This is a genomic window from Rhizobium alarense (assembly GCF_021555155.1).
GTDB lineage: Bacteria > Pseudomonadota > Alphaproteobacteria > Rhizobiales > Rhizobiaceae > Rhizobium_D > Rhizobium_D alarense.
Map to the genome: position 1 here is coordinate 69,645 of NZ_JAKGBU010000003.1, position 50,216 is coordinate 119,860.

A 50,216-nucleotide genomic window follows, 5' to 3' on the forward strand; every position below is an offset into this window, starting at 1 on the left:
GGTCGGCCGCCGGCTTTCGGGCGAGCTCTCGGAGGACGCCTTCAAGCCGCTCCGGCTGATGAACGGCGTCTATCTGCAGCTTCACGCCTATATGCTGCGCATCGCCGTTCCCTACGGCACGCTGAACGGCCGCCAGTTGCGCATGCTCGCCCATGTGGCGCGCAAGTACGATCGCGGCTACGGCCACTTCACGACGCGCCAGAACATCCAGTTCAACTGGCCGAAGCTTTCGGAAATGCCGGATGCGCTTGCCGACCTCGCCTCGGTCGAGATGCATGCGATCCAGACCTCCGGCAACTGCATCCGCAACGTGACGGCGGACCATTTCGCGGGCGCTGCCGCCGACGAGGTGGCCGATCCGCGGCCTTACGCGGAAATCCTGCGCCAGTGGTCGTCCGTGCATCCGGAATTCTCCTTCCTGCCGCGCAAGTTCAAGATCGCGGTGACCGGGGCCGAACGCGACCGGGCGGCGATCCAGGTGCACGACATCGGCCTGCACCTGAAGAAGAACGAGAAGGGCGAGATCGGCTTCGCCGTCTATGTCGGCGGCGGGCAGGGGCGCACCCCGATGGTCGCCAAGAAGATCCGCGACTTCCTGCCGGAAGAGGACCTGCTGTCCTACACGACCGCGATCATGCGCGTGTACAACCTGCACGGCCGCCGCGACAACAAGTACAAGGCGCGCATCAAGATCCTCGTCCACGAGACGGGCGCGGAGGAACTGGCCCGCCAGGTCGATGTCGAGTTCGCCGAGCTGAAGAACACCGAGCTGAAGCTTCCGGAAACCGACATCGCCGCCATCGCCGCCTATTTCGCGCCGCCGGCGCTGGCGGCCCGCGCCGAGGGCTGGGAGAGCCTCGCCCGCTGGAAGAAGGCGGACGCGGATTTCGCCCGCTGGGTCCACCAGAACGTCCAGCCGCACAAGCACCCCGACTACGGCATGGTGACGATCTCGCTGAAGCCGATCGGCGGCATTCCGGGCGACGCGACCGACCACCAGATGGAAGTCGTCGCCGACCTCGCCGAGCAGTATGCCTTCGACGAGATCCGCGTCAGCCACGAGCAGAACCTCGTGCTGCCGCATGTGGCGCTCGCCGACCTCGAGCCGCTCTATCGCGGCCTCGTCGAGGCGGGCCTCGCGACGGCCAATGCCGGCCTCATCACGGACATCATTGCCTGTCCCGGGCTCGACTACTGCGCCCTGGCGAATGCCCGCTCCATTCCGGTGGCGCAGGAAATCTCCACGCGCTTCGGTGCGCCCGAACGGCAGGCCGAGATCGGCGAGCTGAAGATCAAGATCTCCGGCTGCATCAACGCCTGCGGCCACCACCATGTCGGCCATATCGGTCTGCTCGGCGTCGAGAAGAAGGGCACCGAACTCTACCAGATCACGCTCGGCGGTTCCGGCGACGAGAACACGTCGATCGGCGAGATCATCGGCCGCGGCTTCGAGCCGGAGAAGGTGACGGATGCGATCGAGGTGATCGTCGACACCTATCTCGGCCTGCGCCTCGATCCCTCGGAAACCTTCCTCACGGCCTATCGCCGCGTCGGACCGCAGCCCTTCAAGGATGCGCTCTACGGCAGCGCGGCCGAAGCGGCCTAAGGAGACGGCGATGACGAAAATCTGGCGAGAAACCGGCTTCGTGACCGACGATCCGTGGGTGATCGAGACCGACGAGGTGCAGGCGGGATCCAACGAGAAGGCGATCCTCGGCCTCGACGCCTTCCTTGCGAAAGTCGCGGAGACGGACGAGACCGGGCTCGGCGTGCTGATCAACCCCGCCGACGACGTGCGCCGGCTCGAACACTGTCTCGACCGGATCGCGCTGGTCGCCGTGGCCTTCCCGGCCTTCAACGACGGGCGCGCCTTCAGCCATGCGTCGCTTTTGCGCGCGCGGCTCGGCTATGGGGGCGAGGTGAGGGCGGTCGGCGACGTGCTGATCGACCAGATCCCGCTGATGCTCCGCTGCGGCATCGACAGTTTTGCCGTCACCAATGCGACGGCGCTGAAACGGCTTGCGGAAAACCGCCTGCCGGGCATTTCGAACCACTACCAGCCGGCGGCAAAACCCGCCGGGGACCCGAAGTCCTACAGCTGGCGGCGGGTGGCCAAGCCCGCCGCCTGAGGCCGCCGAAAAACCGCATTGGACGCCTATGCTTGAGCAGGATCAAGGACGGCGCCCGCGCCTGCCGGATGCTGCAGGGGCAAAGAAAACGCAATTTGCGCGACCCGTCGACGCATTGGAACCGGATACCTTCCTTTGCGCCTCCACATGTAATATCAGCCTATCGTCAGATTTTTCGACTGGTATCAGGATCGATCGAGCATGAATGCGCCTGCAAAGACCGAGGATTTCGTAGCGACCGTGCCGGCCGGCGTCTTCGCCGAGACGGTGACGAAGGTCGAGCACTATACGGACCGGCTGTTCCGGTTCCGCATGACGCGTCCGGACAGCTTCCGCTTCCGCTCCGGCGAATTCGCCATGATCGGCCTGATGGTCGGCGACAAGCCGGTCTATCGCGCCTATTCGATCGCCAGCCCGGCCTGGGACGAGGAACTGGAGTTCTTCTCGATCAAGGTGCCGGACGGTCCGCTGACCTCCCACCTGCAGCAGATCAAGCCCGGCGACCAGGTGCTGATGCGCAAGAAGCCGACGGGCACGCTCGTGCTCGACGCGCTGACGCCCGGCAAGCGGCTCTACATGTTCTCGACCGGTACCGGCATCGCGCCCTTCGCAAGCCTCATCCGCGACCCGGAGACCTACGAGAAGTTCGACGAGGTCATCCTCACCCATACCTGCCGCGAGGTCGCCGAGCTGAAATACGGCTTCGACCTCGTCGAGGAAATCAGGAACGACGAGATGCTGTCGGAGATGGTCGGCGGCAAGCTGCGCCACTATGCGACGGTGACGCGCGAGGATTATGCCTTCACGGGCCGCATCACCGACCTCATCGTCAACGGCAAGATGTTCGCCGATCTCGGCGTGCCGCATTTCGATCCGGCAATCGACCGCGCCATGATCTGCGGCTCGTCCGCCATGCTCAAGGAGACCAAGGCGCTGCTCGAGCAGGCCGGCCTGACCGAGGGCGCCAACAACAAGCCCGGCGAGTTCGTCATCGAGCGGGCCTTCGTCGACTGAGCGTGCGATCCGTTCGCAAAAGGGAAGGGCGGTGCCTGCCGGCGCCGCCTTTCGTCGTTTCGAGGCGCTGCCGTCAGCCGGCGAAGGCCGATTTGACGCCGTCCACGACGAACTGGACAGCCAGTGCGGCGAGGATGACGCCGAGCAGCCGCGTCAGGATCGCCCGGCCGGTCATGCCGAGGAAGCGGTCGATCCGCTCCGCCACGACGAGCGACAGATAGAGCAGCGCCAGGCAGAAGGCGAGGACGAGGATGAGCCCGCCACGCTCGACCGGCGTCGGGAAGGAGCCGGACAAAAGGATGGTCGCCGAGATCGCGCCGGGCCCGGCGATCAGCGGCAGGGCAAGCGGAAAGACGGCGATGTTGTGGATATGGTCCCTGGTGATCGCCGTCTCGCTCGTCTTTTCCTTCCGCTCCTGCCGGCGCTCGAAGATCATCTCGAAGGCGATCCAGAAAAGCAGCAGGCCGCCGGCGATGCGGAAGGCGCCGATCGAAATGCCGAGCAGCGCCAGCACGCCGGCGCCGGTGAGCGCGAACACGGCGAGGATGAAGAAGGCGATGATCGAGCCGCGCAACGCCACCTGCTTGCGCTGGCCGCGGTCCATGCCGGCCGTGAGACCCAGGAAGAGCGGTGCCAGCCCCGGCGGGTCGATCGTCACCAGCAGCGTCGTGACGGCGTTCACCACGAGATCGAGATCGAACATCTGGGCGCCCCTCGCGACCTTCCGGCGGCATGCGCCGCCGTTCCCTTGCCGCATTGTTAGGCGAGGGAGGGCGGGCTGAAAAGGCGCGCGGCCGTCATTTCAGCAATTTGCGATGGAAATGCGCCAATCCTCGGATTTTCCGTGCAAAAGCCTGTTCAAAACCTGCCGCAAAATTGGCGCCGGAACCGGCGGTAGGCTATAAATTTGCAACTGATTCTGAACGAAGATCGTGATCGAAATTGACAGAACAAGCGACACCCGGCGGCAAGACCCCTCCCGGCATTGAGCCGATTTCCATCATCGAGGAAATGCAGCGGTCCTATCTCGATTACGCCATGAGCGTGATCGTGTCGCGCGCCCTTCCGGACGTGCGCGACGGCCTGAAGCCCGTGCACCGGCGCATCCTCTACGGGATGAACGAGCTCGGCATCGACTGGAACAAGAAATACGTCAAGTGCGCCCGCGTCACCGGTGACGTGATGGGTAAATACCATCCGCACGGCAACCTGGCGATCTACGACGCGCTTGCCCGCATGGCGCAGGACTGGTCGCTCCGCCTGCCGCTGATCGACGGCCAGGGCAATTTCGGCTCCGTCGACGGCGATCCGCCGGCGGCCGAACGCTACACCGAGTGCCGCCTCGAAAAGGCCGCGCATTCGCTGCTCGACGACCTCGACAAGGAAACGGTCGATTTCCGCGACAACTACGACGGCACGCTTTCCGAACCCGTCGTCGTGCCGGCGAAGTTCCCGAACCTGCTCGTCAACGGCGCGGGCGGCATCGCCGTCGGCATGGCGACGAACATCCCGCCGCACAATCTCTCCGAGGTCATCAACGGCTGCGTCGCGCTCATCGACAATCCGGCGATCGAGCTGCTCGACCTGATGCAGATCATTCCGGGGCCGGATTTCCCGACGGGCGCGCTGATCCTCGGCCGCGCCGGCATCCGGCAGGCCTACGAGACGGGCCGCGGCTCGGTCATCATGCGCGGCGTCGCGCGCGTCGAACCGATGCGCGGCGACCGCGAGCAGATCATCATCACCGAAATTCCCTACCAGGTGAACAAGGCGACGATGATCGAGAAGATGGCCGAGCTGGTGCGCGAGAAGCGCATCGAGGGCATCTCGGATCTCCGCGACGAGTCCGACCGCGACGGCTATCGCGTCGTCATCGAACTCAAGCGCGACGCCAATGCCGAGGTGATTCTCAACCAGCTCTATCGCTACACGCCGCTGCAGACCTCCTTCGGCTGCAACATGGTGGCGCTGAACGGCGGCAAGCCGGAGCAGATGACGCTGCTCGACATGCTGCGCGCCTTCGTTGCGTTCCGCGAGGAAGTGGTTAGCCGGCGTACGAAATACCTCCTGCGCAAGGCGCGCGAGCGTGCCCACGTGTTGGTCGGCCTCGCGATTGCCGTCGCCAATATCGACGAGATCATCGCGCTGATCCGCAATGCGCCCGATCCGCAGACGGCGCGCGAGCAATTGATGACCCGGCGCTGGCCGGCACAGGACGTCGAGGCGCTGATCCGCCTCATCGACGATCCGCGCCACCGGATCAACGAGGACCTCACCTACAACCTGTCCGAGGAGCAGGCCCGTGCCATCCTCGAGCTGCGGCTCGCCCGCCTGACGGCGCTCGGCCGCGACGAGATCGGCGACGAGCTGAACAAGATCGGCGAGGAGATCAAGGACTATCTCGACATCCTGTCGTCGCGTCTGCGCATCATGACGATCGTCAAGGACGAACTGACCGCCGTGCGCGACGAGTTCGGCACGCCGCGCCGCACCGAGATCATCGAGGGCGGCCCGGACATGGAGGACGAGGACCTGATCGCCCGCGAGGACATGGTCGTCACCGTCTCGCATGCCGGCTACGTCAAGCGCGTGCCGCTTGCGACCTACCGCGCCCAGCGCCGCGGCGGCAAGGGCCGCTCCGGCATGGCGACGCGCGACGAGGATTTCGTGACACGCCTCTTCGTGGCGAACACCCATACGCCGGTGCTGTTCTTCTCCTCGCGCGGCATCGTCTACAAGGAAAAGGTCTGGCGCCTGCCGATCGGCACGCCGCAGTCGAAGGGCAAGGCGCTGATCAACATGCTGCCGATCGAGTCCGGCGAACGCATCACGACGATCATGCCGCTGCCCGAGGACGAGGCGAGCTGGGAAAACCTCGACGTGATGTTCGCGACGACCCGCGGCACCGTCCGGCGCAACAAGCTCTCCGACTTCGTCCAGGTCAACCGCAACGGCAAGATCGCCATGAAGCTCGAGGAGGAGGGCGACGAAATCCTCAACGTCGAGACCTGCACGGAGCGCGACGACGTGCTTCTGACGACCGCGCTCGGCCAGTGCATCCGCTTCCCGGTCGATGACGTGCGCGTCTTCGCCGGCCGCAATTCGGTCGGCGTGCGCGGCATCTCGCTCGGCGCCGGCGACCGGATCATCTCGATGTCGATCGTCGGGCATGTCGAGGCCGAACCGTGGGAACGGGCCGCCTATCTCAAGCGCTCGGCCGCCGAACGCCGCGCAATCGGCGTCGACGAGGACGAGATCGCGCTTGTCGGCGAGGAGGTCGGCGATGTCGGCGAACTGGCGGAAGAGCGCTACCAGGAGCTGAAGGCGCGCGAGCAGTTCGTGCTCACCGTCTCGGAAAAGGGCTTCGGCAAGCGCTCGTCCTCCTACGACTTCCGCACCTCAGGCCGCGGCGGCAAGGGCATCCGCGCCACCGATACGTCGAAGACCGGCGAGATCGGCGAGCAGGTCGCGGCCTTCCCCGTCGAGGACAGCGACCAGATCATGCTCGTCTCCGACGGCGGCCAGTTGATCCGCGTGCCGGTCGACGGCATCCGCATCGCGAGCCGCGCCACCAAGGGCGTGACGATCTTCTCGACTGCAAAGGACGAGAAGGTGGTCTCGGTCGAGCGAATCACGGAGCCGGAGGGCGACGAGGAGGTGCAGACCGACGGCGGCGACGCTGCGCCGGACGAACCGGGCACGCCGGAAGGCTGATACCAACCTGCCCTGACATTGAGCGATTGCGTGGGATCGACTGCGGTCGTCCGGCGAGGAGCATACCGCAGAGCGATGCCTTGGCATCGCTCGAGGATTGCGACACTGCCGGTGACTGACAGGCGGCCCACCCGGAGGGCCGGGCCGACACAGCCCGGCCTTTCCGATTCCGGAACCGTTTCCGCGCAAATGCGCAAACGCGAAGCCGGACGGGTTGGCGGACCCGTCCGGCTCGGTATGGCAGGCGGTCGGAGGACGCACCACCCGCACGCGGCGGCAAGGGGGCGCTAGACGCCGAAGCCGCCTGCTTCCCGTTTCACGGCCTTCATCGCGACGCGTTCCTCGCGCAGTTCGATGATGGTCCTGACGAAATCATAGGTGAAGGTGACGGCGATCAGCGTGCCGGAGAAGGCGAGCATTGCGAACATCCGGCAGCCTCCTCAGCGAATCCACTTGCCGCGCTCGGCAAGGCTTGCAGGGACGGAGTGTTCCGAACGCACGGCGTTCAGCGTGGCGACAGTCAGCAGGACGAACATCGTCAGGCAGAGGAAAGCGAGTGCCATTTGTATTCCTTTCCGTTCAAGGAAACGCAGTACCCGATTGAGTTGCGCTGTTAATGCGCGGGCCGTCTCTTTGTTCCATTTCGGGGAAAGCTACACGGCCTGCGCTGAAACGACCTTGAACGCGCCGTTCAGCCGGCGTTCATCGCGCAGGCGGCGAAATGAAACGGTTTGTAAACCATGTTTGTCGCTTTGTAGCTTGGTGGCGGCCGCCGGATCGCAATTTCGCCATCTTGATGTCATGTTTAACGGGCGGTTATATTGCGTGAACGGCTGCGTGATTGGGGCACGCTTCCGCTATCGGGGACAGAAGTGGCGTGACATCTCGGGGAATTCGTCTCAACGCGGCCTCCATGGGGCTTGGCCTGCGATTGATTGCCATACCGATGGTCTGTGTCGGCCTGGCGGCCTGCTCGACGACGAGCGGGCCGAAGAAGAAGGCCGAACGCAGCAAGGAATATTTCTCCGAATCCGAATATGGCGTGAAGGCGAGTGCCCGTGTCGTCGAGGACGGCAAGCCCGTGCCGAAGGGCGGCGGGCGCTTCCAGGTCGGCAAGCCCTACAAGGTCAAGGGCAGGTGGTATCAGCCGAAGGAGGAGCCGGGTTACGACAAGACCGGCATGGCGTCCTGGTACGGGTCGGCCTTCCACGGCCGCCGCACGGCGAACGGCGAGGTCTACGACAAATACCATCTCTCCGCCGCGCATCCGACCTTTCCGCTGCCGAGCTATGCCCGGGTGACCAATCTCGAGAACGGCACGTCGGTGATGGTCCGCGTCAACGATCGCGGCCCCTTTTCGCATGGCCGCCTGATCGACGTCTCCTCCAAGACCGCCGATCTCCTCGACATGAAGCGCAGCGGCACTGCGAAGGTGCGCGTGCAATATGTCGGCCCCGCCCGCATGGACGGCCACGACATGCCCTATCTGATGGCGTCCTATGTCACGAAGGGCTCGCGCGTGCCGGCCGTCGATCCCGGCGGTCAGATCGCGACCGGCGTGATGGTCGCGTCGGCGGATCCGGGCGTCGGCCTGCCGGGCGTCGATCCCGTTTCGCAGCCGCAGGCGACCGGCGAGAGCGCCACGATGACCGCGCTTGCCGAAAACAAGCCGGCCACCGCCGCGTTCCAGGCCCTGGAACAGTTCGTTCTGCTGCCGGAAATCGGCCCGTTGCCGGCTGAACGGCCGGTCGACATGCTGGTGCCGGGCGAGGGCGTCAGCTATGCGGCAGCCTATGCCGATACGCGCGTGCGCGACGCGGCCGGCGCCTTCGACGCGATCCTTCATCTCGACGGCTCGCTGACGCCGCTTTCCGGATTGTCCGGCAGCGCCGGCTGAACATCCACGGAAACCTCGCATGACGACCTTGCCGGGCCGCACGGGTTGTAAGACCTTGGAGGCCCCGAAGGGATTCGCCATGGTCCGTTGCCTGTTCCGCCTGTTTCTGGTTGTCCTGCTGCTGCCGCAGATCGCCGCGGCACAGGAGGAGGCAGGCTTCGAGACCAAGGCGAGGCAGATCTATCTCGTGGAGGCCGAGACGGGAACCGTGCTCTATGCGCGGGGCGAGGACGAGCCCGTGCCGGCGGCGTCGCTGGCCAAACTGATGACGGTCGCCGTCGTCTTCCGGGCCATTTCGGCCGGCGAGATCAGCCTCGACACCACCTACACCGTTTCCGAACACGCCTGGCGGACCGGCGGCGCGCCGTCCGGTACGGCGACGATGTTCGCGGCGCTGAAATCGAGCATCCGGATCGACGACCTGCTGCGCGGCGTGATGATCCAGAATGCCAACGACGGCTGCATCATCCTGGCGGAAGGGCTTGCCGGCAGCGAGGCGGCCTTTGCCGGGCGCATGAACGCGGAAGCGCGCCGGATCGGCCTCACGGTCTCGACCTTCGCCAACGCCACCGGGCTGCCGGATCCCGGCAACCGGGTGACGATGCGCGAACTCGTGCACCTCGCCCGCTACCTGCACGACACGTTCCCCGCCCTCTATGCCCGTTATTCCGAACCGGAATTCGAATGGAACCGCATCCTCCAGCGCAACAAGAACCCGCTGGTCGCCATGAAGATCGGCGTGGACGGGCTCGGCATGGGCTATGCGGACGGTTACGGCTTCGGACTCGTCTCGTCGGTCAATCGCGACGGGCGTCGGCTCTACCTCGCGATGGGCGGCCTGGAAACCGACAAGGCGCGCATCGAGGAGGCGCGGCGCGTGATCGACTGGGCGATGACCGCCTTCGAGCGCCGGACGCTCTTTGCGGCGGGCGAGACGATTGCCGAGGCGAGCGTCTATGGCGGGGATGTCTCGCATGTGCCGCTGATGACGCCGGAGAAGGTTGACGTGTTCCTGCCTGTCGATAACGGCGAGCGGCTGAGCGCGCGCGTCGTCTACACCTGGCCGATCCGCGCACCGGTCAAGCCCGGCCTGCCGATGGGAACGCTGAGAATCTGGAACGGCGAGCGGCTGCTGCGCGAAGTGCCGCTCGAGACGGCCGCTGCCGTCGACGTCGGCACGCTGAAGGGCCGGGCGCTCGACGCACTCCAGGAACTCTTCTTCTTCTGGCTCTGAACACGGCGCGCAATTCCCGACATCGCGAGGTTTCAAGGTCCGTGGAGTTGCGCTAGTAAAGGGGGACTCGTCCAGGGCGCTGGACCTGATTGGCATGCCGGCCGAGAGCCGGCCCGAAGCGGAAATTGCGTTTGTCTGGCTCAACCGGATTGTTCATCACGTTCGAAGGCGGCGAGGGCGCGGGCAAGTCCACCCAGATCCGGCGGCTTGCCGAGGTGTTGCGCGCCCGCGGCCTTACCGTGCTGACCACGCGCGAGCCGGGCGGCTCGCCCGGGGCCGAAGCCGTCCGCCACGTTATTCTTTCGGGCGCTGCGGAGACCTTCGGTGTCCGCATGGAGGCCCTGTTGTTCGCCGCCGCCCGCAGCGACCATGTGGAGCAGGTGATCCGCCCGGCGCTCGAGAGGGGCGCGGTCGTGCTCTGTGACCGCTTCATGGACTCCTCGCGCGTCTACCAGGGCGTCACCGGCAACCTGGAGCCCGATTTCATCGCGGCGCTCGAGCGCGTGGCGATCAACGGCGTCGTGCCGGACTGCACGGTGATCCTCGACCTGCCCGCCAAGGACGGCCTGGAGCGCGCCCGCAGGCGCGCCACGCAGGCGGAGACCAAGCAGGATCCGGACCGCTTCGAGAAGGAGGAACTGGACACCCACGAGAAGCGGCGCGAGGCCTTCCTCGACATTGCCGCGCGCGAGCCGCTGCGCTGCCGTGTGGTCGATGCCGCCGCCGGCGAGGACGCCGTCGCCGCGGAGATCCTCGCGATCGTGGAGCCGCTGCTGCCGATCGTCGCACATGGCGCAGCCCGGGGCCGGGAGACGGCGTCGTGAGCGACGATGCGCCCGGCGTGCTGGACGGCGCGGTGCCGCCGGGGGCGCAGACGCGCCTCTTCGGCCATGCGGCCGCCGAAACCTTTCTCGCCACGTCCTACCGCTCCGGCAAGGGCCATCATGCGATCCTCATCGAGGGGCCGGAAGGCATCGGCAAGGCGACGCTCGCCTTCCGTTTCGCCAACCACGTGCTCAGCCACCCGGATCCGCTGGCCGCGCCGGCGGAGATGGCGGATCCCGACCCGGCAAGCGCCGTCAGCCGGCAGATCCTGTCCGGCGCCTCGCACAACCTGCTGCACCTGTCGCGGCCCGTCGACGAGAAGACCGGCCGCGCCAAGGCGGCGATCACCATCGACGAGGTGCGCCGGGCGGGAAAATTCTTTGCGCAGACGTCCGGCACCGGCAACTGGCGCATCGTCATCGTCGATCCGGCGGACGACCTCAACCGCAATGCGGCGAACGCCATCCTCAAGATGCTGGAGGAACCGCCGCGGCGTTCGCTGTTCCTCGTGCTGACCCACGCGCCCGGCAAGCTGCTGCCGACGATCCGCTCGCGATGCATGCCGCTCTCGCTGTCGCCGCTGTCGCCCGACGATCTCTCAGCCGTTCTCGGTTCGCTGGGCGTCGCCCTGCCGGAGGCAAGCCGCCAGGCGGTGCTTGCGGCGGCCGGCGGCAGCGCCTCGGAGGCGCTGAAGCTCGTCAACTACGGCGGCTTCGACATCCTGGAGGTCTTCGGCGCGGCCGTCGGCGGCAAGGGTGTGGCGCGCAAGGAGGTGCACCGGCTCGCCGACGCGCTCTCCGCGAAGGACAGCGATACCGTGTTCGACTTCTTCTGCAGCCAGGCCGGCGGCTATGTCATGGCGCGGGCGCGGGAGGCGGCCAAGGCCGGCGACATCGTGGCGGCCGAGCGCATGGCCCGGCTGTCGTCCGACATCGGCGAGACGATCGCCACGGCGCGCGCCTACAATCTCGACCGCAAGCAGACGGTGCTCTCCCTGATCGACGGCATCGCCGCCGGCTGCCGGTGAGCTCAGGAGAAGGCGAGCTTGCTGCCGACCAGCGCCAGCGTCACGGCAAGCAGCGAGCCGATGATGCGGTCCGGCAGCCGCGGCGCGAAATGGCTGCCGAGCATGATGCCCGGAACGGAGCCGACGAGCAGGCTCGTCAGCATCATCCAGTCCACTTCGCCGATCATCCAGTAGCCGAGCCCGCCGACGAGCGTCAGCGGCACCGCGTGCACGATGTCGGAGCCGACGATGTCGCGGATATGGAGCGAGGGGTAGAGCGCGAGCAGCACCGTCACGCCGAGCGCGCCCGCGCCGACCGAGGTGAGCGTCACCAGCGTGCCGAGCAGCAGGCCGAGCATGACGGTCAGCGTGGCGACGGTGGACGGTTCGACCGGCTTGCGGTCGCGCAGCCGATGGCGCATCCACTCGACGATGCGGCGGCGGAAGATGAGCAGAACGGCCGTCAGGATCAGCATGTAGCCGAGAAGCACGGTCACCGTGTGCACCGCATCGATGCTGCGCCGGTCGATGCCCGACATCAGCCAGAGCGTCAGCGCGGCGGCGGGCAGGCTGCCGGCCATCAGCAGAAGGACGACACGCCAGTTGACCGTCTTGTTGCGGCCGTGCACGGCCGTCCCCGCGGTCTTGGTGATGGCGGCGTAGAGAAGATCGGTGCCGACCGCCGTGACCGGGTGGACGCCGAAGAGCAGCACGAGCAGCGGCGTCATCAGCGACCCGCCGCCGACGCCCGTCACTCCCACCAGAAGTCCCACGAAAAAGCCGGACACGGAAAAGAGCGGATCGAACGAACTGAGCGGGTCCAAGCGTGCGTTTCCTTTCGGTCCGACCGCCGCATACCCTAGTCGCGGGGTCGTCATTTGTGATTGGTTATCGCGCGCACCGTGCCGGAGTCAAGTTGGCCGACGCCAGGCTTGGCGTTCACGCTGCGGGGCGCCTTCGCGGCCCGGTGGAAAAACTTGCTGTTTCCCTGCCGCCTCGCATGGGCTAAGAGCGGCACGATATTCCGAGAAAACAGGCCGACGCCCTCCATGACCGACACATCGCCTTTCTACATCACGACCGCCATCTCCTACCCGAACGGCAAGCCGCATATCGGCCACGCCTACGAGCTGATGGCGACGGATGCGATGGCGCGTTTCCAGCGGCTCGACGGGCGGGACGTGTTCTTCCTGACGGGCACCGACGAGCACGGCCAGAAGATGCAGCAGACGGCGCGCAGCGAAGGCATCACCGCCCAGGAACTCGCCGACCGCAACTCCGCCGAGTTCCGCCAGATGGCCGTGCTGCTGAATGCCTCCAACGACGACTTCATCCGCACCACCGAACCGCGCCACCACGAGGCCTGCAAGGCGATCTGGAACCGGATGGCCGACAATGGCGACGTCTACAAGGACAGCTATGCCGGCTGGTATTCGGTGCGCGACGAGGCCTATTACCAGGAGGGCGAGACGGAGCTGCGCGCCGATGGCGTGCGCTACGGGCCGCAGGGCACGCCCGTCGAATGGGTCGAGGAGCAGAGCTACTTCTTCCGGCTTTCGGCCTATCAGGACAAGCTCCTCAGGCACTACGAGGACAATCCGGACTTTATCGGTCCGGCGGAGCGCCGCAACGAGGTGATCTCCTTCGTCAAATCCGGCCTCAAGGACCTGTCGATCTCGCGCACCACCTTCGACTGGGGCATCAAGGTGCCGAACGACCCGACGCATGTCATGTATGTCTGGGTCGACGCGCTGACGAACTACATCACCGCGACGGGCTATCTCGACGGCCCGCAGGGTCCGCGCGCGAAATACTGGCCGGCGAACCTCCACATCATCGGCAAGGACATCATCCGCTTCCACGCGGTCTACTGGCCTGCCTTCCTGATGTCGGCCGGCCTGCCGCTGCCAAAACGCGTCTTCGCCCACGGCTTCCTGCTCAACAAGGGCGAGAAGATGTCGAAGTCGCTCGGCAACGTCGTCGATCCGGTGAACCTCGTCGCGCATTTCGGCCTCGACCAGATCCGCTATTTCTTCCTGCGCGAGGTTTCCTTCGGCCAGGACGGCAGCTACAGCGAGGAGGGGATCGCGACCCGAATCAATTCGGACCTCGCCAACGGCATCGGCAACCTCGCCAGCCGCTCGCTGTCGATGATCGTCAAGAACTGCGACGGGCAGATCCCTCTCTGCGGTGACCTGAGCGAAGCGGACGCGGCGATGCTGTCGGCCGCCGATGGCCTTGCCGCGATCTGCCGCGAGGAGATGAACCGCCAGCAGATCCACAAGGCGCTCGCGGCGATCATTGCCGTCGTTTCCGAGGGCGACCGCTACTTCGCCGGCCAGGAGCCCTGGGCGCTGAAGAAGACAGACCCGGCGCGCATGGCGACCGTGCTCTATGTGACCGCCGAGGTGGTCCGGCAGGTGGCGATCCTGCTGCAGCCCTTCATGCCGGACTCCGCCGGCAAGCTGCTGGATCTCGTGGCGGCACCGGCCGGCAAGCGCACGTTTTCGGCGCTCGGCGCAGCCGGCCGGCTCGCCAGCGGCACGCCGCTGGAGGCGCCCAAGCCGGTCTTCCCGCGCTACGTCGCGCCGGAAGCGTGACGGACGCGACCGACAGGAGCCCTGGATGCTGATCGATACCCACTGCCATCTGGACTTTCCCGACTTCGAGGCCGAGCGCGACGCCATCGTCGCACGGGCCCACGCGGCCGGCGTCGGGCAGATGATCACGATTTCGACGCGGGTGAAGCGCTTTCCGGCGATCCTCGCCATCGCCGAAACCTATCCGTCCGTGTTCTGCTCGGTCGGCACCCACCCGCACAATGCGGACGAGGAGCTCGACGTCACGGTCGACGAGCTCGTCGCTCTTTCGAAACATCCGCGTGTCGTGGCGATCGGCGAGGCGGGGCTCGACTATTTCTACGACAACGCACCGCGCGACGCCCAGGCGATCGGGCTTCGCAACCATATCGCCGCCGCGCGCCAGACGGGCCTGCCGCTCGTCATCCACAGCCGCTCGGCGGACGCCGACATGGCGGCGATCCTGACCGAGGAGACGGGGAAGGGGGCATTCCCCTTCCTGCTCCACTGCTTTTCCTCCGGCCCGGACCTCGCCCGCGTCGGCGTCGACCTCGGCGGCTATGTCTCCTTCTCCGGCATCCTGACCTTCCCGAAGTCGGAGGAGCTGCGGCAGATCGCGAAGACCGTGCCGCCCGAGCGCATGCTGGTCGAGACCGACGCGCCCTATCTGGCGCCGAAACCGTTCCGCGGCAAACGCAACGAGCCGGCCTATGTGGCGCATACCGCGGCGGTGCTCGCCGAGACGCTCGGCGTCACGCCCGGGGAGATTGCGGCGATCACCACCGAAAACGCATTGCGCGTCTTCTCCAAGATGCCGAGGGTCTAGGGCCTTGGCGTTCCGGCGGCGCTTCACCATCCTCGGCTGCGGCTCGTCACCCGGCGTGCCGCGCATCACCGGCGACTGGGGTGCCTGCGACCCTGCCAATCCGAAGAACCGCCGCAGCCGCGCGGCCTTCCTCGTCGAGCAGATCGGCCCCGGCGGGCGAACCACGGTGGTCATCGACACCGGTCCGGATTTTCGCGAGCAGATGATCGCGGCCGGCGTCGAGAATATCGATGCGGTCTTCTACAGCCATCCGCATGCCGACCACATCCACGGCATCGACGACCTGCGCGGCTACGTGCTGCACAGCCGCCGCCAGGTGCCGATCTGGGCCGATTCCTTCACCATGGAGCGTATCCGCGAAGGCTTCGGCTATTGCCTGAAGACGCCGTCCGGCAGCATGTATCCGCCGATCGTCACGGAGAACCTGATCGCGCCGGTCGACGCGCCGGTGGTCATCGAAGGGGCAGGGGGCGCGATCGCGTTCCAGCCCCTGCTCCAGATCCACGGCTCGATCCATTCGCTCGGCTTCCGCATCGGCGATGTCGCCTATTGCAGCGACGTCAGCGATTTTCCCGACGAGACGGTCGGCAGGCTCGCCGGCCTCGACGTGCTGATCATCGATGCGCTGCAGCACAAGTTCCATTCGAGCCACCTGTCGATCGGCCAGGCGCTCGGCTGGATCGAACGGCTGGCGCCGAAGCGCGCGATCCTGACCCATATGCATGTGCCGCTCGACTACGAGACGGTGCGCCGCGAGACGCCCGAGCATGTGGAGCCGGCCTACGACCAGATGGCTTTCGAGATCGCCGTCGACGTTGCCTGACGTAACGGAAGCTCTCGGAAATAATCAATAAGTATCTGTTTATTTGCTGAAATAAGGCTTCAGATTATCCCGGATACGGTCGAGAACGGTGGCGCCGGAGAGGTCCGGAACGAAATCCTGTCCGGTGATCGTCTCGTAGGCCTCGATATAGACCCTGGAGGTCTGCTCGACGAGGTCGGCCGGGATTTCCGGCACCGGATCCTTGTAGGGGTCGCAGCGCTCGGTCACCCAGGCACGCACGAAATCCTTGTCGAAGCTCTTCGGCCGCGCGCCGGTTTCAAAACTCTCGGCGTAGCTTTCGGCGATCCAGTAGCGGCTGGAATCCGGCGTATGGATCTCGTCGGCGAGCACGATGCGGCCGCTCTGGTCCGTGCCGAACTCGTATTTCGTGTCGACGAGGATCAGGCCGCGTTCGGCGGCGCGCTTTTGGCCGCGGGCAAAGAGCGCCAGCGCGTAGCCGGACACGGTGTCCCATTGTTCGTTGCTCAGCAGGCCCTGAGACAGGATGTCGCCGGCCGAGAGCGGCTCGTCGTGGCCGCCGTCGAAAGCCTTGCTGGTCGGCGTGATGATGGCCTCGGGAAGCTTCTCGTTGTCGCGCATGCCGTCCGGCAGCCGGATGCCGTACATGGCGCGCTCGCCGTTGCGGTACTTGGTGAGGATCGACGTGCTGGTCGTGCCGGCGAGATAACCGCGCACGACGATCTCGACCGGCAGGATGTCGAGCCGCTGGCCGATGACGACATTCGGGTCCGGATAGTCGAGCACGTGGTTCGGGCAGATGTCGGCGGTTTCCTCGAACCAGTAGCGCGCCGTCTGCGTCAGCACCTGGCCCTTGAACGGGATCGAGGTCAGGATGATGTCGAAGGCGGAGAGCCGGTCCGTCGCGATGATGATGCGCCGGCCGTCCGGCAGGTCGTAGTTCTCGCGCACCTTGCCCTTGTAGCGGTTCGGCAGTTCAGGAATATGGGCATCGGACAGAACGCGGAAACTGCTCATCGAACCAGGGCTTTCCTCATGAGAATTGAGCCGAACGCTAAGCAGGCCGCAGGGCACCGGTCAAGCCGCAAGGACCGGGTTTCCGGCATTTCCCTATGCGGTTAAGTTCCATAATCTATCTTATGCGATCTTTGCCTGTAGCCGCAAAGTTGGAATGGCCCGCCCTTTTGTGGGTTGGGTCTGGACGAACGCCGTGTCATCGCACGGATGCATGAAAGGAAGATCAGGCTGCAGCGAGCGACGCAGGCATGGTCCCTATGCGGCGGCGACGTCCGCTCGAGCGTCCATGTAGGCCGATGGATTTGGCTCGTTTTTCATCATCGCCTTTCGCCACGCCTCCTGCTCGGCGTTTATCAGCGCCAGCTCCCAGACACAGGCGATAACAGGTCTTTTCACCGTGTCCATCGGCTCGGAGGCGGCATACAGCTTCCGATAGATATGCTGACACAGCACCGATCCTTGTATCCACCAGTGAGCTGAGATGGAAACACCAAGTTCACCAGGATGGATGATCACGAAACCCATGCCATTGTCGTCGCCCTCGTCCGCAACACGCGGGAGAACGTCCTGCCGCACGAACGACTGCCCCAGGGCCACCATGGCTTTGTCGATCTTCCTGTTGTCCGCGACAAGGCCGTAGACTTTAAGCTTGAGGCCACCGATGGCCCATTGGCCCAAATTTGAAACATCGCGAGGACGATAGATCTCGATTGTTCCAGAATTCATTGGCTTCACTCCATTCGACTCAAGGGTGCCAATCGGTCGCCAATTGTAAAGGCAGACGGGCGCAATATGTGGTGGTCGGGCCTTTCCTGTTCGATGGCACACGTCCGACATGCGCGGCTCGAAGGCGCCGGTCCGGCAATATCACAAACAAGTGAAATATGCCGCAAAACATCAGCTGCCGGCCGTATCCCTCTATTTTCGTGTGAAAATCAAGTATTGCAATGAGCCGGTTCTCCGCGGCCGTCGGGCACCAGTCTCTTTCCAGTTTCGAGCGCTACGCTACCCTCTTGATCGGAAAAGGAGTGTGCGCCATGAAATTGCCTGCCGCCGTGTTCCTTTGCGTTTCCCTTACCGTCCTACCGCCGTCTGCGGCTATCGCCGACGAGCCGGTCGACACCGTGCAATCGGTCATCCAGCAGCAGATCGCCGCCTTCCTCAATGACGATGCGGCGGCGGCCTATTCTTTCGCCTCGCCGACGATCCGCGGCAAGTTTCCGTCCGAGAGCCAGTTCTTCGACATGGTGAAGCGCGGCTACGCGCCGGTCTACCGGCCCGGCAATTTCGCCTTCGGCCGCGCCAAGGTCTCCGGCGACACCGTCGTGCAGGAGGTGCTGATCTCCGGCTCCGACGGCAAGGACTGGACGGCGTTCTATCAGGTGGTGAAGCAGCCCGACGGCAGCTACAAGATCAACGGCGTGCACATGGTGAAGGCCGCACCGGGCTCCGCCATCTGACGCGTCTTGTGAGTTAACGGCTCAGCCCCGGTTGGCCGCCTCGCCGCGCGCCCAGCCTTCCTGCGTCTCGGCCATGAAATCGGCGTAGCGGCCCGCGTCGATCGCCGCGCGGATGCCGGCCATCAGGTCCTGGTAATAGGCGAGATTGTTCCAGGTGAGCAGCATGCCGCCGAGCGCCTCGTTGGCGCGCACCAGATGGTGCAGATAGGCCCGCGAATAGTCGCGCGAGGCCGGGCAGGATGACTGCTCGTCGAGCGGCCTCAGGTCTTCCGCATGGCGGGCGTTGCGGATGTTGATCCGGCCATGGCGGGTAAAGGCGAGCCCGTGGCGCCCGGAGCGGGTCGGCATGACGCAATCGAACATGTCGATGCCGTGGGCGACCGACTTCAGGATGTCGTCCGGCGTGCCGACGCCCATCAGGTAGCGCGGCTTCTCGACCGGCAGATGCGGGCAGGTCGTGTCGATCATGTCGAGCATGACCGCCTGCGGCTCGCCGACCGCGAGCCCGCCGATCGCATAGCCCTTGAGGTCGAGCCCGGCAAGCGCCCTGGCGGAATTCACGCGCAGGTCCGGAACGTCGCCGCCCTGCACGATGCCGAACATCGCCCTGCCCGGCTGGTCGCCGAAGGCACGCTTGCAGCGCTCGGCCCAGCGATAGGACATCTCCATGGCCCGCTCGATCTCCTTCGGCTCGGCCGGCAGCCGCACGCATTCGTCGAGCTGCATCTGGATGTCGCTGCCGAGCAGGCCCTGGATCTCGATGGAGCGCTCGGGCGACATGTGGTGCAGCGAGCCGTCGACATGGCTCTTGAAGGTGACGCCCTGTTCGTCGAGCTTCCTGAGACCCGACAGCGACATGACCTGGAAGCCGCCGGAATCGGTAAGGATCGGATAGGGCCAGCGGATGAGGTCGTGCAGGCCGCCGAGGCGGGCGACGCGTTCGGCGCCGGGCCGCAGCATCAGGTGATAGGTGTTGCCGAGGATGATGTCGGCGCCGAGGTCGCGCACCTGGTCGAGATACATGGCCTTGACCGTGCCGACCGTGCCGACGGGCATGAAGGCCGGCGTGCGGATCGTGCCGCGCGGCATCGAGACCGCGCCGCGGCGGGCTTTGCCGTCTGTCGCAAGCAGCGTGAACTGGAACGTGTCGCTCATTCAGGTCTTCCGGAAAAGCAGGCTGGAATCGCCGTAGGAATAGAAGCGGTAGCCGGTCTCGATCGCATGGGCATAGGCACCGCGCATGGTCTCGAGGCCGGAAAACGCCGAGACGAGCATGAAGAGCGTCGATTTCGGCAGGTGGAAATTGGTCATCAGCGCATCGGCGGTGCGGAAGCGGTAGCCCGGCGTGATGAAGATGCCGGTGGCGCCCGACCAGGGGCGGATCGTGCCGTCCCGGTCGGCGGCGCTTTCGAGCAGCCTGAGCGACGTCGTGCCGACCGAGACGATGCGCCCGCCCCTCGCCCTGACCGCGTTGAGCGCCTCGGCCGTCTTAAGCGAGACATGGCCGATTTCCTCGTGCATCACGTGGTCGCGTGTGTCGTCGGCCTTGACCGGCAGGAAGGTCCCGGCGCCGACATGCAGCGTCACGAAATGGCGCTCGACGCCCCTGGCATCCAGCTTTTCGAAGAGCGCGCCGGTGAAGTGCAGGCCGGCGGTCGGCGCGGCGACGGCACCTTCCTCCCGCGCGTAGATCGTCTGGTAGTCGCGCCGGTCGGCCGCATCGTCATGGCGCTTTGAGGCGATATAGGGCGGCAGCGGGATATGGCCGACGTCGGCGATGGCGCGGTCGAGTTCCGGGCCGGAGGCCTCGAAGGCGAGCGTCACCTCGCCGCCCTCGCCCTTTGCCTCGACGGTCGCCGCGAGTGTCGCATCCGCGCCGAAGAGGACGCGATCGCCCGCCTTTATGCGCTTGCCGGGCCGGGCGAAGGCCTTCCAGCGATCGGCGGCGACCCGCATGTGCAGCGTGGCGGAGACCGGCTGGCCGCCGGCCCCGTCCCTGACCCGCACGCCTTCGAGTTGCGCGGGAATGACGCGCGTGTCGTTGAAGACCAGTGCATCGCCGTCGCGGAGGAAATCCGGCAGGTCGCCGACGTGGTGATCGGCATAGGGCGAAGCCGCATCCGGGCGCACGACGAGCAGCCGCGCCGCCTCGCGCGGAGACGCCGGGCGAAGGGCGATCCGCTCTTCCGGAAGCTCGAAATCGAAAATGTCTACGCGCATGGACGGGGCTTCGTGGGGTGATCGCGATGGCGATAGCGCATCGCCGCAAAAAGGCAAACCCGCCCCGTTGCAATCCTGCACCGGAGCGGGTTCCGGAAGACGGTCGGATCAGGCGTCCGCGGCGACCTTCATGGAGACGATCGTGTCCGGGTCGCGCACCGGCTCGCCGCGCTTGATCTTGTCGATGCTCTCCATGCCCTCGACCACCTGGCCCCAGACGGAATACTGCTTGTTGAGCCAGGGCGAGTCGGTGAAGCAGATGAAGAACTGCGAGTTCGCCGAGTTCGGCATCTGGCTGCGGGCCATCGAGCAGGTGCCGCGCACGTGGCTCATGTTGGAGAATTCGGCCTTGAGGTCCGGCTTGTCGGAGCCGCCCATGCCGGCGCGGCCCGGGTTGAAGTCCTTGCCGCCGGTCTTGCCGTACTGCACGTCGCCGGTCTGCGCCATGAAGTCCTCGATGACGCGGTGGAAGACGACGCCGTCATAGGCGCCTTCGCGCGTCAGTTCCTTGATGCGCGCGACATGGCCGGGCGCGAGGTCCGGCAGGAGCTGGATGACCACGCGGCCCTTGCTGGTCTCCATGATGATCGTGTTTTCCGGATCCTTGATCTCGGCCATGGTTTTCTCCTTGTTGAACTCGTTATTTGCCGACGGTGACCTTGATCATCCGGTCGGGATTCTCGACGGCGCCGTTGTTCGCGTCGTCGCCGCGCTTGATCTTGTCGACGTTCTCCATGCCCTCGACCACCTGGCCGACGACAGTGTACTGGCCGTTCAGGAAGTCGCCCGGCGCGAACATGATGAAGAACTGCGAATTGGCGGAGTTCGGATCCTGCGAGCGCGCCATGCCGACCGTGCCGCGCTCATAGGGCACGTCGGAGAATTCCGCCGGCAGATCGGGCTGGCTGGAGCCGCCCGTGCCGGCCGCCTCGGGCTTGAAGCCCTCTTCCATGTCGCCGTTCTGCACGTCGCCCGTCTGGGCCATGAAGCCCTCGATGACGCGGTGGAAGGCGACATTGTCATATTCGCCGGCAGCCGCCAGCGCCTTGATGCGCTCGACATGCTTCGGTGCCACATCCGGACGAAGCTGGACCACGACCGGGCCGTCCTTGAGCTGGATGGTGAGGAAATCCTCGTTCGACTGCGCGCCGGCGCTTGCGACGGAGGCAAGGAACAGGGCTCCCGCAATGGCTGTCTTCAGGAATTTCATGGTGGCTCCGTTTCGTTGAAAGACCGCTCGGCGACCGGGCTTCAGGGCCTGCGTTTCGCCGCGAGCGCATGGAGGACCGCCTTCGGCACGAAGGCGCTGACGTCTCCGCCCATGGCCGCGATCTGGCGGACCAATGTGGCGGTAATGGGCCGCGAGGCGGTGCCGGCGGGCAGGAAGACGGTCTGCACGTCCGGCGCCATCTGGCGGTTCATGCCGGCCATCTGCATCTCGTAGTCGAGGTCGGTGCCGTCGCGCAGGCCCCGGATCAGCAGCGTCGCACCGTGGTCGCGCGCCGCATCGACGACCAGCCGGTCGAAGGAGACGACGGTGACGTCGTCCCGCCGCGCCGGCAACGCCTCGCCGATCGCCGCGCGGATGAGTTCGGCCCTCTCCTCGAAGGAAAAGAGCGGCGCCTTGCCGGGATGCACGCCGATCGCAACGACCACGCGCGGAGCGACATGCAGCGCCTGCACGAGCACGTCGATATGACCGTTGGTGATCGGGTCGAAAGAGCCGGGGTAGAAGGCGATCGTCATGGCGGTTTCCGTTTGCCGCCTTTTGTCATGCCGGACCGTTTAAGGCAAGCGTCGCGGGCGCCGGCGCATTGCGGCCACCCTGCCCTGCGGCATTCGCTCAGGCGAAGCCGATGAAGGCCGGCTGCACCTTCCGGTCGCTGCCGTAGTCGCGTGCATAGGCCGTGCGGCCGAGGTCGCGGCGGGCCGCGGATGCCGGATCGGCACGTGCAACATCCACATAGCCGTCGGGCGCCGTGCCGGTGTCAGCCGTCTTTACGTTTCCGTCGAGCATGGTGGCGAGCAGCGTGAACATGGTTTCTCCTCCGGACGGCCAGCAAACGGCGGCGATGCGATCCGGTTCCTCGATACTGCGCCGGGACTTGAGAAATCGTTAACCATGACGGACCGCATCCATATCCCCGGATGCTGGGCGACGAATGTCACACGCGTAAGACAGGGCGGAGCCGCAGCTCCGCCGGGTCGGACGGGCGCCCGCCGGACGGCCGGCGCCCGGACGGCGTCACAGGTCTTCGCTGCAATCCGTGATTTCGCAGGTCTGGTCCGTCGTCGCCCGCTCGGCGCATTCGCTGAGCGCGCGATCCACCGCGTCGTCCCGGCTGTCGTAATTGTAGCTGTAGCCGTAGGTGCCGTCCTCCGAGACGGCGACGCAGCCCCACGCGAGAGCCTCGACGGTGGACGTGGCAAGAACGAGGCTTGTGAGGACGGGAACGAGGAGCAAAGCGCGGTGACGCATGAGTGTGGCTTTCGAAAGAACCGGCAATATCGCCGGCCTCCGAAATGTAGCGGCAAAGAATCCTGCGCGGTAGCGGCATCCGCAGGGCCGTTCGGGAATTTCACAGCCGTGGCGCCCGGTAGTAGAAGCATCCGACGCCGGGCGTGCCGGAATCGGTGCATCGCCGCCAGATTTTTGTGATTGCGCCCGCGGGTCTACGCCCCGCCCCGGCTGGCCGGCCGGCCGCAAGCGGCTTGACATCAATTCTAAAGCGATTATTTTAAAATTACCATTTTAGAAAGGGCTCGACCGTGGCGAGACATTTGGAATTCGACGAAGACGCAGTGCTGACGTCGGCCATGCGGGCGTTCAGGAAAGACGGATACCAGCGCAGTTCCATCAAGATGCTGGAGCAGGCGACCGGTCTTTCGTCGGGCAGTCTCTACAACAGTTTCGGCGGCAAGGACGCGATCTTTCAGCGCGCATTCGCGCATTATAACGAAACGGTCGTGAAAAGGCGCATCGACACCTATCTCGCCGGGCGTCCGGCAAAGGAAGGGCTGACGGCCTTGTTCGTTTCGCTGTTGGACGAACCCGGCGGCGGCTCCGTCGGCTGTTTGCTGACCAATTCAGCGGTAGAATTCGCAGGCGGCCCGTGTCCCGCCGAAGCCGATCTTAAACATGGTTTTGCGCTGTTGCGCAGCGCGTTCGAAGAAAGCCTCGTCTCGCTTCCTGCAGCGAACGCCGAAAGAGCGGCCTCGGACGCCTTGCGCCTGCTGGTCTTCTACCAGGGACTTCTCGTGATGATTCGCGGCGGCGCCGACAAGGCCGACCTTCGCAAGGTTATCGCCCATGAAATCGAAACCATCATTGGAGACATCAATGCTTGAAGAAAGCTGGAGGCGCTATTCCAGGACATGGTCCATGCCGGCGCCCGAACGTGACACCGAATTGCGTGAACTCGTCGCCGACGAGGTGACCTACACCGATCCGACGACGGCGATTTCGGGCAGAGAGACGTTTTCAGGCCATATGGCGAATTTTCAGCAGTCGATGCCAGGCTGCTTTTTCGAGATCCTGAGCGTGAACGGGCATCACGGCCAGACGCTCGCGAGCTGGCGGCTCGTGGGCGGCGACGGGGCGGAGCGCATGCGCGGCACCAGCTATGCGCGTCTCGCCGATGACGGACGCTTTGCCGCATTCACCGGCTTCTTCTGATCTCCTCCGCCATGCCGCGCCCAGCCAAACCTGAGATCGTTGCCTGGCTCGAGGGTGAGCTGGCTCCGCTCGGCGGAGTCAGCGCAAAACGCTTTTTCGGCGGATGGGATCTGCGGCAGGACGGCGGTCAATTCGCCATCGTCATGGAAGGAACGCTCTACCTGAAAGTCAATGACGACTTGAGAGCGCGCCTGCTTGGCGAAGGCGGCAGGACCTTCCGCTACGACAAGACCCAAAGCACCGTGACCGTCGCCAAATATGTAAGCGTCCCTGAAACGGTGCTGGACGACCCGGACACATTGCGAGACCTGGCGCGGGAGGCAATTCGCGCATTCTGCGGGACATAACGCCCGATCAACAACGGACATCAACGGAGATGATGATGGCTCAGTCAAAACCGGGAACGATCTTGCTCGTCTGCACGTCGCATGAAGCGCTTCAGCCTTCTGAAGGTCTTAAACCTGGCGGCCTTCACACGGCCCGCTTCAGACACGGATTGGCCGAGAAGTATCGGGGACTATCGCGCCACAGAGGGAAATCGGCGGCCAATGGCGGATGGGGTGGGATTCGAACCCACGGTAGACTCTCGCCTACGCCGGTTTTCAAGACCGGTTCCTTAAACCACTCGGACACCCATCCATCTATTTGAAAAGATTTGATTTTCCTTCCCTTCGGAAAACCTGAAAACCGGCATTTGCTACCGATTTGCTACCCTTTCATTCGGTGGCTGGCTTTTTAGCAGCTTTGATCGCAGCGTCAACTTGCTCCGCGGCGTTCGCTTGCATGCCGGGCATGACGTGGCTGTAGAGGTCCAAGGTGATGCCGATTGTGGAATGACCGAGGCGCTCGCTGGCGATCTTCGGATGCACGCCGGCTGCCAAGAGTTGCGTTGCATGGGAGTGCCGGAGATCGTGAAATCGGATGTTCGGAAGCGATGTCTTCGCAATCACGCGGGTCCACTCGTGCGTCAGGGAAACGGGCTTCAGCGGGCGCCCGTCGAACTGCGCGACGACGAACGAATTCTCGTCCGGCCGGAGACCGAGGCGAAGCTGTTCCTCAGCCTGCGCGAGTCGGTGGCGGTTCAGTTCGGCGACAACGGTGGAGGATAGTGCCACGGTGCGCGCCTTGCCGCTCTTCGTCTCTTTGTATCGGACTTCTGTGCCGACCTGCTCCGCACTGGTGCGGACGGCCATGACGGCGTTCGTCAGGTCGATGTCCCGCCAGCGCAGGGCGAGGATCTCCCCTCGCCTCAAGCCACACAGCCCCGCCAGGAGCGCCGGCACGAAGACACGGCTCGATCGAAGCTCGTCCAGCATGACACCCGTCTGTGAAGCGCTGTAGGCCTCCATGGCCGTTCTTTCGACCTTGGGCGGCCGGGTGATGGCAACGGGATTCTTTTTCAGCAAGTCCCATTTCAGCGCTTGATCCATCGCCGTCAGCATGACGCGCCGGCAGTGGTGCACCGTGCGAGGTGACAGACCGCCCTTCCCGTCTCGTCGTCCGCTTTCCAGCAATTGCGACCACGCTGCATCGATCTTCGACGCCGTGAGCTTGTTCAGCGTGACGTTGCCGAGGATCGGCGCGACGTTTTTCAGAAGTAGTTCCTCATAGCGCTGGTGTGTCTTTGGCGAGACGTTCGCCTTTTCGTGCTGGAGCCAGCGGACGAAATATTCCCGCACCGTCGTTTTCGCCGGCTCGATATAGCTGCCGCCGTCGAGTTCCGCGATTAGGCGCGCGCATTCCGTCTCGGCTTGGCGCTTCGTCCCATGAAACGTGTGCCACTTCCGGCGGCGCTTCCCGTCGCTCGGAACGTCAAGGACAATTGCCCATTTGCCGGGGCTACGTTCGGTGATGTGGCCTTTCACAGGGATTCCTCGTCAATGTAAGGAGGGTACGGCACTGGAGTGGATTGAAGCAGATCACCATACGCTTTTATGAAGGCTGGAACGATTTCTGTCGGCTGCGCTCCCTTGCTGACAAGATTCTGCTCTTCGAGCTGGCTCACCAAGTCATCGAACGAGTGGGAAAGGCCTAAGCCGACGAGCGCACCAACCAAAAGGTCCTTGGAAACTTGGTTCAAAGCAGCATCGTTAGCTGTGTCCTGGCTCGCGGCAATGTAACTCTCTAGATCGAACAACGACTGATACAACACCGCTGCAAGTCCATAAAATCGTTCATCAAATTTTAGCCCTCGGTCGCAGAGACGTCGCACGGCGTCCGCTCTTGTCCCCACCCTGTTTGCGAACCTCCATTCATCGATTGCCTCGAGCTCGTCGGGCGAGATGAGCATGTGCAGGCGCTCGGTTTTCTTTTGACCTGTCTCGTTTTTCACTTATGCATCCTTTTTCGGGGCCATATGCACCATATGCGCATATTGAGTTGCGCTCAATGTTAAAATGTGTAGTGTGGTTAATGCGCAATATGTGCATATGGAGGTTTAGTTGACCCTTGATGAAGCCCTTGCCCGCCCGACTATACCGGTCCCCGACGCGGGCGCATTGTTTTACGGCCTTGGCCGTAATGCCGCGTACGCTGCCGCCAAAAATGGCGACATCGAAACCATCAAAGTTGGAGGACGCATCGTCGTTCCCGTCGCACCGCTGGCCGCTAAGCTCGGCTTGCGATCGAAGTTCGGAGCAACGGCATGAAGTTCGCCGCACGCTCCAAAAACGAAAATGGCCCGGCAAGCGTTGGCGCGCTTCCGGACCTCGGATCAATCCCTACCCCTGCAAAGGATCGAGAAATGAACAAGGAAAGCAATACCATCACGAGCGCCGCAACGCCAGTCCTGACCCGCCGCTCCATTCTTGGCGGCCTGGCCATGGCTTCCGTTCCCGTCACCGGGTCCGCTGCGCTCGTGGCAACCGAGACGCCAGTGCAAACGGTCGACCGCTTGGCGAATGAACTTTCCCACGCCCTTGCCGGATATGCCGGAGGCGAGATGCATGCCACGGTATGGCCGGCCGGTTCCGGCCGCGGCGTGCAGCTCACAGTTACACATTTTGAAACCGAGGACGACAAAGACGCCTTGCTGAACCGCGCGCACCACCACGCCAGCGAGCTTACGGACCTTATGGAGCGGATCAACCCTGATCGGGCATGGCGCTACCATATCGACGCGCAAGCCTCTTTCGCGCTCGTCTGTGGCGACAGGCTGGAGGAACGCGCATGAGGGAGGATTCTCTCCAATCTCTCCGCACGCTGGCGGCATCGACTACCAATCTGTCGGATGAGGTCGCAAACGCCGCGGACAGTCTGGCCATGGCCATGCACCGCGTCCACGGGGGCAACTGGCGTGTCCAGGTCGATCATGAATGCCGGTTCGCCCTGATCGCCTATGGCGGCGACAGCGTGCCTCACGACCAGCGGAGGGCGGTAGCATGACGAAAACTGTCACCATGATCGATGTTCTGGCCGACGCGGAGAACCTCGTGCGACTTCTCGATACCGTCTTGGAAGTGATCGACCGCCGCGCCTTTGTTGGGGACGGCGTTCGTGACGAGAATTTGATGCGAGCTGCGTCGTTGACATGGATTGCCCGCGACATGGCCGCGAAGATCGTCAACGACTTCGATGTGGAAGCCGAGCCCGTGATCAAGACCATGAGCGACGGAGAAATCTTGAAGCTCGGTCAAGAAGTGGTAGCACTTTGCGAGCGGTTTGATCGCTGCCGGAAAGACCTGGAGGGCCGTCAATGATGGCCCACACTCCCCAAGAGCATCAGCACAGCGCCGCGGTCGAGGAGGCCGCGCGCTGGCTCGCTGACGAGCAAGAGCCGCCCCGTCCTATCGTTCCCGTCTTGCGGTCGAGGTTCGGCCTCAGCGCCCTAGAGGCGACGGAAGCGGCGGCAATGGCCGATAGCTTCAGGCCGCATCGGAGGGCACAGGTTTGAGCGATGCCCTTTCCCAAGCAGAAGTGCAAAGCTTCACCTCGTGGAAGCTGGACATTATCGATGCCATGTCCTGCGATGCCCAATTGGACGACATCGATTTCCGTGTAGCGTTCCGCATGATGCAGCACGTCAACGCCAAGACGAGGGATGCGCACCCCTCGTTGGAGCGTCTTGCGGCGCAACTAGGCGTGCATCGCGATACTGTCATGCGCAGCCTTAACCGAATGTGCGATCCTAATGGCGGACGGCAATGGCTTAGCAGAAGGCGCAACAGCCGAATCGAATCCTACTGTTACAGCTTCGTGACCGACCGCCTGAACGCCGTCATTGATGGCAAACTGCAGCGCGAAGATCAGGCAAGGGAAACGGCACAGCAGCGTCGGCGCCAGAGGCTCGAAGTTGCACGTAAGCAACCTCGCGACGTTGCACCGCTGCAATCTCCCGAAGTTGCAAATGTGCAATCTCCCGAAGTTGCACCGCTGCAACCCAAACACCTTACTGAGAACTACCTTAATAGAACACCTTCAGATTCTTGCTCTGACGGTAGAGAGGTTACGTATCCGCGAGGGATCATCCCATCGAACGAGTCCGACTTCGGTTCATGGATCAGCAGAAACATTCCAGATCCCACCAAACACCGTGAAGCCCTCAGGCTGTTGCACGAGCGCAAGATGACCCCGGAAGTTCTCAGGAGGATGGCAGCATGAAAAAGGATCAACTCGATCTCTTCACCTGGGCAGACAATCGGCCTTCGGCCCAAGTCATCGATCTCGTGCCCATCATCGTGCGGAATATGCCGGAGGTCGATCCGCAGTACCCGGAGCCGGCGAAGCTGTACCGGCCGGAGTTTGAACGGAAGCGAGGCGCGGCATGAACGAGCGAGTGGAAAGCCAAGACATCATCGTTGTCCCCCATCAGGATTACATCGCGTTCCGCGTCTTCGATGACACGGTTTGGATCAGCCAAGAGGACGTCGAGGAAGGCCAAGTGACGATTACGATTGCAGGTCGGGAAAACCTCGATCTCGTTATCAGCGCGCTCCAGAAGGTCCGGGAGGCGTGGGCATGAGCAACGTCACCATCATCCCTACGCCGCTGGCTAAATCGGCTGCCTGCCTTGAAACGGCAAGAGACCATGCCCGCAACGTAGCCCGTCAGATCATCCCCACAGCGATGTTTGACGGGCTTCCACCACAAGACGCCATGGCAAAGGTGGACCAATCCCTGGAGCGGCTACGGAGCTATCTCCTCAGCAACGGCGCGAACTCCGATGATGTGGCCCGTATCATCCCCCTCATGAAGCTGGAAGCCGTCATCGAGGCTCGGAACATCGCGGCCCTTATGACAGAAGACGGGGGAACCGCATGACCTCAGAACCCGAACTCCTCATGGGATACAAACCCATTGCCCGCTTCATGGGAATGACACCCCGCCAAGTATCGTGGGCGGCGCAAAACGGTAGGCTACCGATCTTCTATCTTGGCGAGGGCCGAAAGCCATGCGCACGACCTGAAACACTCCGCAAATGGCTGGTCGATGCTGAGCAGAAAGCAGCAGAAGAACGGGAAAAGGCGACTGTGAAGGGCAGGAAGCCAGCCCAGTGAACCCATTGAAATCGCTATATTTTCTGGAGCGCGAGGCTTGAAAAGTGCTTGCGTTCCATTTCATTTGCGGTACTGTCATCGAAGGTTGACATAAACGCTAAGGATTTGAGGCCATGGCAGACGGACGGTTTATCTCGTATTTGCGCGTCTCAACGGAACGCCAAGGCCGGTCTGGTCTCGGTCTTGAAGCGCAGCGGCAGGCGGTTGCTGACTTCCTCAACGGCGGCAACTGGACGCTGGTCCAAGAGATTGTCGAGATCGAAAGCGGCAGCAAGGACAACCGGCCCAAGCTTGCGGAGGCCATGGGACTGTGCCGGCTTCACGGCGCCACGCTCGTCATTGCCAAGCTTGATCGCCTGTCCCGTGACGCTGCATTCCTTCTCAGCCTGCAAAAGGCTGGTATCCGGTTCGTTGCGGCCGATATGCCGGAAGCGAATGAAATGGTTGTCGGCATCATGGCTGTCGTCGCACAGGCCGAACGGAAGATGATCAGCCAGCGCACCAAGGCAGCCCTTGCAGCGGCCAAGGCACGCGGTCAAAAGCTTGGAGGCTTCAGGGGTAGCGTGATATCCGATGACGCTCGCAAGGCTAGCCAGGAGGCCCGGAGGGCCAAAGCCAGTGCCCGTGCGGCCGATCTCATGCCGGTCATTGACGAGATCAGGGCATGCGGCGTCACAAGTGCAAATGGCATCGCTACGGCCCTGACGTCGAAGGGCATACCTACGGCACGAGGCGGGTCTGTATGGACGGCCTCACAGGTGCAGCGCGTTCTAGCCGTCGTGTAAAATCAACGTCTTGGCGCGCTACGGCACAGCAGCGCCCATCGCGTTGTTTCCCGGATTGAACTGCCTGCGATCTAGCGGCAACTGTCTGGGCCATGACCCAAACAAGCCGCCATATCGCCCCCTCGTCTCGCACCGCTCGTTCTGCGGTTTCGAATGGTTCGCGCCTTGTTCAAGGCGTGGACGGCAGGAGCGCCCCCGCACGGCGCTTCCGTGATCTCGTCTATCAGTTCAGTACCGAGCTTGGCGGCGATGCTGTCATGTCCGAACCCATGCGCGCCATGGTCCGACAGGCCGCTGCCGTAGCCATAGAAGCCGAGCGTATGCAGACCGCCATCCTTCTAGGCGAGGATGTGGACACCGACGAACTGGTGCGCATCTCCAACGTCCTGCAACGCCTGATGAACGGCCTGAAGGCCAAGGCGACGATTGCCAAGGCTGGCTTGCGCACCAGTTCCAGCAACAGCCTACGGGACAAGCTCCTGGCCAACAAGGCAGCTGCCTGATGAACGAGCAGCCCCGCAACGATGTCTTGGCCCTCCCGTTTCCGCCCCTGTCGCAAGAGGCGGCGCCCGCTGTGCTGCTGGAAAGCATCATGGCCTTGCGCTTTGAAATCCTCCCCCTTCACAAAGGGGTGGTACGAGCCACCATGGGTTTGCCCCCGCAATGGTCCGAGCCCTACAGCGGAATGACGCCGCAGCAGTTTGACGACCTTCTGACGCGGATCGATCAGCGCCTTGCCGAGGCATGGGTTGCCATTCATAGGCTCACTCAGGAGCCGGCATGACGAACCCAGTCACTATCGAAGATGCCATGACGGACGCTGATGCTTTCGGGAGCCTGTTCAGCGGCTCGTCGTGGCTCGCATGGCGCGCTGTGCTCAAAGCTGCGTATGCCCTTCCCTTGACGACTGAAGAGCGTTCGATCTTCGATCAGGTGGCTGGAGGTCGCGAACCTCCCCAACAGCGCGTGCGTGAATTGTGGCTCGTGGTCGGCAGGCGCGGCGGAAAGGACTCTGTTGCATCCCTGATCGCGGCGTTTGTCGCAGGCATTGAGGAAGCGCACATTGGCCGGCTACGTCCCGGCGAACTGGCGACCATCGCATGTATCGCCAGTGACCGGGACCAGGCAAAGATCGTGTTCCGATACATCAAGGCGATGTTGGCAGAACATCCCGACCTTGCCGACCGCATCGTGACGGACACTGCCAACACGCTGACTCTGGACAACGATTCCGAGATCATCGTCAGCACCAACAACTTTCGATCCAGCCGAGGTAGGGCTTACCTCGCAATCATCCTTGATGAAGTCGCGTTCTACCGGGACGAGAACAGCGCCAGCCCTGACACCGAGCTTTTCCGCGCTCTTGTGCCTGGCATGGCCACGCTGGCACCTGAGAGCATGGTGATTGGCATCAGCAGCCCGCACAAGAGCAAAGGGTTGCTCTTCGATAAGTTCGCCAAGCACTTTGGCGAGAACGATGACCGCGTGCTTGTCATTCAGGCGCCAAGCCTGACGATGAATCCGACCCTTGATCCGGCCGAAAGAGACGCGGCTTTTGAGGAAGATCCTGAAGCGGCAAGCGCCGAATGGGATGCACAGTTTCGCAGCGACCTCGCTGACTTCATCAGCCGCGAGCTGGTGGAAGCCGCAACGGATCGTGATGTTGTGGTTCGTCCCCGTCTTGACAGGGTGAGATATCACGCCTTCGCGGACGTAGCCGGCGGGACGGGCAAGGACAGTTTCACCGCTGCCATAAGCCATGCCGAGGGCAACAACGTGGTCTTGGATGCGCTCATCGAAGTGCGGCCACCCTTCAGCCCGAACGCTGCGGTGGAACAGGTTGCAGCACTGGCAGCTGAATACGGTTGCACGTCGATCGAGGGCGACAGGTACGCGGCTGGTTTCACTGTTGACGCCTTCATGCGCGCCGGTCTTCGCTATGTGCCTGTCGAGAAGGATCGGAGCCAGCTCTACCTTGAAGCGCTCCCGCTGTTTTCTTCCGGGCGTGCGCGGCTACTCGACCACAAGAAGCTGGCCAGCCAATTCGTCTCGCTGGAACGGCGCACCGTCTCATCCGGTCGTGACAAGGTGGATCACCCCAAAGGTGGCCATGACGATCTGAGCAATGCCGCTGCCGGCGCGCTGGTAGCCGCTCGCCAGAAGCGTGGCATGTCGATCAGCGCCGAAGCCGTCGCCGCATCGGCCGCGACAGTCAACCCGCGTGCCTTCCCCATGGCCGGCGCCGGCTTCTCCCAACAGCACATCAGACATTGAAAGGAACTGTCATGCACGGCCACTCTGGAATGCTCACAGACCGGGAACTACACAACTTTTCGGTGTTCTTGCGGGCAAACCCGCACCTTACGTCAAACAACCCCGATGGCGCTTACGATGCGTTGCCTGCTGGAATGAAGCGCCGGGGCAAATCCGTGACCAAGGCCATTCCGGTTAGCGACTTCTCACGCGGCGGCAGGTTCGACGCTTCCCGCTATGGTCGCGCCTTTGACGAAGGTCAGCCAGAGGCGGAACAGACGGAAGCCCTATTCACCTTGGACGAACTGATGGCCGTTGCCCGAATGGCGCATCAGGGCGGCGTCGATTTCGCGACGAAGGCCCATGATCGACGGGCGAAGGACAACCCGCCGGCACCGGAAGCCGTTGCAGGCAAGAAGGCACGTGACAGCGAGAAAGAACGCCGCGACCTGTCCGACGAAGAGCGCGCCGCACTGGAGCGCACGGAACGCGCTGACGATAAGGCCTTTGCGTCCCGTCATCCCGAAGTCGCGCGGGTGAAAGCCTACGCGGCACCACGGGGCAAGAAATATGTCCCGACATCGGCAGCGAGTGACGCGAGCTTTGCCGAGCGCTTCCCCGGCGCCGCTGCTGTCAAGCCGAGAGGTCTCTAATCATGGGCGCCCTCGCAAAGCTTGTCCGCACGGCACCGGAACAGGACGACCCGCTGCGCATCGAATTGCGCCGGGCGATCGAATCCCATGCTTCTGCAAAACAGGAGCGTGATCGGATTTGCGCCGCATTGGAACAGGCCGAGCGCCGCACCTGGGACATTCGGGATGAGATCGAGACCCTTTCGGCCAAGATTGCCGAAATGATCGACAGCCGGGCCGTGCGCGCCGCACAGCGCGTTCTCGACGGCACCGACCTTGCCGACCACGACCTGAAGGCTGCGCAAGCACGTCTCTCCGAGGTCGAAGAAATCATGTCCACTGCGCAGGATGTTTTGTCGTCTCTTGATGTCGCAAAGGACAATGCCGAGGAAGTTTTGAAGGCGAGCGCGCGCCGTGTCGAAAAAGCGGCCGGCGCCGTTCTGGCCACGAAAGCCGCCGATGTCGAAAAGCGCATTCTGGAAGCGCTGGCCGATCTGGGCCCGCTGTTTACGCTGCTGATCTTCCTCAGCAATCGGGACCAGACCTGGCCCCCCACAGAAGAGCAACGCGCACGCGAACGGCTGCTGAATAACCCGTTCATCAGAATGCCGGGCTGGGGGAAGTCTGACAACGACGCGGAAGTTGCCGGCACAATCGAGCCTTGGGAATCAGCGTTCCATGCCCTGATGGCGGACGCGAAAGCGCCGCTGCCGGAGGTGTGACCATGGTAGCCCCGTGCGTTTTCGTCCCTTTGCACGCGCGGGCGGGCCAGCGGCCGGTGCCCGAAACAACCGCCGCAGTTGGACAGTCTCTGACGACCTTCGCAGGTCTCCTTTTGTCGGAGCCGGGCCAGCATTGCCACCCGATTTCCCTCGCTTCCTGGTGGAACCGGGTGGCACTTCCCTTCAAATTTCAGGATCTAGACCATGAAACTCATTGACGTGCCGGATCGCTTCAACATTCCGTTCGCAGACAGTGCGGGTGGGGGCTTCATCACCTATCCCATCCCGGAGGCGTCGCAGATTGGTATCAGCGATGGGCGCGCCTCCCTGACGGACGGTTTTCCTCCGCAGAACTTCCTGCCTGTCGGGGCAGGGGGAGTTCCGCCTTTCGGGCAGGACACGAACGGACTTCTGAAGCAGATCACGGAATGGAACCGTTGGCAGGGGGCCGGCTCTCCAGTGCCCTACAGCAGCGCTTTTTCGACGGCTATCGGGGGATACCCTCAGGGCGCACTGCTCGCCTCCACCACGTTCACCGGCTTCTGGCTGAATGCTGCGGACGACAACACCACGGACCCCGATGCCGGTGGCACCAACTGGCTGCCGTTCTTCCCGTATCCTCAGGAGACGCTTGCGGCAAACCGCACCTATTACGTCTCCACTACGGGCAGCGACAGCAATGACGGACTGACATCCGGCACGGCATGGGCAACACTGCAGCACGCATGGGATTTCGTCCTCGCGAACATCAATCTCGCTGGTTACAACATAACAATCGACGTGGAAGACGGCACCTACACCTCGGCGCTCACTGCGTCCGGCGTTTTGACCGGTGCGCCTGGTCCAGGCTCTTTCCAGATCGTCGGCAACACCGGCACGCCGGCAAACGTGGTGCTTTCGACGGCTGGCGACTGCATCCGGTCTTCCAACAATGCGCAGATCATGGTGCGGGGCATGCGTCTCACATCATCCGGGGCAAGCTGCTTCGCCACGAGCCGTGGGGGAACCCTTGAGTTTGATACTATCGAATTCAACACCGCCGCCGTGTCTCACATCAACGCGAGCGGTGGGTCTCTTGTCACGTTCAACGGCGCGTATTCCATCGTCGGGGCATCCCCTTTCCACTACCAGGTCACGAACAAGGCGCTTCTGGCATACGGCACAGTCGGCTCGGCAATTGTGACGCTGACTGGAACTCCGGCTTTCACACAGTTCGCGTTTTGCAGCCTGAGCGCCCTCATCGGCATCAACTCGGGCCTCGTCACCTATAGCGGCTCGGCAACCGGCTCCCGCTACACCGCCATCCTGGGCGGCAACATCTACACGTTCGGTGGTGGAGCTAACTACTTCCCCGGCAACTCCGCTGGTTCAACCGCGACCGGTGGTCTCTATAACTGAGATAGGTGCTCGATGGCTCTCGTATAAAAAGCACATCGACGTCGTGTTCGAACTGGTGACGGCGAACTCTCGGAAGGAGTAAGAGGCGCTTAAATTGTTCTTCTGCGGTCCGCCGTCGATCACGGCGCAAGAGTTTGTCGATCGGCTTACGGCTGGGGCGCTCATCGTCGAAGAAATCACGGGTGAGCCACAAGGCCCGTTATGGGATGCTGAGAACGCGGAACGCCTCCGCCGAACCGTTTTGGCGATGGACGCTCCACCAGCCCCCAACATGCCGCTACAATAGGGGTGCCATCATGCGAGCCATTCATGCCTGTGCAAGGGCCTACAGCGAGCGCCTTGCATCCTTCCTTCCCATTGCATCGTTCGGCGCTGCCGCCGCTGTGGTGGCAGCTTTCGTAATACTGGCATAGGACAAAGTTGGAATACGGCGCCACCGCATGCACAATGCCATCCAGTTTGATTTTTGGGGAGGAATTCATGATTAGGCTTTGGCCGATGGTCATTTTCGCGGCAGGGTTTTCCTTTGCGCCTTCACTGACCCTCGCAGGCGTCTTGCCGTTCCCGGATGGCCGCTATGTTACTAACCCTGACCTTTGCTGGATGAGTGAAGACCAGCTTATCGAGAAGCATGGCGATCGTGTTGGCGCAATGGTCAGGGTACTGAGCGGAAATCGCATCTTCAATGCCTACGAAATGGTCTGCACCGTGCTCAAGGTGTCCACCGAGGGTGATCAGGTTTCTTTTCGAGCAAGCTGCGAGAACGAGGGCGAAACAGAGAGCGTCGAAGGACGATACGTCACGCTGACCGCTACGTCATTCCGTCTCGGAGAACGGGTCTTCGCCCATTGTCCAGCACTCAATCCGAGCTGGCAATTTCCCGACGTGGCGTGGCCGGTAGAGAACATCATTGGCCTTTGGAACGAAGCAAACGGTTTTTGCCGCGGGCATTCTCCCTCGGACCCTCGAATGCACACAGGCTGCGAATCCCGCGAAACCTATGGGAAGATGCTTGATGAACGCGGATGGTGCTACGGGCGTGAGAACGAAGCTGGCTATCAAATGTCCTGGCACGTATGCGGGCCGAATTCCAACAGATAGGGGACGCCACCCGTGACAATGACGGAAATCGAGGTCGAAGGGATTGGCACCATTCGGCAACTGAACGACTGGCAATATGTCCGGCTACGCAGGATACGTGGTCCAAATCGGGAGATCGCATCCTTTGCCTTTGCGTCCGGCATGAGCCTTCATCAGTTCAAGGCGCTGCCAGTGGAAAAGCAGCGGGCGTGCAGAGAAGCCTATATGCGCATCACAGCGCCGGATTTCGGAGCGCCGAGGCAAAGACCGCAGCAACCCGTTCCCCCGCGTCCATGGGCTCGCCTGTCGCAGGAAAAGCAAGCCGAACTCGGTCGCAAGCTGCTGGAGGTCAAAGCCCAGCTGCCGCGCGGACATTTCCGGCCCTGGATCGAGCAGAAGAGCGGGATTTCCTACACTCAAGCGCAGCGTTTTATGCGGGCTGCGAAGGTGTAAAAGCCGATCCATCGATCATTCGGTCAATTATGTTTCGATGCCGTTTCTTGAGTTGACCTAACCGCTTGGCAGCCTCGTTTGTGTTTAACTCGCCCCTCTTATGCCGTCGCCAGATATCCGCGGCCTCTTCACTGAGCTTCTTCGGGCGACTTGAATCTGTCCTCTGATCGGTTTCGCGACTGACCTTGGGGAGGGTTGCGAGGGACATCTGTGTGCTCCTTCAAGAGTTCCTTGATGTGGTCAATGAGAGGTGCGCAGGTAAAGATGGTAGTGCTTGCCCTGTTCCCATAGAACGCAAATGGCTGTGTAGACTCGATAGACAGAAAACCACGAATTGTTGAATTTTCCGAAAAATCGGTTTCCAGCGGCATGAAAAAGATCGAAAGGTAGCCAACTTCCGATTGGGTAGGGCTTGTCTTCGCCAGCTTTCCAAATTGCCTAATACTGTTAACAATTCGGGGCTGACCATCGTGCTGACAGGCGTAGTGTCCGAGCGTCATTTCCGCTGGAAACTCTCGATTGATTGGTCGATCATTGCCGGGATTGCGGTGTTTTACCCCGAGCTTGACTGAACCATCCCATGGGACGGAAATCGCTCCGCCCTTTCAAGCCGGGATGGGATCGCCGAAATCTTCGCCACCGTGTCGGGGAATGAAGCAACAAGACAATCGAAAGGCGAGTCACCTTGACGGCTTGTTCGATGTGCGACACGTTTACCGCTAGGGGAAATGCTCGGCTTATAGGCGGGATAATGCTGAAGAAGCCTGAACGGCGGACGACAAAAGCCAGGAACAAATCAAAGTCCAAACAGCTTCTTGACCTGGTTAACTGCCACGAGATGGTGATTGCGGCTCTTAAAGTCGCATCAACGAAAGCTATCTACGCTGGCAGTCCATACCACCGACCGGCGGGATCGAAAATGGGAATGCCGAAAACACGACGATATCCACACGCAAGCAAATGCGACCCGAAATGGGATCGCCAGTCGGCCACGGCTGCCTTGCGGGCCGCGATTAAGGCTGGGACGGTATCAGCCGCCTTCGAGGGGCACTATCCCCGTTACGCTTGGCACAAAGACGACGACGTCCTATATGAGGCTAGGCTGACCAACTCTGAAAATGGAGAGTATCACGCCTACCCACTGGAAGATAAGCGACAATGGCCACATCAGTAAACGATCGCCTCCCAAGCGGTTTCTTGATCGACGCTCGATGGATAGACAACGAGATTGATGTCGCACGCGCACACGATCGCACTCTCGCTCGCCTATCGATTTCCGCTGCTAACTCCGTCTTGACGAGCTATAAGAGCGACAAGGGTGACGTAGGCGACGAAGTGGAGATACCGGCTTACCCGCTGGCGGAATGGCTGGCGTCAAACTGGTGGTCGCTACTTTTTGAGCCTCGTAAGGGGGATTGGGAGGACAACGACAGCTTTAGAACTCGACATTGGCTTGGGACGGCCAGAGCAGGCTTCGCGTTACCGGACGTGTGGATCGTGCCCACTGGTGACCGCGTCGAGATTGTGTCGCGCGATACCTACCTGCGCCACGCCAGATTGACGTTTACAGCCGATTTTCGTGGAGAAGTTCTGCGATCGGAGTTGGAGAGCGGCCTGCGGACTTTCATGCGGACCGTTATGGCACGCCTGAGCGGAGCAAGTATCTCCAATACACTCGCGCAGGAGCTTTGGGGATTGATCGAGGGAACGGACGCGGAGACAGCGGCTTATTGCCAGCTCGTCGGCGCGCTCGGCCTAAATCCGTATGATGCGAATGATGACGTCGACGGGATATTGGACAAGCTTTCCGAGCACTTACCATTCCCTGTACTGTTCGATCTCTGCCAAGCTGCCGACGAACGAAGCTTCCGCATGGTTGCCAGTCAGGCCGGGGAAATGTTCGCTCACTTGGGCGAGGCCCAGACGTTCGACGCTACTCAGATTTCACAGATAAGGCTTCCAGATGAGCGGCTCGACGCTGCGGCTTGGCGTTGGGGGCTTGATGTTGCCGAAGAGGTACGTCGGCACTTCGGAAAGTCGTCGCGAGAGCCGGCCGGGGGCGAGGACATCTTGCGGGAAATCGGCATTGATTTTGCCGGCGGCGGGTTCGCAAAGCAGAATGACAACAGCGACACGCAACCCGTTACGGGAGCCTTGGACTCCAGAGAGCGGAGAGAGGTGCGGCTTGCATTGCCTGCGGGCAGGAGCGCTCACAAGAAATTCACCGCCGCACGCGGGGTGTTTATGTCGATTGCCTTCGACAAAAATATTCGCCTGATAACCGGCGCAAGAACACGCGACCAGCAGGCAAGCCGTGCATTTGCCGCCGAAATGCTGGCCCCGAGCGCCTATCTACGGTCTCGCAGCAGTAATGGCTTGTCATCGTACCGTGTCGCAGAGATCGCGGAAGAACTGGATGTCTCTCCGGCCGTCGTACGATATCAAGCCCAGAACAACCACATTCACGTCTACGACGCCTACTGAGAAAGCGGCCTCCCATCCCGGGCATTATGGTATAGAATTGCTGGACTCGCTCCCAACGAGGGCAAGGAAGAAAGGCCCTCGGTGCGTAGGATGGTCGGTTCATACGGGGGGCGATCCTCTCATCGGGTCAATTCAGTCGACTCGTTGCGAATCGGCCCGGCAAGAGAGTTTTGCTGATGTTACGAAGGAGATTGAGGGGCAGATAGTCAGCCTATCGGGCGGCACGTTCCAATTCCTCCTTGAGGCCGCGTTCAACAGCGCTCGTGACCAAATCTGCGCAAAAGGATGCGGGATATCCCACTCTCCCGCAATGCCAAGTCAACCCCGACTGATCGCCGCAATAGGCCGCTATCATGCCGACGACGTTCATTCCCAACGAAATCTGATACTGGATGTTTGCGCCCCTCGTGACGGTCTTTGACCAAACGCAATTCATCATCGCCGTCAGCGAGGCAGTCGGCATTCCATAGAGCTCGGGCGGAAGGTGTTCCAAGGCGTCGGCGGGCACTTGAGCGCGCCCTTGTCCCATCGAAATGAGGGAGACTGCGGTTGCGAACAATATGATCCGCAGGCCTCCCATGGCTTCGTGGCAAGCTGAGCGACACGGGCTGGCGACGACACAGCCAGTCATGTAACTACATCCCTGCCTGGTAGCGCCACACGTCCACTATTGCCATGGATACCGTTGCCGCCGCAGCCAGAAAAGTGAAAAGCGCGATTAGACCGCCCACCAACTGGGCTGCCTTTCCAAGAGCAACTTCTGTCTTTATCCGCTTTCCGTCCCAATAAAGATTGTCCGCATCGTCTACCCCTAGAAGTTCGAACGCGTTCCAGGATATTGGGCCGACGCCCTTTGGCCAATGGCTTGGTGCGGTTCCATCTACGGCTTTCGCCGATCCGCCGGCTTCGTTGAGTTCAATATTCATGCCACCCTCCACATCTAGAGAGTTCAGAATTACAGGATACACGCCCAAGTCAAGGCGTTGAATGTTTAGGGAACAGGTTGCTACCATTTTGCTACCCTACTCGGTAGCACAGAGAAAAATGAAGGGATATGAAGCGGGCCTGCAATCACCAAATCCCGTGAAATACCGGCACTTCCCGGTATCCAACAAGATGATGAAAGACGCGTCGAACCGAATTTCAAGACCGGTTCCTTAAACCACTCGGACACCCATTCCCGCGGGCGCCTCCGGCCATTCGACGGGCCGGCGGCCGTCGAGCGGGCGACGCTCCGCCGCCTTTAGCGCCTTTCCGCCGGCGGCGTCAACCGGAACGCGACGCCGCCTCTGCCGCCGCTCCTTGCGGAGACCGCCGGCGCGCGCGGCGCGGAACAATCCGCGCGGCTTGCCGTTGGCTGCAGGAGGGGTGCGAAGAGCCGCCCCACCTGTCGAACCGTGAAAGGAAGGACCATGCCCGCCACCTCCAAGGCCCAGCAGAAAGCAGCCGGCGCCGCACTCGCCGCCAAGCGCGGCGACATGCCGAGGAACAAGCTCAAGGGCGCCTCGAAGCAGATGGTGCAGTCGATGAGCGAGAAGGAACTCGACGAACTTGCCTCCACCGAACGCGCCCGCCTCCCGAAGAAGAAGGGCGACTGACGCCGGATGGAACCCGCCCGCCCGCGGCTCCTCGACACCGCCGGGGGCCTGTGACAAGATGGATGCCATGATAGAAAGCACCGACATCGAGCTCGAGGACGAGCGGCTGAAGCGGCTGGCGGCGATGGCGCGCGAGCGCGGCATGCCCGTGGCCACCCTGCTCTCCCGCAACGCGCCCGGCACGCTCGGCGGCCACGAAGCGACCCATACCGCGTCGATCGTGCTCGATCTGCTCGACCAGCACCTTGTCGCCCATCCGGCGATCGTCGGGGACGCACAGTGGTTCCGCCTCGCCTCCCGCGCCAGCGAGGCGCTCTTCAACCTCTACCAGGCGATGGGGGCCGCGCAGATCGACCAGGGCCAGCCGGACGAGGGGCTGCGGCCGGAAGAGCTGAACGCCAGCAACGACGCCTGACCGCCGCGGCGTGCCGCCGGCCGCCGCATGTCCGGCCGAAGCGAAAGCGCTTCGGCGCCGGAGTCCGGACAATACGGCAAAAACAAAACTTCAAGGTGCGGACCCATTGAATTGGTCCGCACGCCAAAGCAGTCCGGCGATCCCGTTTCCGGCGGAAATGCCTAACCGTCGACGGCCGTCTTGCGTGCCTCGATCGCACCGACGACGCGGTCGCGTCCCACCCGGATGACATTTTCCATGGCGCGGCGCGCGCCGTCCTCGTCGCGGCGGCGGATCTCCTCGACGATCCGGATATGCGTCGCGGCGACGTCGTCGATCTTGCCGCGGTCGGCCGCAGGCGAGCTCAGCTTGAAGACGCCGACGAGCGCCGCCTCGATCAGGCTGCCGATCGTGTGGAAGAACGGATTGCCCGAGCCTTCGAGCACGGCGAGGTGGAATTTCAGATCGGCGACGGCAAGCGTCTCGGCGCTGTGGGCCGGGTCGCCCATGGCGACGGCAAGCCGCATCATCTGGCTGATCTCGGCATCGGAGGCGAAGCGCGCGGACAGCGCCGCCGCATGCGGCTCGAAGGCGAGACGGATCTCGCTCAGATGCAGCAGGAACTCCTCGGTGACGCCCACCGTGAAATGCCAGGTCAGGATGTCGCTGTCGAACAGGTTCCACTGCTGTCGCGGCGTCACGCGCGTGCCGATGCGGGCGCGCGGCACGATCAGGCCCTTGGCGGCCAGCGTCTTCATCGCCTCGCGCAGCACGGTGCGCGACACCTTGAAGCGGGCGGCGAGCTCCGCGTCGCCCGGCAACGTCGCACCCACGGGAATCTCGCCGGCGATGATCGAGCGGCCGAGTTCGTTGACGACCTGCGCATGGCTCGTGCGTGTGCCGGCCCCGGTGATGACTGTCTCGAGCAACCCCTTGCGCACGTCCCCCTCCGTCAGGCGTATCGCCTCTTGTTCTGTGACAGGTATATGAAACCTTTCTGCATCAGAATGAATGCAAAAAGCAAAAGCCCGATCAAGATCTTCGTCCACCAGCTGGACAGCGTGCCGTCGAAGGTGATGTAGGTCTGGATGAGGCCCTGGATGAGGATGCCGACCAGCGTGCCTGCGACGAAACCCGATCCCCCCGTCAGCAGCGTCCCCCCGATCACCACCGCGGCGATCGCGTCGAGTTCGACCCCGACGGTCGCCAGCGAATAGCCGGCGGAGGTATAGAGCGAGAAGACGATTCCCGAAAGGCCAGCGAGAAAGCCGGACAGCGCATAGATCGCCACCGTCGTGCGGCCGACCGGCACGCCCATCAGCCGCGCCGTCTGCACGCCGCCGCCGAGCGCGTAGACATTGGTGCCGAAGCGCGTGCGGTGGGCGATGAGGATGCCGAGCGCGAAGACGACGAGCATCAGCCCGCCGATCAGCGTGATGCGCCCTCCCCCCGGCAGCTTGTAGTAGAAGCTCTTCAGCGTCGCGTAGAACGGGTGTTTGACCGGGATCGAATCGATCGACAGCACGAAGGCCATGCCGCGGGCGAGGAACATGCCGGCGAGCGTGACGATGAAGGGCGGCATTTCGAGGTGATGGATGATCGCCCCCATCAGCGCGCCGAAGGCCGTGGAGACGGCGAGCGCCAGCACGAAGGCGGCGAGCGGATGGATCGCCGTCTGCTCCATCAGCACGGCCAGGAAGACGCCGGTGAAGGCGATCACCGAGCCGATCGAAAGATCGATGCCGCCGGACAGGATCACGAAGGTCATGCCGACCGCCGCAATGCCGAGAAAGGCGTTGTCCGTCAGGAGGTTGCCGATCACCCGCGTCGACAGCATGTTCGGATACTGCAGGAAGCAGAGCAGATAGGCGACGAGGAAGATCGCGACCGTGGCGGCAAGCGGAAGAAAACGCGTGTTCATTTCGCCTCCTGCTCCTTGGGATTGTCGGCGGCGCGGCGGCGCGACAGGAAAACGAGGGCCTGTTGCGCGCGCGGCGACTGGATGACGAGGATCAGCACGATGATCGCTGCCTTGATGATGAGGTTGAACTCGGGCGGGAAGCCGGAGAGCAGGATGCCGGTGTTGATCGACTGGATGATCATCGCGCCGATCAGCGAGCCGGCGATCGAGAAGCGGCCGCCGAGCAGCGACGTGCCGCCGACGACGACGGCAAGGATCGCGTCGAGTTCCAGCCAGAGCCCGGCATTGTTGGCGTCGGCGCCCTTGATGTCGGCGGCGGCGATGATGCCGGCGATCGCCGCGCAGAGGCCGGACAGCATGTAGGCCGCCATCAGCAGCACGCCGGTCGAAACGCCGGCCAGCGTCGAGGCGCGCCGGTTGATGCCGAGCGCCTCGACCAGCATGCCGAGCGCCGTGCGGCGCACGACGAGCGCCACGACGAGGCCGAAGAGCAGCCAGATGACGACCGGCATCGGCAGGCCGGCGAAGGAGCCGGAGCCGATGAAGATCAGGCCCGGATGGTTGAAGGTGAGGATCGCGCCCTCGGTGATGAGTTGCGCGATGCCGCGCCCCGCGACCATCAGCACGAGCGTCGCGATGATCGGCTGGATGTCGAGCACCGCGACGAGCAGGCCGTTCCAGACGCCGCAGGCGATGCCCGTCGCAAGCGTGATGACGAGCGTCATCGCCAGCGACTGGCCGGAGGTGATCGAGGCAGCGGCGACGGCGCCGCAGATCGCCATCACCGCGCCGACCGAAAGGTCGATGCCCTTCGTGGCGATCACCACCGTCATGCCGATCGCCAGCAGCGCCACAGGCGCGCCGCGGTTGAGGATGTCGATCACGCTGCCATAGAGCCGGCCGTTCTGGATCTCGAGGCGGAAGAAGCCCGGAAAGGCGAGCGAGATCATCGCCAGCACGATCGCGAGCGCGATGACCTGCGGCAGCAACCGCGTCGCATGGGAACGGAGCGCGCTCATCGGGCCGCCTCCCCGCCGCCGGACGCGGCGATCGCCTCGACAATGTTGTGCGTCGTCACCGCCTCGCCGACGAGCTCGGCGACATGGGCGCGGTCGCGCAGCACGAGGACGCGGGAGCTGTAGGCGACGAGTTCCTCCAGTTCGGAGGAGATGACGATCAGCGACATGCCCTCTTCGCAAAGCGTTTCGATGAGCCGGATGATCTCCGCATGGGCGCCGACGTCGATGCCGCGCGTCGGCTCGTCGAGGATGAGGAATTCCGGGTTGGTGGCGAGCCAGCGGGCGAGGATCGCCTTCTGCTGGTTGCCGCCGGACAGCAGCCTGATCGGCTTCTCGCGGTCCGTGGTGCGGATGTCGAGCGCCTGGATATAGTGGTCGGCGAGCCGCTCCTGCTCGCGGCGCGCGATCGGCTTCATCCAGCCCTGCCGCGCCTGCAGCGCCAGCGCGATGTTCTCGCGCAGCGACAGGTCGCCGACGATGCCGTCGGTCTTGCGGTCCTCCGGGCAGAAGCCGAAGCCGTTGCGGATGGCGGCGCGCGGCGAGGAGAGATCGACAGGCCTGCCGTCGATCTCGGCCGTACCGCTGTCGGCCCGCTCGGCGCCGAACAGGATTTCGGCGGTCTCCGTGCGGCCGGAGCCGAGCAGGCCGGCGACGCCGACGACCTCCCCCTTGCGCACCGCAAGATCGAACGGCCGGACATGGCCGGTTCGCCCGTAGCCGGAAAAGCGGTAGCGGATGCCGCCGGCGGCCGCGACGCCCTGCTGGCGCACATGCACCTCGGCGTCGAGCTCGCGGCCGAGCATCATGGCGATCAGGTCGCGCCGGGCAAGCGCCGCGGTCTCCCGCGTTCCGACGAGCTTTCCGTTGCGCAGGACCGTGATCCGGTCCGAGACCTCGTAGACCTGCTCGAGGAAATGCGTGATGAAGACGATGCCGAGGCCGCGCTCCTTTAGCCGGCGAACGATCCGGAAGAGCATCGCGACCTCATGGGTGTCGAGGCTGGCGGTCGGCTCGTCGAGGATCAGGACCTTGCCGGAAAGGTCGACGGCGCGCGCGATGGCGACGACCTGCTGCACGGCGACGGAGTAGCGCGCGAGGTCGGCGGTGACGTCGATGTCGAGTTCGTAGTCGGCGAGCAGCGCCCGCGCCTGCCGGTTCATCGCCCGCGCATCGACCAGCCCGAAGCGCCGCGGTTGGCGTCCGAGAAAGAGGTTTTCGGCGACCGAGAGGTTCGGCAGCAGGTTGACCTCCTGGTAGACCGTGCCGATGCCGAGCCCCTGCGCTTCCAGCGTGCTCGCCGGATCGATCTCGGCGCCGTCGAGCAGGATGCGGCCGGCGTCGCGGCGATAGGCGCCCGTCAGGCACTTGATGAGCGTCGACTTGCCGGCGCCGTTCTCGCCGAGAAGCGCGTGGACCTCGCCGCGCCGGAGCGCGAAGTCGACCCTGTTCAGGGCCCTGGCGCCGGGAAAGACCTTGTCGATCCCCGTCGCGGCCAGAATGATGTCGTTGCTGGACTGCATCTTTCCTTCCCGATTGCCGGCATGCGGGCGGCGCGGCCGAAGCCGGCCCGCCGCCCGATGTTACGCGGTTCCGCGCCTTTCAAGAAGCGCGGCGTCCGGGAGGGATCAGTAGCCGAGGCCCTTCTTCTCCTCGTAGACCTTCATCGGCTCGTCAGCCTGGGTGTAGAGCTTCGATTCGGTCTGGATCCACTTCTTGGGCAGCGTGCCGTCCTTGAAGAAGGCGTCCAGCGCGTCGAAGGCGGGGCCGGCCATGTTCGGCGTCAGTTCGACCGTGGCATTCGCCTCGCCGGCGGCCATCGCCTGGAAGATGTCCGGAACCGCGTCGATCGACACGACGAGGATGTCGGTACCGGGTTTCAGGCCTGCTTCCTTGATCGCCTGGATGGCGCCGACGGCCATGTCGTCGTTGTGGGCGTAGAGCGCGCAGATGGTCTTGCCGCCGTCTTCCGCCTTCAGGAAGCTTTCCATGACTTCCTTGCCCTTGGTGCGGGTGAAGTCGCCGGTCTGGCTGCGGACGATCTTCAGGTTGTCGTGGCCGGCAAGCGCCTCCTCGAAGCCCTTCTTGCGGTCGATGGCCGGCGAGGAGCCGGTCGTGCCCTGCAGCTCGACGACGTTGCACGGCTTGCCGGCGGCGGTGTCGACCAGCCACTTGCCGGCGACATTGCCTTCATGGACGAGGTCGGAGGTGACGGCCGTCATATAGAGATCGTCGGACGAATCGACCGTCCGGTCGAGCAGGATCACCGGAATTTCGGCATCCTTGGCTTCCTGCAGAACCTCGTCCCAGCCGGTCGCGACGACCGGGGCGACGAGGATGGCGTCGACGCCCTGCGCGATGAAGGAGCGCAGCGCCTTGATCTGGTTTTCCTGCTTCTGCTGGGCGTCGGCGAACTTCAGGTCGATGCCGCGCTGTTCGGCCTGCTGCTTCGTCAGCGTCGTTTCGGCGGCACGCCAGCCGGACTCCGAGCCGATCTGCGAGAAGCCGACGGTCATGTCGGCGGCCGATGCGGCGGTGAAAACCGAGGCTGCGAGAATCGTGGCACTGGCGAGTGCGATTTTGAGTTTCATGATTTCCTCCCAAAGAAAGCTGCTCCTCAGCAGCCACGTAAGAAAAATCATATTGTATTACTATTGTAAATACGCAATTTCCTCCCGTCCCGCTGTTTTCCGTCAACGGAAAAGGGCACCCGCGAGGGTGCCCTTCCGAATGGCCGATGCAACCGGCGCCGATCACTGCGGCAGCTTGTCGTCCACGCCGGCGATATAGAAGTTCATGCCGAGCAGCGTGCCGTCGTCGGCCTTCTCGCCGTCCTTCAGCCAGGCCGTGCCGTCCTGTTTGCTGACCGGCCCGGTGAAGGGATGCAGTTCGCCGGAGCGGATCTTGGCCTCGGTCTCCTCGGCCATCGCCTTCACGTCGTCCGGCATGTTCGTATAGGGCGCCATGGTCAGGATGCCGTCCTTCAGGCCATCCCAGCTCGAGGTCGTCTCCCACTTGCCGTCGAGGAGCGCCTGGGTGCGCTTGATGTAATAGGCGCCCCAGGTGTCGACGATCGCCGTCAGCTGGGTTTCCGGCCCGGCCTTGATCATGTCGGAGGCCTGGCCGAAGGCCTTGATGCCCCGCTCGGCGGCGACCTGCATCGGCGCGGTCGTGTCGGTGTGCTGGGTCAGGATGTCGACGCCCTGGTCGATGAGGGCCTTGGCGGCGTCGGCTTCCTTGCCGGGATCGAACCAGGTGTTGGCCCAGATGACCTTCACCTTGAAGTCCGGATTGACCGACTGCGCGCCGTGCACGAAGGAGTTGATGCCCATCACCACTTCCGGGATCGGGAAGGAGGCGATGTAGCCGGCGACGCCCGCCTTCGACATCTTCGCCGCGATCTGGCCCTGGATGTAGCGGCCTTCATAGAAGCGCGAATTGTAGGTCGCGACGTTCGGTCCCGACTTGTAGCCGGTGGCGTGCTCGAACTTCACGTCCGGGAACTTCTCCGCGACCTTGATCGTCGGGTCCATGAAGCCGAACGAGGTGGTGAAGATCAGGCCGCAGCCGGAGCGCGCCATGCGCTCGATCGCACGCTCGGCGTCGGGGCCTTCCGGGACGTTTTCGAGGAAGGGCGTCTCGATCTTGTCGCCGAAATGGGCCTGGAGCTCCTGCCGGCCGATGTCATGCGCCTGGGTCCAGCCGCCGTCGGTCTTCGAGCCGACATAGATGAAGCAGACCTTGGTGGCGTCCTGGGCGCCGGCGGCGGCTGAAAAGCCGAGCACGGCTGCCGAGGTTGCGAGGGCGAGAATCAGTTTTTTCATGTCTACCTCTGTAGGTTTGAGCGTTGGTTTTCCCGTCGTTCTTGTTCTTCACCGATCGGGCACGAAGGCCTTGCCGAGGCAGGCGGGCGTGTTGATCAACGTCGTGCGCCGGTTGTGTGATATGAGGATTAGTACGACAACAGTGGCGGCGTAGGGAAGAGCCGAGAGGAACTGCGAGGGGATGCCGAGACCGAGCGCCTGGGCATGCAGCTGGCTGATCGAGACGGCGCCGAACAGGTAGCCGCCGGCAAGCACGCGCCAGGGCCGCCAGGAGGCGAAGACGACGAGCGCCAGCGCGATCCAGCCGCGCCCCGCCGACATGTTCTCCACCCATTGCGGCGTGTAGACGAGCGAGAGCTGTGCGCCAGCGAGCCCTGCGCAGGCACCGCCGAACATCACGGCCAGATAGCGGATGCGGATGACGTCGATGCCGAGCGCGTGGGCCGAGCCGTGATTGTCGCCGATGGCGCGGATCTTCAGGCCGGCACGGCTGCGGAACAGGAACCAGTTCACCCCGGCGACGAGCGCGATCGACAGATAGAAGATCGGATCCTGCCGGAAGAGCAGCGGGCCGACCAGCGGTATGTCGGAGAGCAGCGGAACGACGATCGGTGCGAGCTTGACGCCCGACTGGCCGACATAGGGCTCACCGATCTGCCCGGAAATGCCGAGCCCGAGAATGGTGAGCGCAAGGCCCGTCGCGACCTGGTTGGCGACCAGCGTCAGCGTCAGGAAGCCGAAGAGCAGCGAGAAGACCGCGCCGCAGGCGATGCCGGCAAGGATGCCGACATAGGGCGATCCCGTCACCTGCGTCGCCGCGAAGGCAAGCACCGCGCCCATCACCATCATGCCCTCGACGCCGAGATTGAGCACGCCGGCCCGTTCCGTGACGAGTTCGCCGAGCGAGGCGAGCACCAGCGGCGTCGCGGCGGTGATGACGGTCAGCAATATGGCTTCGATCATGCCCATCCTCAGGCCTCCTTCCGGGCATGCGCCCGCCCGCCGAAGACGAGCCTTATGCGATAGGCGATCAGCGTGTCGCAGGAGAGCACGAAGAACAGCACGAAGCCCTGGAACACGCGCGTCACCTTGTCGGAGACGCTGAGGGTAAGCTGGACCGCCTCGCCGCCCACATAGGTGAGCGCGAGAAACAGCCCGGCGGCGATGATGCCGAGCGGATTGAGCCGGCCGAGGAAGGCGACGATGATCGCCGTGAAGCCGTAGCCGGGCGAGATGATGGGCTGCAGCTTGTTGATGTTGCCGCTGACCTCGGAAATGCCGGCAAGACCGGCGAGCGCGCCGGAGAGCAGCATCGAGAACCAGACCATGCGGCGCGACGAGAAGCCGGCGAAGCGCCCTGCCCGCTCCGATTGCCCGAGCACCGTGACCTCGAAGCCCTTCAGCGTGTAGCGCAGCAGGAACCAGACGGCGGCCGCGGCGAGGATCGCGAAAAGGAAGCCGAGATTGGTCCGGCCGGACGAGACGATCTCCGGCAGGATCGCCTCCGGCGAAAAGGTGCGGGTCACCGGGAAGTTGAAGCCCTCGGGGCTGCGCCAGGGGCCGCGCACCAGCCAGTCGAGGAAGAGCTGCGCGATATAGACCAGCATCAGGCTGGTCAGGATCTCGTTGGTGTTCATCTGCGCCTTGAGGAAGGCGGGAATGCCGGCATAGAGCGCGCCGCCGACCATGCCGAAGACCAGCATCAGCGGCAGGACGAGCGGCGCGTGCCAGTCGTGGAAGACGACCGGCACGACAGACCCCA

General features: G+C 63.5%; 60 protein-coding genes and 1 tRNA gene. 36 read left to right on the top strand and 25 right to left on the bottom strand.

The window, feature by feature from the left end; all coding sequences use genetic code 11:
• The 3 genes from LXM94_RS01715 to LXM94_RS01725 form a co-directional block, all read left to right on the top strand.
• Nucleotides 1-1,606, top strand: a 1,606-nt coding sequence (locus tag LXM94_RS01715) for a nitrite/sulfite reductase (RefSeq protein WP_235769421.1), incomplete at its 5' end; no start/stop codon positions are given.
• Nucleotides 1,607-1,616: 10 nt separating this feature from the next.
• Entirely contained in the window at nt 1,617-2,129 is a 513-nt protein-coding gene (locus tag LXM94_RS01720) for a DUF934 domain-containing protein (protein ID WP_235769422.1), read from the top strand.
• Nucleotides 2,130-2,330: 201 nt separating this feature from the next.
• Nucleotides 2,331-3,143, top strand: a complete 813-nt coding sequence (locus LXM94_RS01725; RefSeq protein ID WP_235769423.1) for a ferredoxin--NADP reductase — start codon at nt 2,331-2,333, stop codon at nt 3,141-3,143.
• A gap of 73 nt (nt 3,144-3,216) precedes the next feature.
• On the opposite strand, the gene LXM94_RS01730 is transcribed toward LXM94_RS01725, so the two are convergent.
• Nucleotides 3,217-3,846: a MarC family protein gene (locus LXM94_RS01730; protein WP_235769424.1), complete on the bottom strand. Its 630-nt coding sequence runs from the start codon at nt 3,844-3,846 to the stop codon at nt 3,217-3,219.
• A 239-nt stretch (nt 3,847-4,085) separates the two neighbouring features.
• On the opposite strand from LXM94_RS01730, the gene gyrA reads away from it, so the two are divergent.
• A complete protein-coding gene (gene gyrA / locus LXM94_RS01735) occupies nt 4,086-6,857 on the top strand; it encodes a DNA gyrase subunit A (RefSeq protein WP_235769425.1) in 2,772 nt (923 codons plus the stop codon).
• Nucleotides 6,858-7,144: 287 nt separating this feature from the next.
• Here the strand turns inward: gyrA and LXM94_RS01740 are convergent, their stop codons facing one another.
• Both LXM94_RS01740 and LXM94_RS26015 read right to left on the bottom strand, forming a co-directional pair.
• Nucleotides 7,145-7,285 carry a hypothetical protein gene (locus tag LXM94_RS01740; RefSeq protein ID WP_235769426.1) on the bottom strand — a complete coding sequence of 47 codons (141 nt, stop codon included), beginning with the start codon at nt 7,283-7,285 and terminating at the stop codon, nt 7,145-7,147.
• Nucleotides 7,286-7,297: 12 nt separating this feature from the next.
• On the bottom strand, nt 7,298-7,420 hold the full coding sequence (locus tag LXM94_RS26015; RefSeq protein ID WP_268964979.1) for a hypothetical protein: 123 nt from the start codon (nt 7,418-7,420) through the stop codon (nt 7,298-7,300).
• A gap of 350 nt (nt 7,421-7,770) precedes the next feature.
• Here LXM94_RS26015 and LXM94_RS01745 point away from each other — a divergent pair, with 350 nt between their 5' ends.
• From LXM94_RS01745 to LXM94_RS01760, 4 genes are all read left to right on the top strand, one after another.
• Nucleotides 7,771-8,754: a septal ring lytic transglycosylase RlpA family protein gene (locus LXM94_RS01745; RefSeq protein ID WP_235769480.1), complete on the top strand. Its 984-nt coding sequence runs from the start codon at nt 7,771-7,773 to the stop codon at nt 8,752-8,754.
• Nucleotides 8,755-8,833: 79 nt separating this feature from the next.
• Nucleotides 8,834-9,988 (top strand): D-alanyl-D-alanine carboxypeptidase family protein, encoded by a 1,155-nt coding sequence (locus LXM94_RS01750; RefSeq protein WP_408015573.1) that lies wholly within the window; start codon nt 8,834-8,836, stop codon nt 9,986-9,988.
• Between the two features lie 131 nt (nt 9,989-10,119).
• The gene (tmk, locus tag LXM94_RS01755; RefSeq protein WP_235769428.1) at nt 10,120-10,812 is read left to right on the top strand and encodes a dTMP kinase; all 693 of its coding nucleotides are present in this window, start codon (nt 10,120-10,122) and stop codon (nt 10,810-10,812) included.
• Nucleotides 10,809-11,840 (top strand): DNA polymerase III subunit delta', encoded by a 1,032-nt coding sequence (locus tag LXM94_RS01760; RefSeq protein ID WP_235769429.1) that lies wholly within the window; start codon nt 10,809-10,811, stop codon nt 11,838-11,840. Before tmk ends, LXM94_RS01760 begins: the two co-directional genes overlap by 4 nt.
• Nucleotides 11,841-11,842: 2 nt before the next feature.
• On the opposite strand, the gene LXM94_RS01765 is transcribed toward LXM94_RS01760, so the two are convergent.
• Nucleotides 11,843-12,643 carry a sulfite exporter TauE/SafE family protein gene (locus tag LXM94_RS01765; protein ID WP_235769430.1) on the bottom strand — a complete coding sequence of 267 codons (801 nt, stop codon included), beginning with the start codon at nt 12,641-12,643 and terminating at the stop codon, nt 11,843-11,845.
• Nucleotides 12,644-12,721: 78 nt separating this feature from the next.
• On the opposite strand from LXM94_RS01765, the gene metG reads away from it, so the two are divergent.
• Genes metG through LXM94_RS01780 form a run of 3 tightly spaced genes read left to right on the top strand, consistent with a single transcriptional unit; the run spans nt 12,722 to nt 16,047 of the window.
• Nucleotides 12,722-14,419 carry a methionine--tRNA ligase gene (gene metG / locus LXM94_RS01770; RefSeq protein WP_329605577.1) on the top strand — a complete coding sequence of 566 codons (1,698 nt, stop codon included), beginning with the start codon at nt 12,722-12,724 and terminating at the stop codon, nt 14,417-14,419.
• Nucleotides 14,420-14,444: 25 nt separating this feature from the next.
• Complete coding sequence (locus LXM94_RS01775) at nt 14,445-15,224, top strand: TatD family hydrolase (protein ID WP_235769432.1); 780 nt, start codon at nt 14,445-14,447, stop codon at nt 15,222-15,224.
• Between the two features lie 4 nt (nt 15,225-15,228).
• Complete coding sequence (locus tag LXM94_RS01780; RefSeq protein WP_235769433.1) at nt 15,229-16,047, top strand: MBL fold metallo-hydrolase; 819 nt, start codon at nt 15,229-15,231, stop codon at nt 16,045-16,047.
• Nucleotides 16,048-16,086: 39 nt separating this feature from the next.
• Here LXM94_RS01780 and LXM94_RS01785 read toward each other — a convergent pair whose 3' ends face one another.
• On the bottom strand, nt 16,087-17,043 hold the full coding sequence (locus LXM94_RS01785) for a phosphoribosylaminoimidazolesuccinocarboxamide synthase (protein WP_235769434.1): 957 nt from the start codon (nt 17,041-17,043) through the stop codon (nt 16,087-16,089).
• A gap of 255 nt (nt 17,044-17,298) precedes the next feature.
• A complete protein-coding gene (locus LXM94_RS01790; protein WP_235769435.1) occupies nt 17,299-17,769 on the bottom strand; it encodes a hypothetical protein in 471 nt (156 codons plus the stop codon).
• A gap of 311 nt (nt 17,770-18,080) precedes the next feature.
• On the opposite strand from LXM94_RS01790, the gene LXM94_RS01795 reads away from it, so the two are divergent.
• Nucleotides 18,081-18,503, top strand: coding sequence for a DUF4864 domain-containing protein (locus tag LXM94_RS01795; RefSeq protein WP_235769436.1), 423 nt, complete (start codon nt 18,081-18,083; stop codon nt 18,501-18,503).
• A 21-nt stretch (nt 18,504-18,524) separates the two neighbouring features.
• On the opposite strand, the gene tgt is transcribed toward LXM94_RS01795, so the two are convergent.
• The 7 genes from tgt to LXM94_RS01830 form a co-directional block, all read right to left on the bottom strand.
• Nucleotides 18,525-19,658, bottom strand: coding sequence for a tRNA guanosine(34) transglycosylase Tgt (gene tgt, locus LXM94_RS01800; protein ID WP_235769437.1), 1,134 nt, complete (start codon nt 19,656-19,658; stop codon nt 18,525-18,527).
• Entirely contained in the window at nt 19,659-20,723 is a 1,065-nt protein-coding gene (gene queA, locus LXM94_RS01805) for a tRNA preQ1(34) S-adenosylmethionine ribosyltransferase-isomerase QueA (RefSeq protein WP_235769438.1), read from the bottom strand. It lies immediately after the preceding gene.
• 108 nt (nt 20,724-20,831) lie between these two features.
• A complete protein-coding gene (locus LXM94_RS01810; protein ID WP_235769439.1) occupies nt 20,832-21,341 on the bottom strand; it encodes a peptidylprolyl isomerase in 510 nt (169 codons plus the stop codon).
• A gap of 22 nt (nt 21,342-21,363) precedes the next feature.
• Entirely contained in the window at nt 21,364-21,933 is a 570-nt protein-coding gene (locus LXM94_RS01815) for a peptidylprolyl isomerase (protein ID WP_235769440.1), read from the bottom strand.
• A gap of 41 nt (nt 21,934-21,974) precedes the next feature.
• Nucleotides 21,975-22,469 carry a pantetheine-phosphate adenylyltransferase gene (gene coaD / locus LXM94_RS01820; protein ID WP_235769441.1) on the bottom strand — a complete coding sequence of 165 codons (495 nt, stop codon included), beginning with the start codon at nt 22,467-22,469 and terminating at the stop codon, nt 21,975-21,977.
• Between the two features lie 97 nt (nt 22,470-22,566).
• On the bottom strand, nt 22,567-22,761 hold the full coding sequence (locus tag LXM94_RS01825; protein ID WP_235769442.1) for a hypothetical protein: 195 nt from the start codon (nt 22,759-22,761) through the stop codon (nt 22,567-22,569).
• 207 nt (nt 22,762-22,968) lie between these two features.
• Nucleotides 22,969-23,202, bottom strand: coding sequence for a DUF4189 domain-containing protein (locus LXM94_RS01830; protein WP_235769443.1), 234 nt, complete (start codon nt 23,200-23,202; stop codon nt 22,969-22,971).
• 302 nt (nt 23,203-23,504) lie between these two features.
• Between LXM94_RS01830 and LXM94_RS01835 the strand changes: the two genes are divergently transcribed.
• From LXM94_RS01835 to LXM94_RS01845, 3 genes are read left to right on the top strand one after another with little or no spacing between them, the layout of a single operon-like run.
• Nucleotides 23,505-24,071: a TetR/AcrR family transcriptional regulator gene (locus tag LXM94_RS01835; protein WP_235769444.1), complete on the top strand. Its 567-nt coding sequence runs from the start codon at nt 23,505-23,507 to the stop codon at nt 24,069-24,071.
• The gene (locus LXM94_RS01840; protein ID WP_235769445.1) at nt 24,034-24,399 is read left to right on the top strand and encodes a nuclear transport factor 2 family protein; all 366 of its coding nucleotides are present in this window, start codon (nt 24,034-24,036) and stop codon (nt 24,397-24,399) included. Before LXM94_RS01835 ends, LXM94_RS01840 begins: the two co-directional genes overlap by 38 nt.
• A gap of 11 nt (nt 24,400-24,410) precedes the next feature.
• Nucleotides 24,411-24,746, top strand: a complete 336-nt coding sequence (locus LXM94_RS01845) for a TfoX/Sxy family protein (RefSeq protein WP_235769446.1) — start codon at nt 24,411-24,413, stop codon at nt 24,744-24,746.
• A 202-nt stretch (nt 24,747-24,948) separates the two neighbouring features.
• Here the strand turns inward: LXM94_RS01845 and LXM94_RS01850 are convergent.
• From LXM94_RS01850 to LXM94_RS01860, 3 genes are all read right to left on the bottom strand, one after another.
• Nucleotides 24,949-25,038: transfer RNA gene (locus LXM94_RS01850), tRNA-Ser, on the bottom strand.
• 77 nt (nt 25,039-25,115) lie between these two features.
• On the bottom strand, nt 25,116-26,264 hold the full coding sequence (locus LXM94_RS26115; RefSeq protein WP_235769447.1) for a tyrosine-type recombinase/integrase: 1,149 nt from the start codon (nt 26,262-26,264) through the stop codon (nt 25,116-25,118).
• Nucleotides 26,261-26,731, bottom strand: coding sequence for a hypothetical protein (locus LXM94_RS01860; RefSeq protein ID WP_235769448.1), 471 nt, complete (start codon nt 26,729-26,731; stop codon nt 26,261-26,263). The genes LXM94_RS26115 and LXM94_RS01860 overlap by 4 nt, the downstream gene beginning before the upstream one ends.
• 109 nt (nt 26,732-26,840) lie before the next feature.
• Between LXM94_RS01860 and LXM94_RS01865 the strand changes: the two genes are divergently transcribed.
• The 19 genes from LXM94_RS01865 to LXM94_RS01960 all read left to right on the top strand — a co-directional run bounded on the left by LXM94_RS01865 (nt 26,841) and on the right by LXM94_RS01960 (nt 39,701).
• Nucleotides 26,841-27,047 (top strand): DNA-binding protein, encoded by a 207-nt coding sequence (locus LXM94_RS01865; RefSeq protein WP_235769449.1) that lies wholly within the window; start codon nt 26,841-26,843, stop codon nt 27,045-27,047.
• The gene (locus tag LXM94_RS01870) at nt 27,044-27,571 is read left to right on the top strand and encodes a hypothetical protein (RefSeq protein ID WP_235769450.1); all 528 of its coding nucleotides are present in this window, start codon (nt 27,044-27,046) and stop codon (nt 27,569-27,571) included. Before LXM94_RS01865 ends, LXM94_RS01870 begins: the two co-directional genes overlap by 4 nt.
• Nucleotides 27,568-27,783, top strand: coding sequence for a hypothetical protein (locus LXM94_RS01875; protein ID WP_235769451.1), 216 nt, complete (start codon nt 27,568-27,570; stop codon nt 27,781-27,783). Before LXM94_RS01870 ends, LXM94_RS01875 begins: the two co-directional genes overlap by 4 nt.
• Nucleotides 27,780-28,097, top strand: a complete 318-nt coding sequence (locus LXM94_RS01880) for a hypothetical protein (RefSeq protein WP_235769452.1) — start codon at nt 27,780-27,782, stop codon at nt 28,095-28,097. The genes LXM94_RS01875 and LXM94_RS01880 overlap by 4 nt, the downstream gene beginning before the upstream one ends.
• A 190-nt stretch (nt 28,098-28,287) precedes the next feature.
• A complete protein-coding gene (locus LXM94_RS01890) occupies nt 28,288-28,998 on the top strand; it encodes a helix-turn-helix domain-containing protein (RefSeq protein ID WP_235769453.1) in 711 nt (236 codons plus the stop codon).
• Nucleotides 28,995-29,165 (top strand): hypothetical protein, encoded by a 171-nt coding sequence (locus tag LXM94_RS01895; RefSeq protein ID WP_235769454.1) that lies wholly within the window; start codon nt 28,995-28,997, stop codon nt 29,163-29,165. Before LXM94_RS01890 ends, LXM94_RS01895 begins: the two co-directional genes overlap by 4 nt.
• Nucleotides 29,162-29,359 (top strand): hypothetical protein, encoded by a 198-nt coding sequence (locus LXM94_RS01900; RefSeq protein WP_235769455.1) that lies wholly within the window; start codon nt 29,162-29,164, stop codon nt 29,357-29,359. Before LXM94_RS01895 ends, LXM94_RS01900 begins: the two co-directional genes overlap by 4 nt.
• Complete coding sequence (locus LXM94_RS01905; RefSeq protein ID WP_235769456.1) at nt 29,356-29,658, top strand: hypothetical protein; 303 nt, start codon at nt 29,356-29,358, stop codon at nt 29,656-29,658. Before LXM94_RS01900 ends, LXM94_RS01905 begins: the two co-directional genes overlap by 4 nt.
• The gene (locus tag LXM94_RS01910) at nt 29,655-29,894 is read left to right on the top strand and encodes a hypothetical protein (protein ID WP_235769457.1); all 240 of its coding nucleotides are present in this window, start codon (nt 29,655-29,657) and stop codon (nt 29,892-29,894) included. Before LXM94_RS01905 ends, LXM94_RS01910 begins: the two co-directional genes overlap by 4 nt.
• 113 nt (nt 29,895-30,007) lie before the next feature.
• Complete coding sequence (locus LXM94_RS01915) at nt 30,008-30,679, top strand: recombinase family protein (protein ID WP_235769458.1); 672 nt, start codon at nt 30,008-30,010, stop codon at nt 30,677-30,679.
• A 92-nt stretch (nt 30,680-30,771) separates the two neighbouring features.
• The gene (locus LXM94_RS01920; RefSeq protein ID WP_235769459.1) at nt 30,772-31,182 is read left to right on the top strand and encodes a hypothetical protein; all 411 of its coding nucleotides are present in this window, start codon (nt 30,772-30,774) and stop codon (nt 31,180-31,182) included.
• On the top strand, nt 31,182-31,463 hold the full coding sequence (locus LXM94_RS01925) for a hypothetical protein (RefSeq protein WP_235769460.1): 282 nt from the start codon (nt 31,182-31,184) through the stop codon (nt 31,461-31,463). Before LXM94_RS01920 ends, LXM94_RS01925 begins: the two co-directional genes overlap by 1 nt.
• Complete coding sequence (locus LXM94_RS01930; protein WP_235769461.1) at nt 31,460-32,953, top strand: terminase; 1,494 nt, start codon at nt 31,460-31,462, stop codon at nt 32,951-32,953. The genes LXM94_RS01925 and LXM94_RS01930 overlap by 4 nt, the downstream gene beginning before the upstream one ends.
• Before the next feature lie 11 nt (nt 32,954-32,964).
• Nucleotides 32,965-33,585 (top strand): hypothetical protein, encoded by a 621-nt coding sequence (locus LXM94_RS01935; RefSeq protein ID WP_235769462.1) that lies wholly within the window; start codon nt 32,965-32,967, stop codon nt 33,583-33,585.
• A gap of 2 nt (nt 33,586-33,587) precedes the next feature.
• Entirely contained in the window at nt 33,588-34,286 is a 699-nt protein-coding gene (locus tag LXM94_RS01940; RefSeq protein WP_235769463.1) for a hypothetical protein, read from the top strand.
• Between the two features lie 204 nt (nt 34,287-34,490).
• Nucleotides 34,491-35,684 (top strand): hypothetical protein, encoded by a 1,194-nt coding sequence (locus LXM94_RS01945; protein WP_235769464.1) that lies wholly within the window; start codon nt 34,491-34,493, stop codon nt 35,682-35,684.
• A gap of 480 nt (nt 35,685-36,164) precedes the next feature.
• A complete protein-coding gene (locus LXM94_RS01950) occupies nt 36,165-36,785 on the top strand; it encodes a hypothetical protein (RefSeq protein ID WP_235769465.1) in 621 nt (206 codons plus the stop codon).
• Between the two features lie 18 nt (nt 36,786-36,803).
• Nucleotides 36,804-37,217, top strand: coding sequence for a DUF3102 domain-containing protein (locus LXM94_RS01955; protein ID WP_235769482.1), 414 nt, complete (start codon nt 36,804-36,806; stop codon nt 37,215-37,217).
• A 1,158-nt stretch (nt 37,218-38,375) separates the two neighbouring features.
• The gene (locus LXM94_RS01960) at nt 38,376-39,701 is read left to right on the top strand and encodes a hypothetical protein (protein WP_235769466.1); all 1,326 of its coding nucleotides are present in this window, start codon (nt 38,376-38,378) and stop codon (nt 39,699-39,701) included.
• Between the two features lie 635 nt (nt 39,702-40,336).
• Here LXM94_RS01960 and LXM94_RS01965 read toward each other — a convergent pair.
• Complete coding sequence (locus tag LXM94_RS01965) at nt 40,337-40,627, bottom strand: hypothetical protein (RefSeq protein WP_235769467.1); 291 nt, start codon at nt 40,625-40,627, stop codon at nt 40,337-40,339.
• Between the two features lie 486 nt (nt 40,628-41,113).
• Between LXM94_RS01965 and LXM94_RS01970 the strand changes: the two genes are divergently transcribed.
• Both LXM94_RS01970 and LXM94_RS01975 read left to right on the top strand, forming a co-directional pair.
• Nucleotides 41,114-41,299, top strand: coding sequence for a DUF3008 family protein (locus tag LXM94_RS01970; RefSeq protein ID WP_235769468.1), 186 nt, complete (start codon nt 41,114-41,116; stop codon nt 41,297-41,299).
• 67 nt (nt 41,300-41,366) lie between these two features.
• The gene (locus tag LXM94_RS01975) at nt 41,367-41,714 is read left to right on the top strand and encodes a hypothetical protein (RefSeq protein WP_235769469.1); all 348 of its coding nucleotides are present in this window, start codon (nt 41,367-41,369) and stop codon (nt 41,712-41,714) included.
• Nucleotides 41,715-41,875: 161 nt separating this feature from the next.
• Here LXM94_RS01975 and LXM94_RS01980 read toward each other — a convergent pair whose 3' ends face one another.
• The 8 genes from LXM94_RS01980 to LXM94_RS02015 form a co-directional block, all read right to left on the bottom strand.
• The gene (locus LXM94_RS01980; protein WP_235769470.1) at nt 41,876-42,634 is read right to left on the bottom strand and encodes a FadR/GntR family transcriptional regulator; all 759 of its coding nucleotides are present in this window, start codon (nt 42,632-42,634) and stop codon (nt 41,876-41,878) included.
• A gap of 11 nt (nt 42,635-42,645) precedes the next feature.
• Nucleotides 42,646-43,614, bottom strand: a complete 969-nt coding sequence (gene yjfF, locus LXM94_RS01985) for a galactofuranose ABC transporter, permease protein YjfF (RefSeq protein ID WP_235769471.1) — start codon at nt 43,612-43,614, stop codon at nt 42,646-42,648.
• Entirely contained in the window at nt 43,611-44,633 is a 1,023-nt protein-coding gene (locus tag LXM94_RS01990; RefSeq protein ID WP_235769472.1) for an ABC transporter permease, read from the bottom strand. The genes yjfF and LXM94_RS01990 overlap by 4 nt, the downstream gene beginning before the upstream one ends.
• Entirely contained in the window at nt 44,630-46,153 is a 1,524-nt protein-coding gene (ytfR, locus tag LXM94_RS01995) for a galactofuranose ABC transporter, ATP-binding protein YtfR (RefSeq protein WP_235769473.1), read from the bottom strand. The genes LXM94_RS01990 and ytfR overlap by 4 nt, the downstream gene beginning before the upstream one ends.
• Nucleotides 46,154-46,258: 105 nt before the next feature.
• On the bottom strand, nt 46,259-47,221 hold the full coding sequence (gene ytfQ, locus LXM94_RS02000) for a galactofuranose ABC transporter, galactofuranose-binding protein YtfQ (protein WP_235769474.1): 963 nt from the start codon (nt 47,219-47,221) through the stop codon (nt 46,259-46,261).
• A gap of 162 nt (nt 47,222-47,383) precedes the next feature.
• Nucleotides 47,384-48,454 carry a BMP family ABC transporter substrate-binding protein gene (locus tag LXM94_RS02005; RefSeq protein ID WP_235769475.1) on the bottom strand — a complete coding sequence of 357 codons (1,071 nt, stop codon included), beginning with the start codon at nt 48,452-48,454 and terminating at the stop codon, nt 47,384-47,386.
• A gap of 48 nt (nt 48,455-48,502) precedes the next feature.
• Entirely contained in the window at nt 48,503-49,423 is a 921-nt protein-coding gene (locus LXM94_RS02010; RefSeq protein ID WP_235769476.1) for an ABC transporter permease, read from the bottom strand.
• A 2-nt stretch (nt 49,424-49,425) separates the two neighbouring features.
• Nucleotides 49,426-50,216 (bottom strand): ABC transporter permease (locus tag LXM94_RS02015; protein ID WP_235769477.1); only part of this gene is annotated, 791 nt, incomplete at its 5' end.

Excerpts from the sequence above, each read along its gene's own strand:
- LXM94_RS01720 (WP_235769422.1), top strand. The coding sequence starts at position 1,617 with ATGACGAAAATCTGGCGAGAAACCGGCTTCGTGACCGACGATCCGTGG.
- LXM94_RS01725 (WP_235769423.1), top strand. The coding sequence starts at position 2,331 with ATGAATGCGCCTGCAAAGACCGAGGATTTCGTAGCGACCGTGCCGGCC.
- LXM94_RS01730 (WP_235769424.1), bottom strand. The coding sequence starts at position 3,846 with ATGTTCGATCTCGATCTCGTGGTGAACGCCGTCACGACGCTGCTGGTG.
- LXM94_RS01740 (WP_235769426.1), bottom strand. The coding sequence starts at position 7,285 with ATGTTCGCAATGCTCGCCTTCTCCGGCACGCTGATCGCCGTCACCTTC.
- LXM94_RS26015 (WP_268964979.1), bottom strand. The coding sequence starts at position 7,420 with ATGGCACTCGCTTTCCTCTGCCTGACGATGTTCGTCCTGCTGACTGTC.
- LXM94_RS01745 (WP_235769480.1), top strand. The coding sequence starts at position 7,771 with ATGGGGCTTGGCCTGCGATTGATTGCCATACCGATGGTCTGTGTCGGC.
- LXM94_RS01750 (WP_408015573.1), top strand. The coding sequence starts at position 8,834 with ATGGTCCGTTGCCTGTTCCGCCTGTTTCTGGTTGTCCTGCTGCTGCCG.
- LXM94_RS01775 (WP_235769432.1), top strand. The coding sequence starts at position 14,445 with ATGCTGATCGATACCCACTGCCATCTGGACTTTCCCGACTTCGAGGCC.
- LXM94_RS01785 (WP_235769434.1), bottom strand. The coding sequence starts at position 17,043 with ATGAGCAGTTTCCGCGTTCTGTCCGATGCCCATATTCCTGAACTGCCG.
- LXM94_RS01790 (WP_235769435.1), bottom strand. The coding sequence starts at position 17,769 with ATGAATTCTGGAACAATCGAGATCTATCGTCCTCGCGATGTTTCAAAT.
- LXM94_RS01795 (WP_235769436.1), top strand. The coding sequence starts at position 18,081 with ATGAAATTGCCTGCCGCCGTGTTCCTTTGCGTTTCCCTTACCGTCCTA.
- tgt (WP_235769437.1), bottom strand. The coding sequence starts at position 19,658 with ATGAGCGACACGTTCCAGTTCACGCTGCTTGCGACAGACGGCAAAGCC.
- queA (WP_235769438.1), bottom strand. The coding sequence starts at position 20,723 with ATGCGCGTAGACATTTTCGATTTCGAGCTTCCGGAAGAGCGGATCGCC.
- LXM94_RS01810 (WP_235769439.1), bottom strand. The coding sequence starts at position 21,341 with ATGGCCGAGATCAAGGATCCGGAAAACACGATCATCATGGAGACCAGC.
- LXM94_RS01815 (WP_235769440.1), bottom strand. The coding sequence starts at position 21,933 with ATGAAATTCCTGAAGACAGCCATTGCGGGAGCCCTGTTCCTTGCCTCC.
- coaD (WP_235769441.1), bottom strand. The coding sequence starts at position 22,469 with ATGACGATCGCCTTCTACCCCGGCTCTTTCGACCCGATCACCAACGGT.
- LXM94_RS01825 (WP_235769442.1), bottom strand. The coding sequence starts at position 22,761 with ATGTTCACGCTGCTCGCCACCATGCTCGACGGAAACGTAAAGACGGCT.
- LXM94_RS01830 (WP_235769443.1), bottom strand. The coding sequence starts at position 23,202 with ATGCGTCACCGCGCTTTGCTCCTCGTTCCCGTCCTCACAAGCCTCGTT.
- LXM94_RS01840 (WP_235769445.1), top strand. The coding sequence starts at position 24,034 with ATGAAATCGAAACCATCATTGGAGACATCAATGCTTGAAGAAAGCTGG.
- LXM94_RS01845 (WP_235769446.1), top strand. The coding sequence starts at position 24,411 with ATGCCGCGCCCAGCCAAACCTGAGATCGTTGCCTGGCTCGAGGGTGAG.
- LXM94_RS01870 (WP_235769450.1), top strand. The coding sequence starts at position 27,044 with ATGAAGTTCGCCGCACGCTCCAAAAACGAAAATGGCCCGGCAAGCGTT.
- LXM94_RS01875 (WP_235769451.1), top strand. The coding sequence starts at position 27,568 with ATGAGGGAGGATTCTCTCCAATCTCTCCGCACGCTGGCGGCATCGACT.
- LXM94_RS01880 (WP_235769452.1), top strand. The coding sequence starts at position 27,780 with ATGACGAAAACTGTCACCATGATCGATGTTCTGGCCGACGCGGAGAAC.
- LXM94_RS01895 (WP_235769454.1), top strand. The coding sequence starts at position 28,995 with ATGAAAAAGGATCAACTCGATCTCTTCACCTGGGCAGACAATCGGCCT.
- LXM94_RS01900 (WP_235769455.1), top strand. The coding sequence starts at position 29,162 with ATGAACGAGCGAGTGGAAAGCCAAGACATCATCGTTGTCCCCCATCAG.
- LXM94_RS01905 (WP_235769456.1), top strand. The coding sequence starts at position 29,356 with ATGAGCAACGTCACCATCATCCCTACGCCGCTGGCTAAATCGGCTGCC.
- LXM94_RS01910 (WP_235769457.1), top strand. The coding sequence starts at position 29,655 with ATGACCTCAGAACCCGAACTCCTCATGGGATACAAACCCATTGCCCGC.
- LXM94_RS01915 (WP_235769458.1), top strand. The coding sequence starts at position 30,008 with ATGGCAGACGGACGGTTTATCTCGTATTTGCGCGTCTCAACGGAACGC.
- LXM94_RS01920 (WP_235769459.1), top strand. The coding sequence starts at position 30,772 with ATGACCCAAACAAGCCGCCATATCGCCCCCTCGTCTCGCACCGCTCGT.
- LXM94_RS01925 (WP_235769460.1), top strand. The coding sequence starts at position 31,182 with ATGAACGAGCAGCCCCGCAACGATGTCTTGGCCCTCCCGTTTCCGCCC.
- LXM94_RS01930 (WP_235769461.1), top strand. The coding sequence starts at position 31,460 with ATGACGAACCCAGTCACTATCGAAGATGCCATGACGGACGCTGATGCT.
- LXM94_RS01935 (WP_235769462.1), top strand. The coding sequence starts at position 32,965 with ATGCACGGCCACTCTGGAATGCTCACAGACCGGGAACTACACAACTTT.
- LXM94_RS01940 (WP_235769463.1), top strand. The coding sequence starts at position 33,588 with ATGGGCGCCCTCGCAAAGCTTGTCCGCACGGCACCGGAACAGGACGAC.
- LXM94_RS01945 (WP_235769464.1), top strand. The coding sequence starts at position 34,491 with ATGAAACTCATTGACGTGCCGGATCGCTTCAACATTCCGTTCGCAGAC.
- LXM94_RS01950 (WP_235769465.1), top strand. The coding sequence starts at position 36,165 with ATGATTAGGCTTTGGCCGATGGTCATTTTCGCGGCAGGGTTTTCCTTT.
- LXM94_RS01955 (WP_235769482.1), top strand. The coding sequence starts at position 36,804 with ATGACGGAAATCGAGGTCGAAGGGATTGGCACCATTCGGCAACTGAAC.
- LXM94_RS01960 (WP_235769466.1), top strand. The coding sequence starts at position 38,376 with ATGGCCACATCAGTAAACGATCGCCTCCCAAGCGGTTTCTTGATCGAC.
- LXM94_RS01965 (WP_235769467.1), bottom strand. The coding sequence starts at position 40,627 with ATGAATATTGAACTCAACGAAGCCGGCGGATCGGCGAAAGCCGTAGAT.
- LXM94_RS01970 (WP_235769468.1), top strand. The coding sequence starts at position 41,114 with ATGCCCGCCACCTCCAAGGCCCAGCAGAAAGCAGCCGGCGCCGCACTC.
- LXM94_RS01975 (WP_235769469.1), top strand. The coding sequence starts at position 41,367 with ATGATAGAAAGCACCGACATCGAGCTCGAGGACGAGCGGCTGAAGCGG.
- yjfF (WP_235769471.1), bottom strand. The coding sequence starts at position 43,614 with ATGAACACGCGTTTTCTTCCGCTTGCCGCCACGGTCGCGATCTTCCTC.
- LXM94_RS01990 (WP_235769472.1), bottom strand. The coding sequence starts at position 44,633 with ATGAGCGCGCTCCGTTCCCATGCGACGCGGTTGCTGCCGCAGGTCATC.
- ytfR (WP_235769473.1), bottom strand. The coding sequence starts at position 46,153 with ATGCAGTCCAGCAACGACATCATTCTGGCCGCGACGGGGATCGACAAG.
- ytfQ (WP_235769474.1), bottom strand. The coding sequence starts at position 47,221 with ATGAAACTCAAAATCGCACTCGCCAGTGCCACGATTCTCGCAGCCTCG.
- LXM94_RS02005 (WP_235769475.1), bottom strand. The coding sequence starts at position 48,454 with ATGAAAAAACTGATTCTCGCCCTCGCAACCTCGGCAGCCGTGCTCGGC.
- LXM94_RS02010 (WP_235769476.1), bottom strand. The coding sequence starts at position 49,423 with ATGGGCATGATCGAAGCCATATTGCTGACCGTCATCACCGCCGCGACG.